Genomic DNA, 57,671 nt, shown 5'->3' on the forward strand with positions numbered 1-57,671 from the left:
GGGCCATATGTTCGACAAAGCCCGCAGCCGAAAAATGGCGTGGTTTGCCAACCAGCGGGAACGGCAGGCGCTGTTTTTTGCCACCACCTTTGAGGTGATGGGCCACTTAACCAAATCAAAAGGACGGGTGACGGAAGCGGATATTCATATCGCCAGTCAGTTGATGGATCGCATGAATTTACACGGCGATTCACGTACTGCCGCGCAGAACGCCTTTCGGGTCGGAAAAGCGGATAATTACCCATTACGTGAAAAGATGCGGCAGTTTCGTAGCGTCTGCTTCGGGCGTTTTGATCTGATCCGGATGTTTCTGGAAATTCAGATCCAGGCGGCGTTTGCCGATGGCTCGCTGCACCCTAATGAGCGGGAAGTGCTGTATGTGATTGCGGAAGAGTTAGGTATTTCCCGCGTACAGTTCGATCAGTTTCTGCGCATGATGCAGGGCGGCGCGCAGTTTGGCGGTGGTTATCATCAACAGTCCGGCGGCGGCTGGCAGCAGGCGCAGCGCGGCCCGACGCTGGAAGATGCCTGTAATGTGCTGGGGGTTAAAACCACCGACGATGCAACCACCATTAAACGCGCTTATCGCAAACTGATGAGCGAGCATCATCCGGACAAACTGGTCGCGAAAGGTTTACCGCCGGAAATGATGGAAATGGCGAAGCAAAAAGCGCAGGAAATTCAGAAAGCGTATGAGCTAATCAAAGAACAGAAAGGCTTCAAGTGATTGAATTGCCGGATGCGGCTAGCGCCTTATCCGGCCTACGTTAATGAATGTAGGCCGGGCAAGCGAAGCGCCCCGGCATAAATTGGCTCAGAATTTAAAAATCTGCCGGGACTTTAAACGTCATGCTGGTGCCGTAAGCGGGATGAGTAATGGTCAGCATTTCGGCGTGTAACTGCAAACGCGGCGCCAGCGACAACGCTTCCGGCGAAGCGTAAAACCGATCGCCTAAAATCGGGTGGCCTAACGCCAGCATATGCACACGAAGCTGATGCGAACGTCCGGTGATCGGTTTGAGAACCACGCGGGCGGTATTATCCGCCGCAAACTCCACCACGTTATATTCCGTTTGCGCCGGTTTGCCGGTTTCATAACACACTTTCTGCTTTGGCCGGTTCGGCCAGTCGCAGATGAGTGGTAAGTCAACCAGTCCTTCCGCCGGGGAGGGATGCCCCCATACGCGCGCCACATACTGCTTTTTCGGCTCACGTTCGCGGAACTGACGTTTTAGCTCCCGTTCCGCGGCTTTGGTCAGCGCCACTACAATTACGCCGCTGGTGGCCATATCCAGACGATGCACCGATTCTGCCTGCGGGTAGTCGCGCTGGATACGCGTCATAATGCTGTCTTTGTGCGCTTCCAGACGCCCCGGCACGGACAACAGGCCGCTGGGCTTATTGACCACCATAATGTGCTCATCCTGATACAGGATAACCAGCCAGGGTTCCTGCGGCGGATTGTAGTTTTCCATCCCCATGTACGGCTCCGTTATTGGTGCGTGACGACGATAAGACGCAGCGCGTCCAGACGCCAGCCTGCCTGATTCAGGCTTTCCAGTACCTGCTGACGGTTACTGTCGATAGCGGCAAGTTCGTCGTCGCGAATGTTCGGGTTGACGGCGCGCAGCGCTTCCAGACGCGACAGTTCCCCGGACAGTTTTTCATCCGCCTCGCGACGCGCGTTATCAATCAGCGCTCTGGCGGACTTTTCAATCTGCGTCTCGCCCAGTTGCAAAATGGCGTGGACGTCCTGTTGCACGGCGTTCACCAGTTTGCTGCCGGTGTGGCGATTCACGGCGCTGAGCTGACGGTTGAAGGTTTCAAACTCGACCTGGGCGGCCAGATTGTTGCCGTTTTTATCTAACAGCATACGTACCGGCGTCGGCGGCAGGAAGCGGTTCAGTTGTAGCTGTTTCGGCGCCTGCGCTTCCACGACGTAAACCAGTTCGACCAGCAGCGTGCCGACGGGCAGCGCTTTATTTTTCAACAGCGAAATGGTGCTGCTGCCGGTGTCGCCGGAGAGGATCAGATCCAGTCCGTTACGGATGAGCGGATGTTCCCAGGTAATAAACTGCGCATCTTCGCGAGACAGGGCTACGTCACGTTCAAACGTGATAGTACAGCCGTCTTCCGGCAGGCCGGGGAAATCCGGCACCAACATGTGGTCGGACGGCGTCAGCACGATCAGGTTGTCGCCGCGATCGTCCTGGTTAATGCCGACGATATCGAACAGGTTCATGGCGAACGCGATCAGGTTGGTGTCGTCGTCCTGTTCTTCAATGCTTTGTGCGAGCTGTTGGGCTTTTTCTCCGCCGTTGGAGTGGATCTCCAGCAGGCGGTCGCGGCCCTGTTCTAACTGGGCTTTTAGCGCTTCATGCTGTTCGCGGCAGGATTTGATCAGATCGTCAAACCCGTCGGTTTCTTCAGGCGCGGCCAGATAGTTAATCAGACTGGCGTAGGCTGAATCATAAATCGCGCGACCGGTCGGGCAGGTGTGCTCAAAGGCGTCCAGCCCTTCGTGATACCAGCGAACCAGCACCGACTGGGCGGTTTTTTCCAGGTACGGGACGTGGATCTGGATATCATGCGCCTGGCCGATACGATCCAGACGACCAATACGCTGTTCCAGCAGATCCGGGTTAAACGGCAAGTCGAACATCACCAGATTGCTGGCAAACTGGAAGTTACGTCCTTCGGAGCCGATTTCAGAACATAACAGCACCTGCGCGCCGGTATCTTCTTCGGCGAACCAGGCGGCGGCGCGGTCGCGTTCGATAATCGACATGCCCTCATGGAACACGGCGGCGCGGATGCCTTCGCGTTCGCGCAGCACCTGCTCCAGCTGTAACGCGGTGGTCGCCTTAGCGCAGATCACCAGCACTTTTTGCGAACGATGGCTGGTCAGATAGCCCATTAGCCACTCAACGCGTGGGTCGAAGTTCCACCAGGTGCCGGTATCGCCTTCGAACTCCTGATAAATTTGTTCCGGATAGAGCATATCGCGGGCGCGATCTTCCGCGCTCTTACGCGCGCCCATAATGCCGGAGACCTTAATGGCGGTCTGATACTGGGTCGGCAGCGGTAGTTTTACCGTATGCAGTTCACGTTTCGGGAACCCCTTGACGCCGTTACGGGTGTTGCGGAACAGAACGCGGCTGGTGCCGTGGCGATCCATCAGCATCGACACCAGCTCATCACGGGCGGCCTGCGCGTCGTCGCGATCGCTATTAGCGGCCTGCAACAGCGGTTCAATATCCTGTTCGCCGATCAGATCGCCCAGCCTGTTCAGTTCGTCGTTGCTGAGTTTATTGCCCGCCAGCAGCATGGCCACCGCATCGGCGACAGGGCGGTAGTTTTTCTGTTCTTCGACAAACTGTTCGAAATCGTGGAAACGGTTCGGATCCAGCAGGCGCAGACGGGCGAAATGGCTTTCCATCCCCAGCTGTTCTGGCGTGGCGGTCAGCAGCAGCACGCCCGGTACGCGTTCAGCTAATTGTTCGATGGCCATATATTCACGGCTCGGCGCATCGGTGCTCCACACCAGATGATGCGCTTCGTCGACCACCAGCAAATCCCACTCGGCGTCGCACAAATGTTCCAGACGCTGCTTATTACGGCGGGCGAAATCCAGCGAGCAGATCACCAGTTGCTCGGTTTCAAACGGGTTATACGCGTCGTGCTGCGCTTCGGTATAGCGTTCGTCATCGAACAGCGCGAAGCGCAGGTTGAAACGGCGCAGCATTTCTACCAGCCACTGGTGTTGCAGGGTTTCCGGAACAATGATCAATACGCGTTCCGCCGCGCCGGATAATAACTGTTGATGCAGAATCATCCCGGCTTCAATGGTTTTACCTAAGCCCACCTCATCCGCCAGCAGTACGCGCGGCGCATGGCGACGCCCCACATCATGAGCGATATTAAGCTGATGCGGGATCAGGTTGGTCCGCTGACCGCGCAGGCCGCTGTATGGCATCCGGTACTGCTCGCTCTGAAATTTACGGGCGCGATAGCGCAGCGCGAACCGATCCATTCGATCGATTTGACCGGCGAACAGACGATCCTGGGGCTTACTGAAAACCAACTTGCTGTCGAGCAGAACTTCGCGCAGCGTCACATTGGTCTCTTCGGTATCCAGGCGGGTGCCGACATAAACAAGCAGGCCATTTTCTTCTTTTACTTCATCGATATGTAGCTGCCAGCCTTCATGGCTTGTAATCGTATCGCCAGGGTTGAACATGACGCGGGTCACGGGAGAATCACTACGCGCATACAGGCGGTTTTCCCCCGTGGACGGGAAAAGTAAGGTGACGGTTCGCGCATCCATCGCAACAACGGTTCCAAGTCCCAGCTCGCTTTCTGTATCGCTGATCCAGCGTTGACCAAGTGTAAAAGGCATATGTGTTCGGCTCTATATCTTTAATTGCAGGCATTACTCGCCATTCCCAGGCGACAGCACTGGATAATTGCGAGTATACGACCCCGCTACCAGGCTAATGTGGTAGTGGCGTTAATTAGGTCCAGGAATGGAAAGGGCGCTATGGTACTGGAAGGCGGCGCTTTCGTCACGCGTCAAAATAGCCCCAGTTGCCCGGTCAGTAGTGTAGCAAAATTATCTTCAACGAAGGGAAGAATTCCTTCCGCCACGGGTTGTAGCTGGCGGGTAAGATAGTGTTCGTAATCCAGCGGCGACTGCTGGTAATCCACGGGCTCGGGGCCGTTAACAGTCCAGACATATTTTATGGCGCCGCGATTCTGATACTGCGCCGGACGACCCCGCTTCAGGTTTTGTTCATCCGCCAACCGGGCGGCGCGAACGTGCGGCGGGATGTTACGTTGGTACTCATGTAAAGGGCGACGCAGACGCTTGCGATAAACCAGCTGCGCGTCCAGTTCGCCCGCCATCAGTTTATCAATAGTCTCGCGCACATAGTCTTGATAAGGTTCATTGCGAAAAACGCGCAGATACAGCTCCTGTTGAAAGCGCTGCGCCAGCGGCGTCCAGTCGGTCCGCACCGTTTCCAGACCTTTAAATACCATGCGCTGACTGTCGCCTTCCTGAATCAGGCCCGCGTAGCGTTTTTTACTGCCAGTATCCGCGCCGCGGATGGTCGGCATCAGAAAACGGCAAAAGTGGGTTTCAAACTCCAGCTCCAGCGCGCTGGTCAAATTTTGCTGTTGTAACGTCTGCGCCCACCATTCGTTCACGTGACGCACCAGCCTGTGCCCGATTTCCGCCGCGTCGGCTTCTGAATGCGCGCGCCGGAGCCAGACGAAAGTGGAATCGGTATCGCCATAAATTACGTTATAACCCTGCGCCTCAATCAGCGCTTTGGTCTGGCGCATAATCGCATGGCCGCGCATGGTGATTGACGACGCCAGACGGGGATCGAAAAAGCGACAGGCCGTGGTGCCGAGTACGCCATAAAAGGCGTTCATAATGATTTTAAGCGCCTGCGAGAGCGGTTTATTACCCTGACGTTTGGCTTCATCGCGCCCGTGCCAGATTTGGCTAACAATTTCCGGCAGGCAGTGCTTTTCTCGTGAAAACCAGGCGTCAAGGAAACCTTCGGTACTGTGTTCCGGATCCGGCTGCGCCATGCCTTCGACCAGCCCGACGGGATCAATCAAAAACGTGCGGATAATCGACGGGTACAGGCTTTTATAATCCAGCACCAGTACTGAATCGTATAATCCGGGTTGTGAATCCATTACGTAGCCGCCGGGACTTGCCAGCGGCGGCACTTCGCCGAGATTGGGCGCGACATAGCCGGCGCGGTGCATTCGCGGAAAGTAAAGATGCCCAAATGCGGCGACCGAACCGCCGTGGCGATCGACCGGCAGGCCGTTGATCGTCGCGCGTTCCAGCAAAAACGGCATGATCTCGGTTTTATGGAAAATGCGCGTGACCAGCTCGCAGTCTTTCAGGTTGTAGGTGGCGAGGGCGGGTTTATCCTGGGCAAAGCGGCGATCGATCTCATCCATACGATCCCAGGGATTATCAATGGATTTTCCTTCGCCGAGCAGTTCCTGCGAGACGGCTTCCAGCGAAAAAGACGAAAAATTCCAGAACGCGGATTTAAGCGCGTCGATACCATCGATAATGACTCGCCCTCTGGCCTGGGCGAAAAAAACGCCGTTTTTGAAGCCATGTTCGCGCCACTCCAGTTCGCTATTGTCTCGCCCCAGCCGTAAAGGGATACGGTAGCGTTCGGCATGTTTTTGCAGCATACGCAGGTCGAACTGCACCACGTTCCAGCCGATGATGACGTCGGGATCATGTTCGGCAAACCAGGCGTTGAGTTTTTCCAGCAGCTGCGGGCGGCTGGCGACATACACAAGCTCGAAGTCCAGTTGGCGGTCATCGCCATTCGCCGGGCCCAGCATATAAACGGTACGCTGGCCGCAGCCTTCCAGACCAATGCAATACAGTTCGCCGTGTCGCGTGGTTTCGATATCCAGCGAGACCCATTTTAGCGGCGGTCGATAGTCGGGGTGGGGTTTAAGACGCGCATTGCGGATAACGCCGTTGCGCATCTCGCCGTCTACCCAAACGGGCGACGTAATAAAACGTTCCATCAGGTAACGTTCCGGCGGGCGTACATCCGCTTCATAAACGGTGACGCCGTTTTCGCGCAGCAGTTTCTCCATCCGCATAAGCTGGCGGTAAGTGCGGCAATATAGACCGGAGACCGGCTGACGATGAAAGTCTCGCAGCTGGAGCGGCGTCAGGCGATAGTCTTTTTCCGCCTGTAGCAGCGAGGCGGCGCGGGAGGTCTGGCTGGTCGGAATAAACGCCACGGACTCCTGCGGCGCCAGCGTCGCCTGCACAGGGCCGTTGTCTGTCGCCAGCCAGAAAGAGACCTCCGTTCCTTGCGGCGTATCCCGCCAGTGCCGGGTTAAAATGAAACCTGCCTGCGCCACGATGATTACCTGTCTAAAAAATTCACGCTAATTATAACCTGTTTTAGGGGGTAATACTGTTATTTTGTACAGGCATATAACGTAAAAGCCGATATCCGCTGTAATAAAAAGTTTCTCGCAGTAAGAAGCGGGTTTGCGCCCACCAGGATTTATAGCGGGTGGATCGCGTGGGTGATGAGCGGCTATCGATACCATTATCCTGAGCGATAGTTTTCAGACGCAGCATATGCAGCGGATCGCTGACCAGTAACGCTGTGCGCCATTGTTGTTGTCGCAGTATCTGTTTTGCGTAACGAATATTTTCGCGCGTCACGGTAGAGCGCTCTTCAATAAAAATCGCCTTAGCCGGAATGCCTTTTTCCAGAACGTATTGACGGGCTATCGCCGCGTCGGAAACCGTTGCGCCAGCGCCGTAGCCGCCGGTTAATACCAACGCGCGGACAATGTGTTGTTGGTAAAGCCAGATGGCATGATCCAGTCTGGCCTGAAAAACGGGAGAAGGCGTTTTTCCGCTAACGCCTGCTCCTGCGACAATCGCGCAGTCAGCTACGCGCGTCTGGTCTTGCTGACTGAACTGATAAATAGCGATAGCGTTATTGATAAACACCGTGGCCATAATGAGAATTATGCCTGCCGCGATTCTGAGGATGTAGCGATATTTCATGAATGAGTTCGTTCCCCGTGACGGGTGTAATGAATATTTTAACGATAAAAGAACTTTTAGCGTCAGATATTTTTGCTGACGTGTATTTATCAATATAATGATGTCGGTGTAGACAGCTGATATAATTATCCTATAACTGCTAATTTTGAATCATGTTTATTTACAATTTTTATCCATAGGTTGGCTGTTTTGTGTCAAGTCTGTTTCCATACATTAAGTATTTTTCAGAATAGTGCTTGCTCGAATTTGTTACTTATTTCTCGGATTAACAAAAAAGCGATATTTTTTGTTTGTTTTAATTAATGAAAAGTGTAAGAATTTCATTTGAAACATCCGCATCGTCAGGTAGAAATATAATATTCCAATTGGCCGCTATGGTTAAATAAAAATGGATTACAGTGCGAATTCGTCGGGAACTCTCTGCATAATTTAATTTTTATTTTAGAATATAATTTTATTTTGACTTTCAGGTGCGGGTGTTTTTATCAAAATGTGTGGTATTCGGGAATTATCTTTTATGAATGTGAATATGCAGGCGTGTCCGGTAGGGAACGAACGTTATCTTTTCGTCAATACTCAACGCGCTAACCCTTCCATAAAAACCGTGAGTCGATTTTTTGAGTATAAAACATGGACAGATCAGATTTGGCGTACCGAAATTATTGAAAACGGCAATGCTTTTTTTCACTGGCAAGGACACGACAGAAAAAACGGGCATCGGGATACCATTATTAATTATCTGTTAAATGGGCAACGCTGGCAGTCAACAATTGAAGATTATATTTTCTTCCATGCGCTGGAAGGAAAAGTGTTGCAGGGACATTATGATAATATTATTGAATATGTGAGTTCTGATAATTACGTCTATCAAAGCGCATTTGCTGAATATATCACCGACCAGATTCATCAACGCGCCCCCAATGGGACGCGTTTTTAGAGGCATTACTGCCCGTAATAGGCTTTTGCGCCGTGTTTGCGTAGATAGTGTTTATCCAGCAGGGATTGCTGCATGTCGGGCAACTGCGGCGCAAGCTGGCGGCAGAAGATCCCCATATAGGCCACTTCTTCCAGCACGATGGCGTTATGCACTGCATCCTCGGCATTTTTACCCCAGGCAAACGGGCCGTGCGAATGGACAAGCACGCCGGGCATTTGAGCGGCGTCAATACCTTGTTTTTCAAAGGTTTCAACAATGACATTGCCCGTTTCCCATTCATACTCGCCATTAATTTCCGCTTCGGTCATTTTGCGAGTGCAGGGAATCGTACCGTAGAAATAGTCGGCATGGGTGGTTCCCGTCGCCGGAATCGGCTGACCCGCCTGCGCCCAGATAGTCGCGTGGCGCGAATGGGTGTGTACGATGCCGCCGATAGTCGGAAATGCCTGATATAACAAACGGTGGGTTGGCGTATCGGACGACGGTTTCTTATGACCTTCAACGACTTCACCGGTCTCCAGACTGACCACCACCATATCGTCAGCGGTCATGACGCTATAATCGACGCCGGACGGCTTAATCACCAGTACGCCGCGTTCGCGATCGACGGCGCTAACGTTACCCCAGGTGAGGGTGACCAGGTTGTGTTTTGGCAGCGCCAGATTGGCTTCCAGTACCTGGCGTTTGAGATCTTCTAACATTGTTTTCTCCCTGCCGGATGGCGCTTCGCTTATCCGGCCTACGAGCGACGGTGTGCCGGATGGCGACACTAATGCCTTATTCGGCCTACAGGACCGTAGGCCCGGTAAATGCAGTGCCGCCGGGCAATCCGTTTCACCAATTAACGTTTGAACCCGTAATACACTTCATTCCAGCGCAGCGCGTCCTTAAAGGCTGGCAGACGGGTATCGTTATCAATTACCGCGATTTCGATATCGTGTATTTCTGCGAACTGGCGCATATCGTTCAGATCCAGCGCGTGGCTGAAGACGGTATGGTGCGCGCCGCCAGCCAGAATCCACGCTTCGGAGGCGGTCGGCAGATCCGGCTGCGCCTTCCACAGCGCGTTAGCCACCGGCAGTTTCGGCAGGGAGTGCGGCGTTTTTACGGTGTCAATGCAGTTGACCAGCAGGCGATAACGATCGCCGAGGTCGATCAGGCTGGCGACGATCGCCGGGCCGGTTTGGGTATTGAAAATCAAACGCGCCGGATCTTCCTTACCGCCAATGCCGAGGTGCTGGACGTCGAGGATCGGTTTCTCTTCCACCGCGATGGACGGACACACCTCCAGCATGTGCGAGCCGAGCACCAGATCGTTGCCTTTCTCGAAGTGGTAGGTGTAATCCTCCATAAATGAGGTGCCGCCCTGCAGACCGGTTGACATCACTTTCATAATGCGAAGCAGAGCGGCGGTTTTCCAGTCGCCTTCGCCCGCAAAGCCGTAGCCCTGTTGCATCAGACGCTGTACGGCCAGACCCGGGAGTTGTTTCAGACCGTGTAAATCTTCAAAGGTAGTAGTGAATGCGTGGAAGCCGCCCTGTTCCAGGAAACGCTTCATACCGAGTTCAATACGCGCCGCTTCCCGCACGTTCTGGCGTTTATCGCCGTGGATCCGGGTGGCGGGCGTCAGGGTATAGCTGCTTTCATACTCGTCAATCAGAGCGTTGATATCGCCGTCGCCGATGGAATTCACCACCTGCACCAGATCGCCGACCGCCCAGGTATTGACCGAAAAGCCAAATTTGATTTGCGCGGCCACTTTATCACCGTCAGTCACTGCGACTTCACGCATATTGTCGCCGAAGCGGCAGACTTTTAGCTGGCGAGTATCCTGTTTAGAGACCGCCTGGCGCATCCAGGCGCCGATACGCGTATGGGCCTCTTTATCCTGCCAGTGGCCAGTGACGACCGCGTGCTGCTGGCGCATCCGCGCACCGATGAAGCCGAACTCGCGGCCGCCGTGCGCAGTCTGGTTCAGGTTCATAAAGTCCATATCGATGCTGTCCCACGGCAGGGCGGCGTTAAATTGGGTATGGAATTGCAGTAGTGGTTTGTTAAGGATACTCAGCCCGTTGATCCACATTTTGGCCGGGGAGAAGGTGTGCAGCCAGACCACCAGCCCCGCGCAGCGATCGTCATAATTGGCGTCACGACAAATGGCGGTAATCTCATCCGGCGAGGTGCCCAGCGGTTTTAATACCAGTTTACATGGCAGTTTGGCTTCGGTATTCAGCGCGTTGACCACATGCTCGGCATGTTGAGTGACCTGACGCAGGGTTTCTGCGCCATACAAATGCTGGCTGCCAATCACAAACCATACTTCATAATTATCAAAAATCGTCATTGTCGTGTCCTTAATGAGTCAGGATTGCCTGATTGGCCGGGGTCGTTGGCGCCGGCGCGGCAGTCGGAAGATAATGTTGTTCTGCACTTAGCGCCCACTGCTGGTAGCGGCGGTAAAGCTGTTCGAAGCGTTGAGCCTGTTCAGGGCGGGGGCGCAGAGTGCGTTCTACCGCGCTCGCCATGCTTTGCTGGGCGGCAGGAATATCGGCATGGACTTTCGCAGCGACGGCGGCAAAGATAGCGGCGCCTAATGCGCAGCACTGGTCGGAAGCGACGATCTGCAACGGACGATTCAGTACGTCGCAGCAGACCTGCATAATGACCTGATTTTTACGGGCGATGCCGCCAAGCGCCATCACGTTATTGACCGCGATACCCTGATCGGTAAAACACTCCTGAATGGCGCGCGCGCCGAAGGCGGTCGAAGCGACCAGACCGCCAAACAGCGCTGGCGCGTCGGTGGCGAGATTGAGATCGGTAATGACGCCTTTCAGACGCTGATTAGCGTTTGGCGTGCGGCGACCGTTAAACCAGTCGAGCACCACCGGCAGGTGATCCAGGGACGGATTTTTCGCCCAGGCGTCGGTGAGCGCTGGCAGTAGCTGCTTCTGGCTGGCGTTAATCTGGGTTTTCAGTTCCGGGTGCTGCGCGGCAAGTTGCTCCAGCGGCCAGCTCAACACGCGGCTAAACCAGGCGTAGATGTCGCCGAAAGCGGACTGACCCGCTTCCAGACCGATAAAGTTCGGCACCACGCTGCCATCAACCTGACCGCAAATGCCTTTCACGGCGCGATCCCCGACGCTCTGTTTATCCGCAATCAGAATGTCGCAGGTAGACGTGCCGATGACTTTTACCAGCGTATTGGGCTGCGCGCCCGCGCCGACCGCGCCCATGTGACAGTCGAACGCGCCGCCGGAAATCACTACGCTTTCCGGCAAGCCGAGGCGCTGCGCCCATTCAGTGCACAGGGTGCCCACGGGCAGATCGGCGGTGAAGGTTTCGCTAAATAACGGGTAGCGCAGATGACGGTTAATGCACGGATCGAGTTCATCAAAGAAGCTCGCGGGCGGCAGACCGCCCCAGCTTTCATGCCACAGTGTTTTGTGCCCGGCGCTGCAGCGGCCACGGCGGATATCCTGCGGGCGAGTGGTGCCGGAAAGCAGCGCCGGCACCCAGTCGCACAGTTCAATCCACGAGACGGCGGCCTGCGCGACGGCGCTATCCTGACGGGTGACGTGCAGAATCTTCGCCCAGAACCATTCGCTGGAGTAAATGCCGCCAATATAGCGGGAGTAGTCGACCTTACCTGGCTTATGGCACAGATGAGTGATTTCGTCGGCCTCTTCCACGGCGGTGTGATCTTTCCACAGTACAAACATCGCATTCGGGTTCTCGGCGAACTCCGGACGCAGCGCCAGGACGTTACCGTCGGCGTCAATCGGCGCTGGCGTAGAACCGGTGCTGTCAACGCCAATGCCAACGACATTTGCGCGTTGCGCGGCGCTTAGTTGTGCCAGAACGGCTTTCAGCGCGGCCTCCATTGACTCCATGTAGTCGCGCGGATGATGACGGAACTGGTTGTTCGGGCCGTCGCAATAACGGCCTTCTTGCCAGCGCGGATACCACTCTACACTGGTGGCGATCTCGTCGCCGGTGGCGCAGTCCACTGCCAGAGCGCGCACTGAATCACTGCCAAAATCGAGGCCAATTGCAATTGCCATCGTCTTACTCCATCCAGAAAAACAGGTATGGAGAAACAGTAGAGAGTCGCGGCAAAAACCGTCAGGCAGGATTCGCTAATCTTATGGACAAAAATGCTAATGCTTTGCAAAGTGTGACACTGTGCAAATATTCAATGTGGACATTCCAGCCATAGTTATAGACACTTCTGTTACTTAATTTTATCGCCTGAACTGTACGCTTTTGTTACAAAGCGCTTTTCACAAGCGGGGTTGATACGTGCTTTCATCAAGCGCAAAGTCTTGCGGAGACGTAAGCACTGTCGTCCTGGTCAATATGGACAATTTGTTTCTTCTCTGAACATCGGGGGGTAGATAAATCATGGCTGAAACGCAAAATGATCCGCTATTGCCGGGATATTCATTTAATGCCCATCTGGTCGCCGGGCTGACGCCGATTGAAGCGAATGGATATCTGGATTTTTTTATCGATCGTCCGTTGGGCATGAAGGGATATATTCTTAACCTGACCATCCGCGGAGAAGGCGTCATTAATAATAATGGCGAGCAGTTTGTCTGTCGGCCTGGCGATATATTATTGTTTCCGCCGGGCGAGATTCATCACTATGGACGGCATCCGGACGCCAGCGAGTGGTATCACCAGTGGGTTTACTTCCGACCCCGCGCCTACTGGCAGGAGTGGCTGACCTGGCCGACAATCTTTGCCCAGACAGGATTTTTCCGCCCGGACGAGGCGCGCCAGCCGCATTTCAGCGAACTGTTCGGGCAGATCATCAGCGCCGGGCAAGGGGAAGGTCGCTATTCTGAGCTACTGGCGATCAATCTGCTGGAGCAGTTGTTGCTCAGACGTATGGCGGTAATTAATGAGTCGTTGCATCCGCCGATGGATAGCCGTGTGCGCGATGCCTGCCAGTATATCAGCGACCATCTGGCGGACAGCCATTTTGATATCGCCAGCGTCGCCCAGCATGTCTGCCTGTCGCCCTCCCGGTTATCGCATCTGTTTCGCCAGCAGTTAGGCATTAGCGTATTGAGTTGGCGCGAAGATCAGCGTATCAGCCAGGCGAAACTCCTGCTTAGCACCACGCGAATGCCGATAGCGACCGTTGGGCGCAATGTTGGATTTGACGATCAGCTCTATTTTTCGCGGGTATTTAAAAAATGCACCGGGGCAAGTCCTAGCGAGTTCAGGGCCGGATGTGAATAAAAAGTGAATGATGTGTCCACAAAGATGTCATAAGCCGTAACTATTCGGATAATTGACGGCTTGACGAAGGGGGGCGGGGTAAGCAGAATCCCTGCTTCATCACGCTGACGGACACACTATGCAAGCACTGCTGGAACACTTTATCACCCAATCCACTCTGTATTCGCTTATCGCCGTGTTGCTGGTCGCCTTCCTGGAATCGCTGGCGCTGGTGGGGTTGATTTTACCCGGTACGGTACTGATGGCGGGGCTGGGCGCGCTTATCGGCAGCGGCGAGCTCAATTTTTGGCATGCCTGGCTGGTGGGTATTATCGGCTGTCTGATGGGCGACTGGATTTCGTTCTGGCTGGGGTGGCGCTTTAAAAAGCCGCTACACCGCTGGTCTTTTATGAAAAAGAACAAGTCGCTGCTGGATAAAACCGAACACGCGCTGCATCAGCACAGTATGTTCACGATCCTGGTCGGACGTTTTGTCGGCCCGACGAGGCCGCTGGTGCCGATGGTGGCAGGGATGCTGGATCTTCCCGTGGCGAAATTTATTGGGCCGAACTTGATTGGCTGTTTGCTGTGGCCGCCGTTTTATTTCCTGCCGGGTATTCTGGCGGGAGCGGCAATCGATATTCCTTCCGATATGCAGAGCGGAGATTTCAAATGGCTGCTGCTGGCGACGGCGTTGCTGCTGTGGGTCGGAGGCTGGCTATGCTGGCGGCTGTGGCGCAGCGGCAAAGCGGCAGTCGATCGTTTAACCGCGTATCTCCCCCGCAGCCGTTTGCTGTATCTGGCGCCGTTGACGCTCGGGATCGGCGTGGTCGCGCTGGTGGTGCTGATTCGCCACCCGCTGATGCCGGTATATATCGATATTCTGCGCAAAGTTGTGGGTTACTAACGATTCCTTTGCCGGATGGCGGCTTCGCCTTATCCGGCCTACAAAATATAGGATTTGATGCCCAATAGCGCTGAGGCGCTGGCTTGACCGCTTAGTAGCTCGTCTGTTTTGCCTTGCCACGCAATGCGTCCGTCGGCCACGACGATTGACCGGGGCGCAATTCGCGCCGCATCTTCCACGCTGTGCGAGACCATCAACAGCGTGAGCTGTCGCTCGCGGCAGATATCGCTGACCAACGTCAGCATCTCCTGACGCAGTGCGGGATCGAGCGCGGAGAACGGTTCATCCAGCAGCAGTACTGGCTGTTCACGTACCAGGCAGCGCGCCAGCGCTACCCGCTGACGCTGGCCGCCGGACAGCTCGCCCGGCAAACGCGCCATCAGACTCTCAATGCCCATCTGACGTGCGATAGCGTCCCGTTTTTCCCGCTGGCTGGCGTTGAGCGTTAACCCGGGGTTTAGCCCCAGACCGATATTTTGCTGTACATTCAGGTGGCTGAATAAATTATTCTCCTGAAACAGCATTGAGACCGGACGGCGTGAGGGCGGCGTAAGCGTATGATCTTCGCCGGCAATCAGTAGCGTACCGCTGGCAGGCGCAAGAAAACCGGCAATTAAATTCAACAACGTGCTTTTCCCCGCGCCGCTGGGGCCAAGAATCGCCACCTGCTCGCCGCGTTCTACCGCCAGCGTAAAACGCATCGGCAAATGATGGTAAAGCCAGGTGATATCAATCAGTTTTAGCATGTCGGCCCGGTAGTTTCTCTATGAGGGTAAATAACGTAAAGCAGAGCAGCAGCAGTATCAGCGCGGTCACCGCGCCGTCCTGGCTGCGGTAGGAGCCGATCTGCTGATACAGATAAAACGGCAGCGTGCGGAAATTGTCATTGCCGAAAAGCGCGACGACGCCAAAATCACCGATAGAAAGTACGCAGGCAAACGCCAGCGCCTGCGCCAGCGGACGTTTCAGCGCCCGCAGTTCCACGACCTTTAACCGCGACCAGCCTTCAATTCCTAATGACTGGCACAGCATTCCATAACGGGCGGTAATATCGCGCATTGGGTTTTCCAGGACTTTTAGCGCGTAGGGGATTGCCATCAGCGCATTGGTGAAAATCACGATGCCGTCGGCGGATTCCGGTAAGCCAACGCTGTTATTGAGCAGCAAAAAGAAGCCTGTCGCCAGCACGATCCCCGGCATCGCGAGGATCAACATCCCGCTGAGTTCCAGCGTTTGTCCGGCGAATAGTTGCTGGCGTTGGCGTAGCTCGCGGCTACTCCACAGCAGCATCATGGTCAGCACCACACACAGAACGCCCGCCGCCAGCGCAATGCGTAGCGATGTCCAGACAGCCTGCCACAGAATGGGTTGCGCCAGCACCTCCGGCAGGCTGCGGTTGACGCCATCGATCACCACGGCGACCAGCGGCGGAAGCAGCAGCAGCAGCGCCAGCACGATTAATAAGGCGTCCGTCAGACGGCTGTGGAGACGATCGTCAGGATCGCGCCAACCCTGCGTCAGCGTCATCCCCGGCGCAATCGCTTTGCTCAGCCGTTGGCTTAGCAGTACCAGCGCCAGGCAGCAGACCATCTGGATTAATGCCAGCATCGCCGCGCGGGCGGGATCGTAGTCATAACTAAGCGCCTGAAAGATAGCCAGTTCGATAGTGGTGGCCTGCGGACCGCCGCCGAGCGACAGAACCGTTGCGAAACTGGCGAAGCAGAGCATAAAAATCAGCGCCGCGACGGGCGGAATTTGGCGGCGCAGCCACGGCCATTCGACAAAACGGAAAAAATGCCAGCCGCGCATACCGAGCTGGGCGGCGAGCTGGCGCTGCTCGCCGGGAATGCTTTCCAACGATTGCAGCAACAAACGGCTCGCCATTGGCAGGTTAAAAAAGACGTGCGCCAGTAAAATACCCTGCAAGCCGTAGGGGGAGAATGTCCACTGAAGCCCCAGCATTTGCCACAGCGAGGCCAGCCAGCCCTGACGGCCATACACGCTAAGAATGCCGAACACGGCAACCAGTACCGGCAGAATCAGCGTCATGGCGCACAGACGCAGCAGCGCCAGACGCCCAGGAAAACGGCGTCGATAAAGCGCGCGGGCGAGAAAAACCGCCGGGACCACAGACAGCACTGCGGACAGAAACGCCTGCCAGAATGAGAAGCGCACCACATGCCACAGGTAGCTATCCCGCCAGATTGTCGACCACGCGCCCGCCGGCGCGTTCAGCCAAAGCGCCAGAAAGGCCGCCAGCGCGACGGTTATCATCAGCGCGGCGGCGCACAGCCCCGGAATCAGCCAGCCGGGAATTAACGGCTGACGGCGCGTTGCCATTCGCTAATCCATGCCTGGCGTTGTGCTGCCACTTGTTGCGGCGTGAATTCCAGCGTTGTGGCGGGTTTTGCCAATGATTCAAACCCTGCGGGTAAGGCGACGTCCGCTACCGGGTACATCCAGTTGCCGGTGGGTATGGCGTTCTGAAACGCCGGAGAAACCATAAATTTGAGGAATTTCTCCGCCAGTTCCGGCTGCTTACTGGCGACGGTACGCGCCGCGACTTCTACCTGTAAGTAATGGCCTTCGCTGAAGTTCGCGGCGGCGTAATTGTCCTTCTTCTCTTCAATAATGTGATACGCCGGAGAGGTGGTGTAACTGAGCACCAAATCGCTTTCACCTTTCAGAAATAAACCGTAGGCCTCGCTCCAGCCTTTCGTCACCGTCACCGTTTTGGCCGTCAGTTTTTGCCAGGCCTGCGGCGCGTTATCGCCATAGACTTTGCGCATCCACAGTAACAGCCCCAGCCCTGGCGTACTGGTACGCGGGTCCTGATAAATCACCCGCCATTTTTGATCGCTCTCGACCAGTTCTTTCAGGCTTTTCGGCGGATTTTTCAGTTTGCTTTTATCGTAGACAAAGGCGAAATAGCCGTAATCGAACGGCACAAATGTGTCGTTTTTCCAGCCGCCGGGCACCTTGACCGCCTCATTCGCCACGCCGCTTTTGGCAAAGAGCTTAGTTTGCGTGGCCGCTTCCAGCAGATTGTTGTCCAGCCCCAACACCACATCGGCTTTGCTGTTCTTCCCCTCCATCCGCAGGCGGTTGAGCAGCGAAACGCCATCCTCCAGCGCCACCAGTTTCAGCTCGCAGTTGCAATCGGCTTCAAACGCTTTTTTCACCGCCGGGCCTGGCCCCCAGTCGGCGGCGAACGAGTCGTAGGTATAGACGGTGAGAACGGGTTTGGCGAAAGCAGGCGCCGCGCACAGGAGTAAAAGCGGAAGATATTTTTTTAACACTTTGCACCTCAGTTAAAGAGTGGCAAAGGACTTGAGAGGTAGCCTCAAATCCCTTCGCCGGCATTATCCGGATCAGGTTCGACGGGTATTTTCTCAGCGCGCGCATGAGCGCGGCACCCCGTTGAGTTCGGCGTTAGTGTAGTGATTTTGTTGCCGGGCAGCAATTAAGAGCTGGCTTTTAAGGGTCCGGCGGCGCAAACCACGCCGATTTAAAATCAAACCAGCCGAGGGTATTCATGCGCAGCCCGCGCATACTGCGCTGTCCCTGGATAATCAGCCAGTGGTGGATCAGCGGCACAATCGCTTTGTTGGCCAGCAGTTGCTGGCACCAGTTCGCCAGGTTCATCTTGCCAGCGCGCCACTGCGCGGCGTCGTCCTGCCAGTCGCGCGGAATGCAGTTCTGCAAGAGCGGTACTTCGCACAGGTGCGCGAACAGCGAGAAATCCAGCGGCAGCGTAAAGTTAGCGCTATTGAGCCAGATATCGCTTTCGATCTCGCCGGCGTGCCATTGATCGTAGTCGATCTCCTGAATATGCAAATGCACCTGATGTTCAGCCAGAAGCGCGCTCATGATACGGGCGATAACCCGGTGCTCAATGTGTTCGCGATAGAAGGTCAGCGTGAGGGTTTCCAGACCGGCGGGTTTTTCGCCCGGGCCTGGACGGGCGTGATGCCAGCGCGGTAAAAGCCCATAGGCCGGGAACCAGAGCTGCTGTAGCGGTTCATCGGCATGATAGAGTAAATTGGTGGGGGAGAGGACGTGGCTTACCCATTCTCTGACCTGCGGATGCGCGCCGCGCGGCGTTCTGGCGTCGAATAGCAGGTAATAGCACCCCTCTTCCAGTCGGCTTTCTATCGCTTTTTCACCGCCTTGTATCGGCCCTTCCAGCATCAATCCGCAGGCCGGTTCTTCACTGATATCCGGCAGTACCCAGACGTTCACTTCGTCTATCAACGCCCGATAGCCGAAGTAGTCATCAAAGGCGAGTATCTTGAGCTGGTTCGGCGTATTACGCCGCACGGCATAAGGCCCGGTGCCGATTGGGTGGCTGGCGAAATTAGCCAGCGTTTCCCACTCCCGCGGCAAAATCATCGCCGGGACCTGGCCCAGCAGCCACGGCAACCAGCGATCCGGCTGGGAAAGATGAATATCCAGCGTCCACGCGGTAGGGGAATCTATTTTTGTGATGTGCGAGTAAAGCGGAAGCGTATTGATACGCGTCAGCGAGGCGATGACATCTTCCATCTCCAGCTCGCGGCCATGATGAAAATGAATGCCGGGGCGCAGGTAGAAGCGCCACAGTAAAGGGGAAATTTGCTGCCAGTGGTGCGCAATGTCCGCTTCCAGTTCCCCGTTTTCCTCATTTACCCGCGTGAGCGAACTGAAAATTTGCCGGGCAATATGAGTTTCCGAGCGACGTAATGCGGTTCCCGGCAGGAGATTGTGCATCGGACGATAGTAAAGAACCCGCAGAATATGCCGCCCCTGGCGGAAGCTGCGTCCCAGATGGGAAATCAGCATTTGCCTGACAGCGCTTTTATCGCCGACCAGTTGTACCAGTTGATCGATTCGATCTTGTTCCAGCAGGTCTTCCGCCCGCTGCTGTTGCAGCGCCAGTCCGGTATACAGGAACGTCAGACGCGAACGCTTTCCGCGTCCAACTTCGGCTTCCCATGTTAGCCAACCGCGCGCCTGCATCGTATTTAGCAGCGTACGCATATGGCGACGCGAACAGTTCAGCAGATCCGCCAGCTCATTAAGCGTGGTGTCTTGCGTTTTACCGTCACAACATTGCCAGAGACGGATAAATTGTTGTTGCAGGCGACCTGAGGGCATAAAAGGGGAACTCCGATGAAAAACTCAGCAATTTTATTATCCCTATATTAGGCCAATAATATCTTTCGATGAAGCAAGAGGAAGAGGTCACTATGCACCAGTTCTGGTTGAGATATTTTGCCGCGACGGAAAAAACGTCCTGGCTGGCTTGCCTGAGCGCGCCGCAGCGCTTAAAAATGCTCGCGGAACTGATGCAGTGGGAGGCGACCGATTGAAGCCAATTGCAGACATCATGTGTGACTGAGTATTGGTGTAGGCGATAGCCTAAAATCACCCGCCAGCAGATAATACCTGCTGGCTTTTTTTATTTCGGCTGTTTCTGTGGTCACGCAGGTGGTGACCGGGCGAGTAAAAATCGTATAAAAAATGCCGGAATATCCCCGGCATGAGCGACTGATGAGTAACCCGGAGCTTGATGGCGCTACGCTTATCAGGCCTACAGAATATAATGGCAACCGGGTGATATTGCATAACCTGTAGGCCCGGTAAGGCGTGAAGGGTTACCGCATAAATGCCGGTTGTTTATTTTCGTAGGCGGCAATCGCGTCTTCGTGCTGTAGCGTCAGCCCAATGCTGTCCAGACCGTTCAACATGCAGTGGCGGCGGAAGTCGTCGATTTTAAAGCTGTAGGTCTTATCGCCTGCTTTCACCACCTGTGCTTCCAGATCCACTTCAAATTTAATGCCCGGATTGGCTTTCACCAGGGCAAACAGCTCATCGACCTGTGCGTCGCTCAGGGTTACCGGCAGCAGTTGATTATTGAAACTGTTGCCGTAGAAGATGTCGGCGAAGCTTGGCGCGATCACCACTTTAAAGCCGTAATCGGTCAACGCCCACGGCGCGTGCTCGCGTGACGAGCCGCAGCCAAAGTTTTCCCGCGCCAGCAGTATCGACGCGCCTTGATATTCCGGAAAGTTCAACACGAATTCCGGATTTGGCTGTTGGCCCTTTTCGTCCAGGAAACGCCAGTCGTTAAACAGATGGGCGCCAAAACCGGTGCGCGTAACCTTTTGCAAAAACTGTTTAGGGATAATTGCATCGGTATCGACGTTGGCGGCATCCAGTGGGACAACCAGGCCGGTATGCTGGGTAAATTTCTCTGCCATGGTAGTTTCCTTATTTGATGCTGCGAATGTCGGCGAAGTGGCCGGTAACGGCGGCAGCGGCGGCCATCGCCGGGCTGACTAAATGCGTGCGACCCCCGCGGCCCTGACGGCCTTCAAAGTTACGGTTGCTGGTGGATGCGCAGCGCTCGCCCGGGTTCAGGCGGTCATTATTCATGGCCAGGCACATGGAACAGCCCGGTAAGCGCCATTCAAATCCTGCTTCGATAAAGATCTTGTCCAGACCTTCCGCTTCCGCCTGCGCTTTCACCGGACCTGAACCCGGCACCACCAGCGCCTGCACGCCAGGCGCGACTTTGCGCCCTTTGGCGACTTCCGCCGCCGCGCGCAAATCTTCAATACGCGAATTGGTACAAGAGCCGATAAAGACTTTATCAATAGCAACGTCCGTTAACGGTACGCCCGGCTGTAAGCCCATATAAGCCAGCGCTTTTTCGGCGCTGGCGCGCTCAACCGGATCGCTAAAAGAGGCGGGATCGGGGATGATGTCGGTGACGGAAATCACCTGGCCCGGATTCGTGCCCCAGGTCACCTGCGGCGCGATCTCTTCTGCTCGCAGGGTGACGACAGTATCAAAGGTCGCGCCGTCATCGGTTTTCAGCGTTTTCCAGTACTCGACGGCTTCGTCAAAATCGCGGCCCTTCGGCGCGTGCAAACGCCCTTTTACGTAGTTAAAAGTGGTTTCATCCGGGGCGACCAGACCGGCTTTGGCGCCCATCTCAATCGCCATATTGCACAGCGTCATGCGGCCTTCCATACTCAGCGCGCGGATAGCGTCGCCGCAAAATTCAACCACGTGCCCGGTGCCGCCGGCGCTGCCGGTTTTACCGATGATCGCCAGCACGATGTCTTTGGCGGTAATGCCCGGTGCGGCGTTGCCCGTGACTTCAATCTTCATGGTTTTAGCGCGCCCCTGTTTCAGAGTTTGCGTCGCCAGTACATGTTCTACCTCAGAAGTGCCGATGCCGAAGGCCAGCGCGCCAAACGCGCCGTGGGTGGCGGTGTGGGAGTCGCCGCAGACGATGGTCATGCCCGGCAGGGTGACGCCCTGTTCCGGCCCCATCACATGGACGATGCCCTGATATGGGTGATTCAGGTCATACAGCTCGACGCCGAACTCGTTACAGTTCTTAATCAGCTCCTGCATCTGGATACGCGCCATTTCACCGGAGGCATTAATGTCTTTAGTCTGCGTCGAGACGTTGTGATCCATCGTGGCGAAGGTTTTCCCTGGCTGACGTACCGGACGATGGTGCGCGCGCAGACCGTCAAACGCCTGCGGAGAGGTGACTTCATGCACCAGGTGGCGGTCGATGTACAGCAGCGGCGTTTCGTTTGGCGCCTCAAAGACCACGTGGGCATCAAATAATTTTTCGTATAACGTTTTGGCCATGATTACACCCCTTCTGCGACATAGCGGGCGATAATATCGCCCATCTCATCGGTACTGACTGCGGCAGCGCCCCTGGCTAAATCGCCGGTGCGAACGCCCTCTTCTAATGCGCGATTGATCGCCTGTTCAATGGCCGTTGCCGCATCGTTGGCATCCAGGCTGTAGCGCAGCAGCAGCGCCAGCGACAGGATCTGCGCAATTGGATTGGCGATATTTTTCCCGGCGATATCCGGCGCGGAGCCGCCAGCCGGTTCATACAGGCCAAACCCTTGCTCGTTCAGGCTGGCGGAGGGCAACATCCCCATTGAGCCGGTGATCATGGCGCATTCGTCGGACAGAATGTCGCCGAACAGGTTAGAGCACAGCAGTACGTCAAACTGCGACGGGTCTTTAATCAACTGCATGGTGGCGTTATCGATATACATGTGCGCGAGTTCCACATCGGGATACGTTTTCGCGACATCATTGACGATCTCACGCCACAGGATAGAGCTTTGCAGTACGTTGGCTTTATCAATAGAGGTGACTTTACGGCGGCGTTTACGCGCCGATTCAAAGGCGATACGGGCAATGCGCTCGATCTCAAAGCGGTGATAAACTTCGGTATCAAAGGCTTTTTCGTACTGACCGCTGCCTTCACGGCCTTTTGGCTGTCCGAAATAGATCCCGCCGGTCAGCTCGCGCACGCACAGGATATCGAAACCGTTAGCGGCGATATCGGCGCGCAACGGGCAAAATGCTTCCAGTCCCTGATACAGTTTCGCCGGACGCAGATTACTGAATAATTTGAAATGTTTGCGCAGCGGCAGCAGGGCGCCGCGCTCCGGCTGGCTTTCCGGGGGCAAATTTTCCCATTTCGGGCCGCCGACGGAGCCAAACAGAATGGCATCCGCCTGCTCGCACCCTTCAACGGTGGCTTTCGGCAGTGGATGACCATGATTGTCGATAGCAATACCGCCGACGTCATAGTGGCTGGTGGTGATACGCATATCAAAACGGCTGCGTACCGCATCCATAACTTTCAGGGCTTGCGCCATGACTTCCGGGCCGATACCGTCGCCCGGCAGTACGGCAATATGATAGTTCTTCGACATTACACGGTTTCCTTGTTGTTCTCTTTATTTTGAGCTTTGCGTTGCAATTCTTTTTCAACTTCGGCTGCGCGCCAGATATTGTTCAGTACGTGCACCATCGCTTTGGCGGAGGATTCGACGATATCCGTCGCCAGCCCGACGCCGTGGAAGCGGCGACCATGATGGTTCACGACGATATCGACCTGACCCAGCGCGTCTTTGCCCTGGCCTTTGGCGTTCAGGTCGTATTTAACCAACTCAACGTCGTAGCCAGTGATGCGGTTAATCGCCTGATAGATGGCGTCGACCGGGCCGTTGCCGTTCGCCGCCTCGGCCTTGATCTCTTCACCACAGGCCAGCTTCACGGAAGCAGTGGCGATATCGCTGGAGCCGGACTGCACGCTGAAGTAATCCAGACGGAAATGCTCTGGTTCTTCTTGCTGTTTATTAATAAACGCCAGCGCTTCCAGGTCATAGTCGAACACCTGGCCTTTTTTGTCCGCCAGCTTCAGGAACGCGTCGTACAGGTGGTCCATGTTGTAGTCTGTGTCCTTGTAACCCATCTCTTCCATGCGATGTTTCACGGCGGCACGGCCAGAGCGGGAGGTCAGGTTCAGCTGTATCTGGTTCAGACCGATGGACTCTGGCGTCATGATTTCATAGTTTTCGCGGTTCTTGAGGACGCCATCCTGGTGGATGCCGGAAGAGTGGGCGAAAGCGCCGCTGCCGACAATCGCTTTGTTGGCCGGGATCGGCATGTTACAGATCTGGCTGACGGTCTGGCTGGTGCGCCAGATTTCGTGGTGATTGATATTGGTGTGTACGTTCATGATGTCTTTGCGCACTTTAATCGCCATGATCACTTCTTCCAGTGCGCAGTTACCGGCACGTTCTCCGATACCGTTCATCGCGCCTTCAACCTGACGCGCGCCCGCATGTACTGCCGCCAGCGAGTTGCCTACTGCTATCCCTAAATCGTCGTGGGTATGAACGGAGATGATAGCTTTGTCGATATTGGGGACACGTTCATACAGGCCGGAAATGATTCCCGCGAACTCAAACGGCATGGTATAGCCCACGGTATCGGGAATATTAATGGTTCTCGCGCCGGCGTTTATAGCGGCTTCCACCACGCGCGCCAGATCGTCAACAGGCGTCCGGCCAGCATCTTCGCAGGAGAACTCCACGTCATCAGTGTAATTACGCGCCCGCTTAACCATGTATACCGCGCGTTCGATGACCTCATCCAGCGTGCTGCGCAGCTTGGTGGCGATGTGCATTGGCGAGGTGGCGATAAAAGTATGGATGCGAAACGCGTCGGCGACCTTCAGCGCCTGTGCCGCGACGTCGATGTCTTTTTCTACACAACGCGCCAGGGCGCAAACGCGGCTGTTTTTAATGGTGCGGGCGATGGTTTGGACAGATTCAAAATCACCCGGAGAAGAGACCGGGAAGCCTACTTCCATGACATCAACGCCCATGCGCTCAAGGGCCAGGGCAATCTGCAGCTTCTCTTTCGCGCTCAGGCTGGCCTGTAACGCTTGTTCGCCGTCGCGTAAGGTCGTATCAAAAATAATGACTTGCTGGCTCATGATGTGGTCCTTGTCTCCAGGGGCGCCTTGCGTCAGGCATAAAAAAACCCGCGCAACGGCGCGGGTTTTGTTTGACTTCGAGCTGACTTAATGTTGAATGCCGCCCACCGGTCTACCGCGCACAATAAATGCGTTGAGTAGTAGTAGCCCAGTGAAACGAACGATATGTGACATTAATTCAGCTCCAGCGAATGCGATATGCTTTTAGTGGTACTGGATATGCCGTTTAATGTCAACTCTGATTTCTGTCGCCATTGCATTTTGTTGACCATATCCGGATACGTACTTTAGCTAATTGTGCTGGGCTGCGCGTCCAATAAAGGATAAAAGAACGAGTGGACATTCATACTTTTCATTGTTTGAAATATTTAGGCATTTTTGTTTGCAAATTGGTTAGGGGAATGGCCTGTTAAAGGTATGCTAAAGGTTTGGTTTATCTTTTTGATTTATTTTATATTTTAACAAATAACCTTGTTTACTTAATGGATAAGGATAAAGTTATTGATAAATTAATGTTAACTTTTTAGCTATTAATAATATAAACATTTAATTGAAACTTAAATGATCATTCACTTGGTGTATGATTGTGTATTCGCCATAGTTATGGTTATATTGCTTGCGTAATTTAAACATTATGAATCGCAATGGTGTGACTCAGGACACATTACGCTTGCGCTGGCATTCTATTTGTCTCTGTCAGCGTCTTTATGTTTTCCGAATTTTAACGCTTTCCCTTTTTCTTATTTTATATGCATGGTAAATCATATTTTCAGGAATTATTTCTGCCTTCAGCCAGAAAAAGGGAGTTAAGCGTGACAGTGGAGTTAAATATGCCAGAGGTCAAAACCGAAAAGCCGCATCTTTTAGATATGGGCAAACCACAGCTTCGCATGGTTGATTTGAACCTATTGACCGTGTTCGATGCGGTAATGCAAGAGCAGAATATTACGCGCGCCGCCCACACGCTGGGAATGTCGCAGCCTGCGGTTAGTAACGCCGTAGCGCGTCTGAAGGTTATGTTTAATGACGAACTTTTTGTTCGATATGGACGAGGAATTCAGCCGACTGCCCGTGCATTTCAGTTATTTGGTTCAGTCCGTCAGGCATTGCAATTGGTGCAAAATGAATTGCCGGGATCGGGGTTTGAGCCGACCAGCAGCGAACGTGTATTCAATCTTTGCGTGTGCAGTCCGCTGGATAATATCCTGACGTCACAGATTTATAATCGTGTAGAAAAAATTGCGCCAAATATTCATGTCGTTTTTAAAGCGTCGTTGAATCAGAATACTGAGCATCAGTTACGCTATCAGGAAACCGAGTTCGTTATTAGTTATGAAGAATTCCGTCGCCCTGAGTTTACCAGCGTACCGCTATTTAAAGATGAAATGGTTTTAGTCGCCAGCCGTAAACACCCGCGTATTAGCGGCCCGCTACTGGAAGGCGATGTTTATAATGAACAACATGCGGTTGTTTCTCTCGATCGTTATGCGTCATTTAGTCAGCCGTGGTATGACACGCCGGATAAACAGTCGAGCGTGGCTTATCAGGGCATGGCGCTTATCAGCGTTCTGAACGTGGTTTCGCAGACGCATTTGGTCGCTATTGCCCCGCGCTGGCTGGCGGAAGAGTTTGCGGAGTCGCTGGAGCTGCAAATATTGCCGTTACCTTTAAAACTGAATAGCCGGACATGCTACCTTTCCTGGCATGAAGCGGCTGGGCGTGATAAAGGGCACCAATGGATGGAAGATTTATTAGTTTCTGTTTGTAAGCGATAAAACCGGGCAGAATAAATCAGAAACAAATTCTGGTTTATTCTGCTTTTTATCGTATATCAAAAATTTTATGCTGAATTAACGGTGAGCGATTCTTTTCGTCGCTGTGAAAAATAGATGAATTGCTGTAAGTCTGCATTTATAAGCGATTATTTATTACCTGGTGTGATTCAGACGGAGTATTTCTCCATTTCTTCTCTTCTTGCCTCCTGATTATTCTAACCTTCCCCATCTTTACGTCATTCCACCCAATTGCCAGGCGTGATAGCGAGCGGTTAAGGTGTCCGTCAAACCGTGATGACAGGTATAAAGTGGAGGCAAGCCGTGGAGATGTTGTCTGGAGCCGAGATGGTCGTCCGATCGCTTATCGATCAAGGCGTAAAGCAGGTGTTCGGCTATCCTGGAGGCGCAGTGCTTGATATTTATGATGCGCTACATACCGTTGGAGGGATCGATCATGTGCTGGTGCGTCATGAGCAGGCCGCGGTGCATATGGCGGATGGCCTGGCGCGAGCCACTGGCGACGTTGGCGTGGTGCTGGTGACTTCCGGACCGGGAGCGACCAATGCGATTACCGGGATTGCTACGGCCTATATGGATTCCATTCCGCTGGTGATTCTTTCCGGCCAGGTCGCCACCTCATTGATTGGCTATGATGCCTTTCAGGAGTGCGACATGGTGGGGATTTCCCGACCGGTGGTCAAACATAGCTTCCTGGTCAAACAGACGGAAGATATTCCCCAGGTGCTTAAAAAGGCCTTCTGGCTGGCGGCAAGCGGACGTCCTGGGCCGGTGGTCGTGGATTTACCGAAAGATATTTTGAATCCGGCGAAAAAAATGCCGTATGTCTGGCCGGAAACGGTCAGTATGCGCTCTTACAATCCCACAACATCAGGACATAAAGGACAAATTAAGCGTGCCTTGCAAACGCTGGCGTCGGCAAAAAAACCGGTGGTCTACGTTGGGGGAGGGGCGATAAGCGCGGCCTGCTATGCGCCGCTGCGCCACATCATTGAAACCTTTAACCTGCCGGTGGTCTCTTCATTAATGGGACTGGGCGCGTTTCCTGCTACTCATCGCCAGTCGTTAGGAATGCTGGGAATGCATGGCACTTATGAAGCCAATATGACCATGCATAACGCCGACGTGATTTTCGCTGTTGGCGTACGATTTGACGACCGCACGACGAATAATCTCGCTAAATATTGTCCGAACGCGACGGTGTTACACATCGACATTGACCCGACGTCCATATCCAAAACGGTTAACGCTGATATCCCGGTGGTGGGCGATGCCCGCCTGGTACTGGAACAAATGCTGGAGCTACTGGCGCAGGATGCGCCGTCTCAGCCGCAGGATGATATTCGCGACTGGTGGCAGCAGATAGAGAGCTGGCGCGCCCGTCAGTGCCTGAAATATGACGCGGAAAGCGAAAGCATTAAACCCCAGGCGGTGATTGAAACCCTCTGGCGTCTGACGAAGGGCGACGCTTACGTGACGTCCGATGTAGGACAACATCAGATGTTTGCCGCTCTCTATTACCCGTTCGATAAACCACGTCGCTGGATTAATTCCGGCGGGCTCGGCACGATGGGTTTTGGCCTACCGGCTGCGCTGGGCGTTAAAATGGCCCTGCCGAAAGAAATGGTGGTCTGCGTGACCGGCGATGGCAGTATACAGATGAACATTCAGGAGCTGTCGACAGCCTTACAGTATGAACTGCCGGTACTGGTTCTGAACCTGAACAACCGTTATCTGGGGATGGTGAAACAGTGGCAGGATATGATCTATTCTGGTCGCCATTCTCAGTCTTATATGCAGTCGTTACCGGATTTTGTGCGCCTGGCGGAAGCATATGGCCATGTCGGGCTGCAGATTAACCGTCCGGATGAGCTGGAAAGTAAACTCAGCGAAGCCCTTGAGCATGTGCGTAATAACCGACTGGTGTTCGTCGATGTCACCGTTGATGGCAGCGAGCATGTCTATCCAATGCAGATTCGCGGGGGCGGGATGGACGAAATGTGGTTAAGCAAAACGGAGAGGACCTGATGATGCGCCGGATTTTATCGGTATTACTGGAAAACGAATCTGGGGCGTTATCGCGGGTTATCGGCCTCTTTTCGCAACGCGGATATAATATTGAAAGCCTGACCGTTGCGCCGACAGACGATCCGACGTTGTCGCGCATGACTATCCAGACGGTAGGCGATGAAAAAGTGCTTGAGCAAATTGAAAAGCAACTGCACAAGCTGGTTGATGTGCTGCGCGTCAGCGAGCTGGGACAAGGAGCGCACGTTGAGCGGGAAATCATGCTGGTGAAAATCCAGGCCAGCGGCTACGGACGGGAAGAGGTGAAGCGTAATACGGAAATTTTCCGTGGTCAGATTATTGACGTTACGCCAACGCTGTATACCGTTCAACTGGCGGGTACCAGCGATAAACTGGATGCTTTTCTGGCCTCGCTGCGCGACGTGGCGAAAATTGTTGAAGTGGCGCGTTCAGGCGTCGTCGGGCTTTCGCGCGGCGATAAGATTATGCGCTGAGCAGATTTGCCGGATGACGACGCGCGTGCGTTTTATCCGGTCTACAGGCTGATATCTGGCCCAGGTCCGATAAGCGTAGCGCCATCAGGCAGGTTTGCCGGATATCAGCCAACAGGAATTATCGCCCAACCCAATATCATCGGTTGGGCTTTTTTTTGCGAAATCCGTGGTAACCCGGAATAAAAGCGGTTGCCGGAGTGATCAAACTGCGCTTAGATGTTAACGATTTTAACCCATGCCGACATAAAGGTTATGGTTTGTACAATTTACACAAGGGGCAATTGTGAAACTGGATGAAATCGCTCGGCTGGCCGGTGTCTCGCGCACAACTGCAAGCTACGTTATAAACGGTAAAGCAAAGCAATACCGCGTGAGCGACAAAACCGTAGAAAAAGTCATGGCGGTAGTGCGTGAGCACAATTACCATCCTAACGCTGTGGCTGCCGGGCTGCGTGCTGGACGCACACGTTCCATTGGTCTGGTGATCCCGGACCTTGAAAACACGAGCTACACCCGTATCGCAAACTATCTTGAGCGCCAGGCACGCCAGCGTGGCTACCAACTGCTGATCGCCTGTTCTGAAGATCAGCCGGATAACGAAATGCGCTGCATTGAGCACCTTTTGCAACGCCAGGTGGATGCAATCATTGTTTCAACTTCGTTACCGCCGGAACATCCCTTCTATCAGCGCTGGGCCAACGATCCGTTCCCCATCGTCGCGCTCGACCGCGCGCTGGATCGCGAACATTTCACCAGCGTGGTCGGCGCCGATCAGGATGATGCCGAGATGCTGGCGGAAGAGCTGCGTAAATTCCCGGCGGAAACGGTGCTTTATTTGGGCGCGCTGCCGGAGTTGTCCGTCAGTTTCCTGCGCGAGCAGGGGTTCCGCACCGCATGGAAAGACGATCCGCGGGAGGTGAGTTTCTTATATGCCAACAGCTATGAGCGCGAAGCCGCCGCGCAGTTGTTTGAGAAATGGCTAGAAACGCATCCTATGCCGCAGGCGCTCTTTACGACATCGTTCGCGCTATTACAGGGCGTGATGGACGTTACGCTGCGGCGCGATGGAAAACTGCCCTCGGATTTAGCGATTGCGACCTTCGGCGATCATGAGCTGCTGGATTTTCTGCAATGCCCGGTACTGGCGGTGGCGCAGCGTCATCGTGATGTCGCGGAACGCGTGCTGGAGATTGTGCTGGCAAGTCTTGATGAACCGCGTAAACCGAAACCCGGCTTAACGCGTATTCGGCGAAACCTGTATCGTCGCGGCATTCTGAGCCGTAGCTAAAGGACCGGCGGTAAAAGACTCTCTCTTCTGCCGCCGTCAAACAAATGCGTATCAGTAAAAATATCCCTCAAATAATTAAGATTATTCCTTAAAATTATCCGAAAATTCTTTTTTATTACCTTTCTTTTGTCCGAAATCGTCCATATTCCACTAATTAAGACGTAACGAGTCTTTTCCTTTGTCTTGTTTTGTTACAAGCAGGCAAGAAATTGTCGAATTAACAGCCACTTTTTGTCTTTGGCGCGACAGTCGCTCGTAGGCGCTGGTATAGCAGGCGCTGCACACGTTAAACAGGCACTGTTAACACGGTGCAATATGTCCTAAAATGCCGCTCGCGTCGCAAACTGACACTTTATATTTTTCTCGGATTATATTGAGTCCGTTTTAAACGGCGGTGGGTCTTTGGTTTTTTTCTTACAAATATTCATAACGTTAATTTGGCTTGCGCGCTGGGTGGAAATTAATCAACGCAGATATTCGCCGTAAACATTGGCTTTTTTACTTCGGTAAGCGTTGTGACTTGCTTGACAAGCTTTTCCTCCGCTCCGTAAACTCCTTCGAGTGGGAATTTGTGGGATAAAGTGGTAAGAAGGGGTGAGACTGGCATGTTCCGGGGGGCAACGTTAGTCAATCTCGACAGTAAAGGGCGCCTGACCGTGCCGACCCGTTATCGGGAGCAACTGATCGAGAGCGCTACCGGTCAAATGGTATGTACCATTGACATCCATCACCCATGCCTGCTGCTTTACCCCCTGCCTGAATGGGAAATTATTGAGCAAAAGTTATCTCGTCTGTCGAGCATGAACCCGGTAGAACGTCGCGTACAGCGTTTACTGTTGGGCCATGCCAGCGAATGTCAGATGGATGGTGCAGGTCGATTACTGATCGCGCCAGTTCTGCGGCAACATGCCGGACTGACGAAAGAAGTGATGCTGGTTGGACAGTTCAACAAATTTGAGCTGTGGGATGAAACGACCTGGTATCAACAGGTCAAGGAAGATATCGACGCTGAACAGTCAGCTACCGAAACGTTATCGGAGCGGCTGCAGGACTTGTCTCTATAAGATGATGGAAAATTTTAAACACACTACGGTACTGTTGGATGAAGCCGTTAATGGGCTGAATATTCGTCCGGATGGTATCTATATTGATGGCACATTTGGTCGCGGCGGCCACTCGCGCCTGATCCTCTCGCAACTGGGCGAAGAGGGGCGCTTGCTGGCGATCGATCGCGATCCGCAGGCGATCGCCGTTGCGCAGGCCATCAATGATCCTCGCTTCTCCATCATTCATGGACCTTTTTCCGCGCTGGCTGATTATGTAGCCGAGCGCGAGCTTACCGGCAAGATTGACGGGATCCTTCTCGATCTTGGCGTCTCTTCTCCGCAGCTTGACGATGCGGAGCGCGGTTTTTCATTTATGCGCGACGGTCCGCTGGATATGCGAATGGACCCGACGCGCGGCCAGTCTGCCGCCGAGTGGTTACAAACGGCGGAGGAGGCGGATATCGCCTGGGTGCTGAAAACATTCGGCGAGGAGCGTTTTGCCAAACGTATTGCTCGCGCCATTGTTGAGCGCAATCGCGAACAGCCGATGACCCGCACCAAAGAGCTGGCGGAAGTGGTTGCGGCGGCGACCCCGGTAAAAGACAAATTCAAACATCCCGCGACCCGTACCTTCCAGGCGGTGCGCATCTGGGTAAACAGTGAACTGGAGGAGATAGAGCAGGCGCTAAAAAGCTCGCTCAGCGTACTGGCCCCAGGCGGGCGGCTTTCAATCATCAGTTTCCACTCGCTGGAAGACCGTATTGTGAAACGCTTTATGCGTGAGCAAAGCCGCGGTCCGCAGGTGCCGGCTGGATTACCGATGACGGAAGCGCAGCTCAAAAAACTGGGCGGTCGTGAGTTACGAGCGTTAGGCAAGTTGATGCCGGGTGAAAAAGAGGTAGCTGAAAATCCTCGGGCCCGTAGTTCAGTTCTGCGTATCGCAGAGAGGACGAACGCATGATCAGCAGAGTGACAGAAGCCCTAAGCAAAGTGAAGGGATCGATAGGAAGCAACGAACGCCATGCCTTGCCCGGCGTGATCGGTGACGATCTTTTGCGGTTCGGGAAGCTGCCACTCTGCTTGTTCATTTGCATCATTTTAACGGCGGTGACGGTGGTCACGACGGCGCACCATACTCGTTTACTCACCGCGCAGCGTGAACAACTGGTTCTGGAGCGCGATGCATTGGACATTGAATGGCGCAACCTGATCCTTGAAGAAAATGCGCTCGGCGATCACAGCCGGGTGGAGCGGATCGCAACGGAAAAGCTGCAAATGCAGCATGTTGATCCGTCCCAAGAAAATATCGTAGTGCAAAAATAAGGATAAACGCGACGCATGAAAGCAGCGGCAAAAACGCAAAAATCGAAGCGCCAGGAAGAACAGACCAACTTCATCAGTTGGCGTTTTGCGTTGCTGTGCGGCTGTATTTTACTGGCGCTGGTTTTTTTACTTGGACGCGCGGCGTGGCTACAGATTATCGCCCCGGATATGCTGGTGCGTCAGGGCGATATGCGTTCGCTGCGTGTTCAGGAAGTCTCCACCTCACGCGGTATGATTACCGACCGTTCCGGGCGTCCACTGGCGGTCAGCGTACCGGTTAAGGCGATCTGGGCCGACCCGAAAGAAGTTCATGACGCCGGCGGCATCAGCGTTGGCGATCGCTGGAAAGCGCTTTCTACTGCGCTCAATATTCCGCTCGATCAGCTCTCCGCCCGTATCAACGCCAACCCGAAAGGGCGTTTTATTTATCTGGCGCGCCAGGTAAATCCTGACATGGCGGACTACATCAAAAAACTCAAACTGCCGGGCATTCATTTGCGTGAAGAGTCCCGCCGCTACTACCCGTCAGGAGAAGTAACCGCTCACCTCATCGGTTTTACCAACGTCGACAGTCAGGGGATTGAAGGCGTTGAAAAGAGCTTTGATAAGTGGCTTACCGGTCAGCCTGGCGAGCGAATCGTGCGTAAAGACCGCTATGGTCGCGTGATTGAGGATATCTCCTCCACTGACAGTCAGGCAGCGCACAACCTGGCGTTAAGCATTGATGAACGCTTACAGGCGCTGGTTTACCGCGAACTGAACAACGCGGTGGCGTTTAACAAGGCGGAATCCGGTAGCGCGGTGCTGGTCGATGTCAATACCGGTGAAGTACTGGCGATGGCGAATAGCCCTTCCTATAACCCCAACAACCTTGCCGGTACGCCGAAAGACGCGATGCGTAACCGTACCATCACCGACGTGTTTGAACCGGGTTCTACGGTTAAGCCGATGGTGGTGATGACTGCGCTTCAGCGCGGTATCGTCAACGAAAATACGGTGTTGAATACCGTTCCATACCGAATTAACGGCCACGAAATTAAAGACGTGGCGCGCTACAGCGAATTAACCCTGACCGGGGTTCTGCAGAAGTCGAGTAACGTCGGTGTATCCAAACTGGCGTTAGCGATGCCGTCCTCAGCGTTAGTAGATACTTACTCACGTTTTGGGCTAGGAAAGGCGACCAATTTGGGGTTGGTCGGAGAACGCAGTGGCTTATATCCTCAAAAACAACGGTGGTCCGACATAGAGAGGGCCACCTTCTCTTTCGGCTACGGGCTAATGGTAACGCCGTTACAGTTAGCGCGAGTCTATGCAACGATCGGCAGCTATGGCATTTATCGCCCGCTGTCGATTACCAAAGTTGATCCGCCTGTACCCGGCGAACGCATCTTCCCTGAATCCACCGTACGCACCGTGGTGCATATGATGGAAAGCGTGGCGCTGCCGGGCGGCGGCGGCGTGAAGGCGGCAATTAAAGGCTACCGTATCGCGATTAAAACCGGTACGGCGAAAAAAGTGGGGCCGGACGGTCGCTACATCAACAAATACATTGCTTACACAGCAGGCGTCGCGCCTGCGAGTCAGCCGCGCTTCGCGCTGGTGGTTGTCATCAACGATCCGCAGGCGGGTAAATACTACGGCGGTGCCGTTTCCGCGCCGGTATTTGGTGCCATCATGGGCGGCGTTCTGCGCACCATGAACATCGAACCGGACGCGCTGACAACGGGCGAAAAAAATGAATTCGTAATTAATCAAGGCGAGGGAACAGGTGGCAGATCGTAATTTGCGCGACCTTCTTGCTCCGTGGGTGGCTGGACTACCCGCGCGAGAACTGCGAGAGATGACGCTCGACAGCCGTGTGGCTGCGGCGGGCGATCTCTTTGTGGCAGTGGTGGGTCATCAGGCGGACGGGCGTCGATATATCCCGCAGGCGATAGCGCAAGGCGTAGCTGCCATTATTGCAGAGGCGAAAGACGAGGCGAGCGACGGTGAGATTCGCGAAATGCACGGCGTACCGGTCGTCTATCTCAGCCAGCTCAATGAGCGTTTATCTGCGCTGGCGGGCCGCTTTTACCATGAGCCATCTGAAAACATGCGTCTGGTGGCGGTGACCGGGACCAATGGCAAGACCACCACCACCCAACTACTGGCGCAGTGGAGCCAGTTGCTCGGCGAAACCAGCGCAGTGATGGGGACGGTAGGTAACGGACTGTTGGGTAAAGTGATCCCGACGGAGAACACAACCGGTTCCGCTGTGGATGTTCAGCATGTGCTGGCCAGCCTGGTTGCGCAGGGCGCGACCTTCGGCGCGATGGAAGTTTCTTCTCACGGCCTGGTGCAGCATCGCGTGGCGGCGCTGAAATTTGCCGCCTCCGTGTTTACTAATTTGAGCCGCGACCATCTCGACTATCATGGCGATATGGCGCATTACGAGGCGGCAAAATGGATGCTTTATTCCACCCACCATCACGGTCAGGCAATCGTCAACGCCGATGATGAAGTTGGACGCCGCTGGCTGGCGTCGCTACCCGATGCGGTCGCGGTATCAATGGAAGGGCATATCAACCCTAACTGTCACGGTCGTTGGCTGAAAGCGGAGGCGGTGGAGTACCACGACCGCGGAGCGACGATTCGTTTTGCTTCAAGCTGGGGTGAAGGCGAAATCGAAAGCCGCCTGATGGGCGCGTTTAACGTCAGCAACTTACTGCTGGCATTGGCGACGCTACTGGCGCTGGGCTATCCGTTAACGGATTTGCTGAAAACCGCCGCGCGTTTGCAGCCGGTTTGCGGGCGGATGGAAGTGTTCACTGCGCCAGGCAAACCGACGGTGGTGGTGGATTACGCGCACACGCCGGATGCGCTGGAAAAAGCGTTGCAGGCGGCGCGCCTGCACTGCGCCGGAAAATTGTGGTGCGTCTTTGGCTGTGGCGGGGATCGTGACAAAGGTAAGCGCCCACTCATGGGGGCCATTGCCGAAGAATTCGCGGATATCGTCGTGGTGACTGACGATAACCCGCGTACCGAGGAGCCGCGCGCCATTATCAACGATATTCTGGCCGGAATGCTGGACGCCGGGCAGGTCAGGGTAATGGAAGGCCGCGCTGAGGCGGTAACCAATGCCATTATGCAGGCAAAAGACAATGACGTTGTGCTGATTGCAGGTAAAGGGCACGAGGATTACCAGATTGTCGGCACGCAGCGTCTTGATTATTCAGACCGCGTGACCGCAGCGCGTTTGCTGGGGGTGATCGCATGATTAGCGTAACGCTCAGCAAAATTGCCGATGTCCTTGGCGCCGAACACCGCGGGGCGGATCTCACGCTCGATACGGTCATTACCGACACACGGAAAGTGACGCCGGGATGCCTGTTCGTGGCGCTGAAAGGGGAACGCTTTGATGCGCATGATTTTGCTGATAAAGCAAAAGCGAACGGCGCTGGCGCCCTGCTGGTCAGTCGTCCTCTGGATATCGATCTTCCGCAGGTGATTGTAAAAGACACGCGTCAGGCATTTGGCCAACTGGCCGCCTGGGTACGTATGCAGGTACCGGCGCGGGTGGTGGCGTTAACCGGTTCGTCCGGCAAAACCTCGGTCAAAGAGATGACCGCCGCGATTCTTAGCCAGTGCGGAAACACTCTGTATACCGCAGGCAATTTTAACAACGACATCGGCGTTCCGATAACGCTGCTGCGCTTAAACCATGATTATGACTATGCGGTAATCGAGTTAGGCGCTAACCACCAGGGAGAAATCGCCTGGACCGTTAGCCTGACGCGCCCGGAAGCGGCGCTGGTCAATAACCTGGCGGCGGCGCATCTGGAAGGTTTCGGCTCGTTGGCCGGCGTGGCGAAAGCGAAAGGCGAAATCTATACCGGTTTGCCTGAGAACGGTATCGCGATTATGAATGCCGATAATAATGACTGGCTGAACTGGCAAAGCATTATTGGCGATCGTCAGGTGTGGCGCTTTTCGCCGAATGCGGCAAACAGCGACTTTACCGCTGCGAATATCCACGTGACGTCACACGGTACCGAATTTACCCTGCAAACGCCGATGGGCAGCATTGATGTGCTGCTGCCGTTGCCGGGGCGGCACAATATTGCCAACGCGCTGGCGGCCGCTGCTTTATCAATGGCGGTGGGGGCGACGCTGACGGCGGTTAAAGCAGGGCTGGCGGCGTTAAAAGCTGTACCCGGGCGTCTGTTCCCGATTCAGCTAAGTGAAAACCAACTGGTACTGGATGACGCTTATAACGCCAACGTCGGTTCGATGACCGCCGCAGTGCAGGTCCTTTCTGAAATGCCCGGCTACCGCGTGCTGGTGGTAGGCGATATGGCCGAGCTGGGCGCAGAAAGCGAAGCGTGCCACATCCAGGTTGGCGAGGCCGCAAAAGCGGCGGGTATTGATCGCGTGTTAAGCACCGGAAAACTCAGTCAGGCTATCAGCCACGCCAGCGGCGTCGGCGAACATTTTGCCGATAAAGCCGCGCTCATTGCGCGTTTACACGCTCTGCTTCAGGAGCAACCAATGATGACTATTTTAGTGAAAGGATCACGCAGCGCCGCGATGGAAGATGTGGTTCATGCGTTACAGGAGAAAGGTTCATGTTAGTTTGGCTGGCCGAGCATTTGGTCAAATATTATTCCGGCTTTAACGTCTTTTCTTATCTGACGTTTCGCGCCATCGTCAGCCTGTTGACCGCGCTGTTCATCTCTTTATGGATGGGCCCGCGTATGATCGCTCGTCTGCAAAAACTCTCTTTTGGCCAGGTGGTACGTAACGATGGCCCGGAATCGCACTTCAGTAAACGCGGTACGCCGACGATGGGCGGCATCATGATCCTGACGGCGATTGTGATTTCCGTTCTGTTATGGGCTTACCCGTCTAACCCGTACGTCTGGTGCGTGCTGGTGGTATTGATCGGCTACGGCATTATCGGTTTTGTCGATGACTATCGCAAAGTGGTGCGGAAAGATACCAAAGGGCTGATTGCGCGCTGGAAATATTTCTGGATGTCGGTTATCGCGCTCGGCGTGGCCTTTGCGCTTTATCTCGTCGGGAAAGACACGCCCGCGACCCAACTGGTGGTGCCGTTCTTTAAAGATGTTATGCCGCAATTGGGGCTGTTTTACATTTTGCTGTCCTACTTTGTCATCGTCGGTACGGGTAACGCCGTAAACCTGACCGACGGGCTTGATGGTCTGGCGATTATGCCGACTGTTTTCGTTGCCGCCGGCTTTGCGCTGGTGGCCTGGGCTACCGGGAACATGAACTTCGCCAATTACCTGCATATTCCGTATTTACGCCATGCGGGCGAGCTGGTGATTGTCTGTACGGCGATTGTCGGCGCGGGATTAGGATTCTTGTGGTTTAACACCTATCCGGCGCAGGTTTTTATGGGCGATGTCGGATCGCTGGCGTTGGGCGGCGCGTTGGGCATTATCGCCGTGCTGCTGCGTCAGGAGTTCCTGCTGGTGATTATGGGCGGCGTCTTTGTGGTGGAAACTCTGTCGGTCATTCTGCAGGTGGGTTCCTTTAAACTACGCGGACAGCGTATTTTCCGTATGGCGCCTATCCATCACCACTATGAACTGAAAGGCTGGCCGGAACCGCGCGTGATTGTGCGCTTCTGGATTATTTCGCTGATGCTGGTGCTGATTGGCCTGGCAACGCTGAAGGTACGTTAATCATGGCTGATTACCAGGACAAAAACGTCGTCATTATCGGTCTGGGCTTAACCGGACTCTCTTGCGTGGACTTTTTTCTCGCCCGCGGCGTGACGCCGCGGGTGATGGATACTCGCGTGACGCCGCCGGGTCTGGATAAGCTGCCGCAAGAGGTTGAGCGTCACGTTGGCGGCCTGAACGACGAGTGGCTCTTAGCGGCGGATTTAATCGTCGCCAGCCCTGGCATCGCCCTGGCGCATCCCTCTCTTAGCGCTGCCGCCAGCGCTGGAGTGGAAATTGTCGGCGATATCGAACTGTTTTGCCGCGAAGCGCAAGCGCCGATTGTGGCCATCACCGGCTCGAACGGCAAAAGCACCGTGACCACCTTAGTGGGCGAGATGGCGAAAGCGGCGGGCGTCAATGTCGGCGTTGGCGGCAATATCGGTCTTCCGGCGCTGATGCTGCTGGATGCCGATCGCGAATTGTACGTGCTGGAATTATCCAGTTTCCAACTGGAAACCACCTCAAGTTTGCAAGCGGCGGCGGCAACGGTGCTCAACGTCACTGAAGATCATATGGACCGGTATCCGTTTGGTTTGCAACAGTACCGGGCGGCGAAACTGCGCGTCTACGAGAAGGCGAAAGTGTGCGTAGTGAATGCCGATGACGCGTTGACGATGCCGGTTCGCGGGGCCGATGAGCGCTGCGTCAGCTTTGGCGTCAATATGGGTGATTATCACCTTAATCGTCAGCAGGGCGAAACCTGGCTACGAGTCAAAGGCGAGAAGGTGCTGAACGTGAAAGAGATGAAGCTTTCCGGTCAGCATAACTATACCAATGCGTTAGCGGCGCTGGCGCTGGCGGATGCCGTAGGTCTGCCGCGCGCCAGCAGTTTGAAGGCGTTGACGACATTTACCGGTCTGGCGCATCGCTTCCAGCTGGCGTTGGAGCATAACGGCGTACGTTGGATCAATGACTCGAAAGCGACCAACGTCGGCAGTACCGAAGCGGCGCTAAACGGTTTGCATGTGGACGGTACGCTACATCTGCTGCTGGGCGGCGACGGTAAGTCGGCAGACTTTTCTCCGCTGGCGCGCTATCTGACCGGCGATCGTATCCGCCTGTATTGCTTTGGGCGCGATGGCGCGCAGCTTGCCGCACTGCGTCCGGAAATCGCCCAACAGACTGAGACGATGGAAGAGGCGATGCGTTTGCTGGCGCCGCGCGTTCAGCCGGGTGATATGGTGCTGTTGTCGCCCGCCTGCGCCAGCCTCGATCAGTTTAAAAATTTTGAGCAACGGGGCGATGTCTTTACCCGTCTGGCGAAGGAGTTAGGTTGATGCGTTTATCTCTCCCCCGTCTGAGAATGCCGCGCGTACCAGGCTTTGGCCTCCTGGCCTGGCTGTTTGCGGCGCTTAAAGGCTGGGTGATGGCTTCGCGCGATAAAGACGCCGACAGTCTGATCATGTATGACCGCACGCTGCTATGGCTGACCTTCGGGCTGGCGGCGATTGGTTTTGTCATGGTGACGTCGGCCTCCATGCCAGTCGGGCAGCGCCTGGCGAACGATCCGTTTTTGTTTGCCAAACGTGATGCGCTCTATATCTTCCTGGCATTTTGTCTGGCGATGGTCACGCTACGTTTGCCCATGACCTTCTGGCAAAAATACAGCACGACGATGCTGATAGCGTCGATCATTATGCTGCTTATCGTGCTGGTCGTCGGGAGCTCGGTCAACGGGGCGTCGCGCTGGATTGCGCTGGGGCCGCTGCGTATTCAGCCTGCGGAGTTTACCAAGCTGTCGCTGTTCTGCTACCTCGCGAACTATCTGGTGCGTAAGGTTGATGAGGTGCGAAATAACCTGCGCGGCTTTTTAAAACCAATGGGCGTGATTCTGGTGCTGGCGGTGTTACTGCTGGCGCAACCTGACCTCGGGACGGTGGTCGTACTGTTTGTCACCACGCTGGCGATGCTGTTTCTCGCCGGGGCGAAATTATGGCAGTTCATCGCCATTATCGGGATGGGCATCTCGGCGGTGATTCTGTTAATCCTCGCCGAACCGTATCGTATTCGCCGCGTTACCTCGTTCTGGAATCCCTGGGAAGATCCGTTCGGCAGCGGTTATCAGCTGACGCAGTCGCTGATGGCTTTTGGTCGCGGTGAGATATGGGGGCAAGGGCTGGGGAATTCGGTGCAGAAACTGGAGTATTTGCCGGAGGCGCACACCGATTTCATCTTCGCCATTATTGGGGAAGAACTGGGTTATATCGGTGTGGTATTGGCGCTTTTAATGGTATTCTTCGTCGCTTTTCGCGCGATGTCGATTGGCCGTAAGGCATTGGAGATTGACCACCGTTTTTCCGGATTTTTAGCGTGTTCTATCGGTATTTGGTTTAGTTTCCAGGCGCTGGTAAACGTTGGCGCGGCCGCGGGGATGCTGCCGACCAAAGGTCTTACGCTGCCGCTGATCAGTTATGGCGGGTCGAGTCTGTTGATTATGTCGACGGCCATTATGTTTTTATTACGTATTGATTATGAAACGCGTCTGGAAAAAGCGCAGGCGTTTACACGAGGTTCTCGATGAGTGGTCAACCGAAGCGGTTAATGGTGATGGCGGGCGGTACCGGCGGGCACGTGTTCCCGGGACTGGCCGTTGCGCATCATTTAATGGCCCAGGGCTGGCAGGTTCGCTGGCTGGGTACCGCCGATCGTATGGAAGCGGATTTAGTGCCGAAGCATGGCATCGACATTGACTTTATTCGGATCTCCGGTCTGCGCGGTAAAGGCGTAAAAGCGCTTCTGGCGGCGCCGCTGCGGATTTTTAACGCCTGGCGGCAGGCGAGGGCGATCATGAAGCGGTTTAAGCCGGATGTCGTACTGGGAATGGGCGGTTATGTTTCCGGCCCCGGCGGTCTTGCTGCTTGGTCATTGGGTATTCCGGTCGTTTTGCATGAGCAAAACGGTATCGCCGGACTAACCAATCAGTGGCTGGCCAAAATCGCGACCACGGTGATGCAGGCGTTTCCCGGTGCGTTCCCGAACGCGGAAGTGGTGGGTAACCCGGTGCGTACCGACGTACTGGCGTTGCCGTTGCCGCAGGTGCGTCTGGCCGGTCGTGACGGCCCGATTCGCGTGTTGGTGGTCGGCGGTTCTCAGGGGGCGCGAGTCCTGAACCAGACGATGCCGCAGGTTGCCGCCAGACTGGGCGATACGGTTACAATCTGGCATCAAAGCGGAAAAGGCGCGCAGCTCACGGTAGAGCAGGCATATGCCGGGGCGGGACAACCGCAGCATAAGGTAACGGAATTTATCGATGACATGGCCGCCGCCTATGCGTGGGCGGATGTGGTGGTATGTCGTTCCGGCGCTTTAACGGTGAGCGAGATCGCCGCCGCCGGATTACCGGCGATATTTGTGCCGTTTCAGCATAAAGACAGGCAGCAGTACTGGAATGCGCTGCCGTTAGAAAACGCCGGCGCAGCTAAGATTTTTGAGCAGCCGCAGTTTACTGTAGAGGCTGTCGCCGACACCCTGGCGGGGTGGTCGCGCGAGGCGTTGTTAACCATGGCGGAGCGTGCCCGCGCGGTATCCATTCCGGATGCTACCGAACGCGTCGCCAGTGAAGTCAGCCGGGTTGCCCGGACATAATTTGTGGCGGTGCCTTTTGCATCGCAGGGTTTTTCTACCCTCAATAATTTGGGTTGCAGGCAAGCCAACGCATCTGCAATTTGAAGTATGGCGGGTATTGGAGTTAATGGCGTAAAGAATGAATACACAACAACTGGCAAAACTGCGTTCCATCGTGCCCGAAATGCGTCGCGTTCGGCACATTCACTTTGTCGGCATCGGTGGTGCTGGTATGGGCGGTATTGCCGAAGTTCTGGCCAATGAAGGGTATCAGATCAGTGGTTCCGATTTAGCGCCGAATCCGGTGACCCAGCAGTTGACGAGCCTGGGGGCGACGATTTTCTTTAATCATCGTCCGGAAAATGTGCGTGATGCCAGCGTGGTCGTCGTTTCCAGCGCAATTTCCGCGGATAACCCGGAAATTGTCGCGGCGCATGAAGCGCGTATTCCGGTTATTCGCCGTGCGGAAATGCTGGCGGAACTGATGCGTTTTCGCCACGGCATCGCCATTGCCGGGACGCACGGAAAAACCACAACGACCGCGATGGTGTCCAGTATTTATGCCGAAGCGGGGCTGGACCCGACTTTCGTGAATGGCGGACTGGTGAAAGCCGCAGGCGTTCATGCGCGTCTGGGCCATAGTCGTTACCTGATTGCCGAGGCAGATGAGAGCGACGCATCCTTCCTGCATTTGCAGCCGATGGTCGCGATCGTCACCAACATCGAAGCCGACCATATGGATACCTATCATGGCGACTTTGAAAATTTAAAGCAGACGTTTATTAACTTCCTGCATAACCTGCCGTTCTACGGTCGCGCGGTAATGTGCGTCGACGATCCGGTCATCCGCGAGTTGCTGCCGCGGGTGGGGCGTCAGACCACGACGTATGGCTTTAGCGAGGATGCTGACGTCCGCGTAGAAGATTATCAGCAGATAGGGCCGCAGGGGCACTTTACGCTGTTGCGCCAGGGAATGCCGGATCTGCATGTCACGTTGAATGCGCCGGGTCGCCACAATGCCCTGAATGCCGCTGCGGCAGTGGCGGTAGCGACCGAAGAAGGCATCGCCGATGACGCTATCCTGCGCGCGCTGGAAAGCTTCCAGGGGACCGGGCGTCGTTTTGACTTCCTCGGCGAGTTCCCGCTTGAGCCGGTGAATGGTAAAGCCGGGACGGCGATGCTGGTGGATGACTATGGCCATCATCCGACTGAAGTAGACGCCACCATTAAAGCTGCGCGAGCAGGGTGGCCGGATAAAAACCTGGTGATGCTGTTTCAGCCGCACCGTTACACGCGCACGCGCGATCTGTATGACGATTTCGCCAATGTGCTGACCCAGGTTGATGCGCTGCTGATGCTGGACGTTTACCCGGCGGGCGAAGCGCCGATTCCGGGCGCGGATAGCCGCTCTTTATGTCGCACGATTCGTAATCGGGGAAAAATTGACCCAATTCTGGTTTCCGATCCGGCTCAGGTTGCGACAATGTTAGCGCCGGTGCTGACGGGTAACGACTTGATATTAGTGCAAGGCGCAGGAAATGTTGGCAAAATTGCGCGTTACTTATCTGAAATCAAGCTGAAGCCGCAAATCCAGGAGGAAGAGCAACATGGCTGATAAAATCGCGGTCCTGTTGGGCGGAACCTCTGCGGAGCGGGACGTTTCGTTAAATTCCGGCGCGGCAGTGTTGGCCGGGTTACGTGAAGGCGGCATTGATGCGCATCCCGTCGATCCGCAAGAGGTCGATGTCGCGCAGCTTAAAGCAATGGGCTTTCAGAAGGCCTTTATTGCGTTGCATGGCCGCGGCGGTGAAGATGGCACCTTACAGGGAATGCTTGAACTGCTCGGCCTGCCTTATACCGGCAGCGGTGTGATGGCCTCGGCGCTTTCCATGGATAAACTGCGCAGTAAATTGCTGTGGCAGGGCGCAGGCTTACCGGTTGCGCCGTGGGTCGCGCTGACGCGCGCTGAGTTTGAAAAAGGCCTTAGCGAAGAACAAAAAGCGCGAATTTCGGCGCTGGGTTTACCGCTAATTGTCAAACCCAGCCGTGAAGGCTCCAGCGTCGGTATGACGAAAGTAGTAGAAGAAAATGCTTTACAGGGTGCGTTATCATTGGCTTTTCAGCATGATGACGAAATACTGATTGAGAAATGGCTGTGCGGTCCGGAATTTACGGTGGCGATAGTTGGCGAAGAAATTTTACCGTCAATTCGTATCCAACCGGCAGGAACCTTCTATGATTATGAGGCGAAGTATCTCTCTGATGAGACTCAGTATTTCTGCCCTGCTGGTTTAGAAGCGTCCCAGGAAGCCGCGCTACAGTCTCTCGTCCTGCAGGCATGGAAAGCTTTAGGCTGCACGGGATGGGGGCGTATTGACGTCATGCTGGACAGCGATGGTCAGTTTTATCTGCTGGAAGCCAATACATCTCCGGGGATGACCAGCCATAGTCTGGTGCCGATGGCGGCGCGTCAGGCGGGAATGAGCTTCTCGCAGTTAGTGGTACGAATTCTGGAGTTGGCGGACTGATATGTCGCAGGCTGCGCTGAACACGCGAAACAGTGATGAAGAGACGCCTTCTTCACGCCGCAATAATGGAACGCGTCTTGCAGGAATTTTATTCCTGCTGACGGTACTGTGCACCGTGTTTGTTAGCGGGTGGGTCGTGTTAGGGTGGATGGAAGATGCGCAGCGTTTACCGTTATCAAAGCTGGTATTAACCGGCGAGCGTCACTACACGCGTAACGATGATATCCGTCAGGCGATACTGGCTCTGGGCGCGCCGGGAACCTTCATGACGCAGGATGTGAACATTATCCAGAGCCAGATTGAGCGTTTGCCGTGGATTAAACAGGCCAGCGTCAGAAAACAGTGGCCTGATGAATTGAAGATTCATCTGGTTGAATATGTGCCGATTGCGCGTTGGAATGATCAACATATGGTCGATGCTGAAGGGAACACCTTCAGCGTGCCGTCAGACCGCATCGGCAAACAGGTTTTACCCATGTTGTATGGCCCGGAAGGCAGCGCGAGTGAAGTGTTGCAGGGATACCGCGAGATGGGGCAGGTGCTGGCTAAGGATAAATTCACTCTAAAGGAAGCGGCGATGACCGCACGTCGCTCCTGGCAATTGACGCTTAATAACGGCATTAAGCTCAATCTCGGCAGGGGCGATACGATGAAAAGGTTGGCTCGCTTTGTAGAACTCTATCCGGTTTTACAGCAGCAGGCGCAAACCGATGGCAAACGGATTAGCTACGTTGATTTGCGTTATGACTCAGGTGCGGCAGTTGGCTGGGCGCCGCTCCCCCCTGAGGAATCTAATCAGCAACAGAATCAGGCACAGGCAGAACAACAATGATCAAGGCGACGGACAGAAAACTGGTAGTAGGACTGGAGATTGGCACCGCGAAGGTTGCCGCTTTAGTAGGGGAAGTTCTGCCCGACGGTATGGTCAATATCATTGGCGTGGGCAGTTGCCCATCGCGGGGTATGGATAAAGGCGGGGTGAATGACCTTGAGTCAGTGGTGAAATGCGTTCAGCGCGCCATTGACCAGGCGGAATTGATGGCTGATTGCCAGATCTCCTCGGTATATCTGGCGCTTTCCGGCAAACATATTAGCTGTCAGAATGAAATTGGTATGGTGCCCATTTCCGAAGAGGAAGTGACGCAGGAAGATGTGGAAAACGTCGTGCATACTGCGAAGTCAGTGCGCGTGCGCGATGAACATCGCGTGCTGCATGTGATTCCTCAGGAGTACGCCATTGACTACCAGGAAGGCATTAAAAATCCGGTCGGTCTTTCCGGCGTGCGTATGCAGGCGAAAGTACATTTGATTACCTGCCACAACGATATGGCAAAAAACATTGTCAAAGCTGTTGAACGTTGTGGTCTGAAAGTTGACCAACTGATATTTGCCGGACTGGCGGCCAGTTATTCCGTGTTAACGGAAGATGAACGTGAACTGGGCGTCTGTGTCGTGGATATCGGCGGTGGTACAATGGATATCGCCGTTTATACTGGCGGCGCGCTGCGTCATACCAAAGTGATCCCTTACGCGGGGAACGTGGTGACCAGCGATATCGCTTATGCCTTTGGTACGCCGCCGAGCGATGCTGAAGCCATTAAAGTCCGCCACGGTTGCGCGTTGGGTTCCATCGTCGGTAAAGACGAGAGCGTTGAAGTACCGAGCGTAGGCGGGCGTCCGCCGCGCAGCCTGCAACGTCAGACGCTGGCGGAAGTGATTGAGCCGCGTTACACCGAGCTGCTCAATCTGGTCAACGAAGAGATATTGCAATTACAGGAACAGCTTCGCCAACAAGGGGTAAAACATCACCTGGCGGCGGGGATTGTGTTAACCGGCGGCGCGGCGCAAATCGAAGGGCTTGCTGCTTGCGCTCAGCGCGTGTTTCATACGCAGGTGCGTATCGGCGCGCCGCTGAATATCACCGGTCTGACGGATTATGCCCAGGAGCCGTATTACTCAACGGCGGTGGGCTTGCTTCACTACGGGAAAGAGTCCCACTTAAACGGTGAAGCAGAAGTGGAAAAACGTGTTACGGCATCAGTTGGCTCGTGGATCAAGCGACTTAATAGCTGGCTGCGAAAAGAGTTTTAATTTTTATGAGGCCGCCAGATATTACGGCCTCAGGCGACAGGCACATGACGGAGAGAGATTATGTTTGAACCTATGGAACTAACCAACGACGCGGTGATTAAAGTCATCGGCGTCGGTGGTGGCGGCGGTAACGCTGTTGAACACATGGTGCGCGAGCGCATCGAAGGTGTTGAATTCTTCGCGGTGAATACCGACGCTCAGGCGTTGCGTAAAACGGCGGTTGGCCAGACCATTCAAATTGGTAGCGGCATTACCAAAGGTCTGGGCGCCGGCGCTAACCCGGAAGTCGGTCGTAACGCGGCGGACGAAGACCGTGAAGCGCTGCGTGCGGCGCTTGAAGGCGCAGACATGGTATTTATCGCGGCAGGCATGGGCGGCGGTACCGGAACCGGCGCGGCGCCAGTGGTTGCTGAAGTGGCAAAAGATTTAGGTATTCTGACCGTTGCCGTGGTGACTAAGCCTTTCAATTTTGAAGGCAAAAAGCGCATGGCATTTGCGGAGCAGGGTATCACCGAGCTGTCCAAGCATGTGGACTCGTTGATCACCATCCCGAACGACAAGCTGCTGAAAGTGCTGGGCCGTGGTATCTCCCTGCTCGACGCGTTCGGCGCGGCTAACGACGTGCTGAAAGGCGCGGTTCAGGGTATCGCAGAGCTGATCACCCGCCCAGGCCTGATGAACGTCGACTTTGCTGACGTGCGTACTGTGATGTCTGAAATGGGCTACGCAATGATGGGCTCCGGCGTGGCGAGCGGTGAAGACCGTGCGGAAGAAGCGGCTGAAATGGCTATTTCCTCTCCGCTGCTGGAAGATATCGACCTGTCCGGCGCGCGCGGCGTGTTGGTCAACATTACGGCGGGCTTCGACCTGCGTCTGGACGAGTTTGAAACCGTCGGCAACACCATTCGCGCGTTTGCGTCGGATAACGCCACCGTGGTTATCGGTACCTCTCTGGACCCGGATATGAACGACGAACTGCGCGTGACCGTTGTTGCCACTGGAATTGGTATGGACAAACGTCCGGAAATCACCCTGGTCACCAATAAACAGGTGCAGCAGCCGGTGTTGGATCGTTATCAGCAGCACGGTATGGCGCCGCTGACGCAGGAGCAAAAAACGGTCGCGAAAGTGGTTAACGACAATACACCACAGGCGGCGAAAGAGCCGGATTATCTGGATATCCCCGCATTCCTGCGTAAGCAAGCTGATTAAGAATTAGCTGGAATTTGGGATTCTGGGCTCTTTGTGCTAAACTGGCCCGCCGAATGTATAGTACACTTCGGTTGGATAGATAATTTGGCGAGATTATACGATGATCAAACAAAGGACACTTAAACGTATCGTTCAGGCGACTGGCGTCGGTTTACACACCGGCAAAAAAGTCACCCTGACATTACGCCCTGCGCCGGCCAATACCGGGGTCATCTATCGTCGCACCGACTTGAATCCACCGGTAGATTTCCCGGCCGATGCCAAATCTGTGCGTGATACCATGCTCTGTACGTGTCTGGTGAATGAGCATGATGTACGGATTTCAACCGTTGAGCACCTGAACGCTGCTCTGGCGGGCTTAGGTATCGATAACATCGTTATTGAGGTTAATGCCCCGGAAATCCCGATCATGGATGGCAGTGCCGCTCCGTTTGTCTACCTGCTGCTTGATGCCGGTATTGATGAACTGAACTGCGCCAAAAAATTCGTACGCATCAAAGAGACTGTTCGGGTTGAAGATGGCGATAAATGGGCTGAATTCAGACCGTACAATGGTTTTACGTTGGATTTCACCATCGACTTTAACCATCCGGCGATCGATTCCAGCAGCCAGCGCTACGCGATGAACTTCTCTGCGGATGCGTTCATGCGCCAGATCAGCCGTGCGCGTACCTTCGGTTTTATGCGCGATATCGAATATCTGCAGTCCCGCGGCCTGTGCCTGGGCGGCAGCTTCGATTGTGCCATCGTTGTTGACGATTATCGCGTATTGAACGAAGACGGCCTGCGTTTTGAAGATGAATTCGTTCGTCACAAAATGCTTGACGCGATCGGTGACTTGTTCATGTGTGGTCACAATATTATTGGTGCGTTTACCGCGTATAAATCCGGTCACGCATTGAATAACAAATTGTTACAGGCAGTCCTGGCAAAACAGGAAGCCTGGGAATTTGTGACCTTCCAGGACGACGCAGAACTGCCGTTGGCTTTCAAAGCGCCTTCGACGGTACTGGCATAACGACATACGCTGTCGTATAAAATTCGACTGGTTAACCTGGCACTCTCTCCGGCCAGGCGAGCCAGTCGTTTTTTTTACTATTCTTTATCTGCGCTTTCCTTAATACAGCCATTTTGACAGGGTTAAATGGAAACACGGCGCGTTCGCTGTTTTCTTAGCCGATTTTCACCTTAGCTTCTCGTCATTACTGCTGTAGCGCGTACGCTTTAATGATAAGATTTGTGCGCAAATTGTTTTGATTCCGTAAGCCCATGAGGGGCATATCAGGTGGCAATGACGTGAGTGGAATACTGACGCGCTGGCGACAGTTAGGCAGACGATACTTCTGGCCGCATCTCTTATTAGGGATGGTCGCGGCGAGTTTTGGTTTGCCCGCGCTCAGTAACGCCGCCGAAACCAATACGCCTGCAAGGACGACCGCCAGCACCGCGTCTAAAGTTAACTTTAGCCATCTTGCGCTGTTAGAAGCCTCTAACCGTCGTCCCAATTTCACCGTAGATTACTGGCATCAGCACGCTATTCGCACGGTGATTCGCCACCTTTCTTTTGCAATGGCGCCGCAAACGCTGCCCGTTGCCGATGCGCCTTCGCCATTACAGGCGCATCATATCGCCTTACTGAATACGCTCAGCGCGATGCTCACGCAGGAGGGCACGCCGCCGGCGATTGTTCGCCGCCTCTCCCTGGCGTATTTTGCGCCACAAACCGCATTTAGCATCCCGGCCTGGATAAGTCAGGCGCAGGGTATCCGCGCCGGTCCGCAACGTCTCAGCTAACGAAAAAAGACCCTTTTACTTTATTTGTAGCTCCGCGGCGCGGGGCATTTGAGACTTTATTATGCTAATCAAATTATTAACCAAAGTATTCGGTAGCCGTAACGATCGTACGCTGCGTCGTATGCGTAAGGCCGTCAGCCTTATTAATGCGATGGAACCGGAGATGGAAAAACTCTCCGATGACGAACTGAAAGCGAAAACCAACGAATTTCGCGCCCGTATTGAAAAAGGCGAAAGCGTAGAGAGCCTGATTCCGGAAGCGTTCGCGGTGGTGCGTGAAGCCAGTAAACGCGTCTTTGGGATGCGTCACTTCGACGTTCAGCTATTGGGTGGTATGGTGCTCAACGATCGCTGTATCGCCGAAATGCGTACTGGTGAAGGTAAAACGCTGACCGCAACGCTGCCAGCCTACCTGAACGCGCTGTCCGGCAAAGGCGTTCATGTGGTAACCGTGAACGACTATCTGGCGCAGCGTGACGCCGAAAACAACCGTCCGCTATTCGAATTCCTCGGCATGTCCGTTGGTATCAACCTGCCAGGTATGCCTGCGCCAGCCAAACGTGAAGCTTACGCTGCCGACATCACTTACGGCACTAACAACGAATACGGTTTTGACTACCTGCGCGACAACATGGCGTTCAGCCCGGAAGAGCGCGTGCAGCGTAAACTGCATTATGCGCTGGTGGATGAGGTCGACTCCATCCTGATCGATGAAGCGCGTACGCCGCTGATTATTTCCGGCCCGGCGGAAGATAGCTCGGAAATGTACAAAAAAGTGAACAAAATCATTCCGCACCTGATTCGTCAGGAGAAAGAAGATTCTGACACTTTCCAGGGCGAAGGCCACTTCTCCGTTGATGAGAAAGCGCGCCAGGTTAACCTGACCGAACGCGGTCTGGTGCTGATCGAAGAGCTACTGGTGCAAGAAGGCATTATGGATGAAGGCGAGTCGCTCTACTCGCCTGGCAATATTATGCTGATGCATCACGTCACCGCCGCGCTGCGCGCGCACGCGCTGTTTACCCGTGACGTGGATTACATTGTGAAAGACGGCGAAGTCATCATTGTTGATGAACATACCGGTCGTACCATGCAGGGGCGTCGCTGGTCTGACGGTCTGCACCAGGCGGTAGAAGCGAAAGAAGGCGTTGAAATTCAGAATGAAAACCAGACGCTGGCGTCTATTACCTTCCAGAACTACTTCCGTCTGTATGAAAAGCTGGCCGGTATGACCGGTACGGCGGATACTGAAGCCTTCGAATTTAGCTCTATCTATAAGCTGGACACCGTCGTTGTTCCGACCAACCGTCCGATGATCCGTAAAGATTTGCCGGATCTGGTCTACATGACCGAAGCGGAAAAAATCCAGGCCATTATCGAAGATATTAAAGAGCGTACCGCGAACGGTCAGCCAGTGCTGGTCGGGACGATTTCTATCGAGAAATCTGAAGTGGTCTCCAGAGAGCTGACCAAAGCGGGCATCAAACATAACGTCCTGAACGCAAAATTCCACGCCAACGAAGCAGGCATCGTTGCGCAGGCTGGTTATCCAGCGGCGGTCACTATCGCTACCAACATGGCGGGTCGTGGTACCGATATTATGCTGGGCGGTAGCTGGCAGGCGGAAGTCGCCGCGCTGGAAGCGCCGACGGAAGAACAGATTGCGCAGATTAAAGCGGACTGGCAGGTACGCCATGACGCGGTTCTGGCTGCCGGCGGTCTGCATATCATTGGCACCGAGCGCCATGAATCCCGCCGTATCGACAACCAGCTGCGAGGCCGTTCCGGTCGCCAGGGCGATCCGGGTTCTTCCCGTTTCTACCTGTCGATGGAAGATGCGCTGATGCGTATTTTCGCCTCCGATCGTGTCTCCGGTATGATGCGTAAACTGGGGATGAAGCCGGGCGAAGCGATTGAGCACCCGTGGGTGACGAAAGCTATCGCTAACGCGCAGCGTAAAGTAGAAAGCCGTAACTTCGATATTCGTAAGCAACTGCTGGAATATGATGATGTGGCGAACGATCAGCGCCGTGCAATTTATACCCAGCGTAACGAACTGCTGGATGTGTCTGACGTGAGCGACACCATTAACAGCATTCGCGAAGATGTCTTTAAGGCGACTATCGACGCCTACATTCCGCCGCAGTCGCTGGAAGAGATGTGGGACATCCCGGGTTTGCAGGAACGCCTGAAAAACGACTTCGACCTGGAGCTGCCGATTGCCGAATGGCTGGATAAAGAGCCGGAGCTGCATGAGGAGACGCTGCGTGAGCGTATCCTGGCGCAGTCTATCGAAGTGTATCAGCGTAAAGAAGAGGTGGTTGGCGCTGAAATGATGCGTCATTTCGAAAAAGGCGTGATGCTGCAAACGCTCGATTCCCTGTGGAAAGAGCACCTGGCGGCGATGGATTACCTGCGTCAGGGTATTCATCTGCGCGGCTATGCGCAAAAAGATCCGAAGCAGGAATACAAGCGCGAATCCTTCGCTATGTTCGCCGCGATGCTGGAATCGCTGAAATATGAAGTGATCAGCACCCTGAGCAAAGTCCAGGTACGTATGCCGGAAGAGGTCGAAGCGATGGAAATGCAGCGTCGCGAAGAGGCGGAGCGCCTGGCGCAGATGCAGCAGCTAAGCCATCAGGATGACGATACCGCCGTGGCTGCCGATCTGGCCGCCCAAACAGGCGAACGTAAGATTGGACGTAACGATCCTTGCCCTTGCGGTTCCGGTAAGAAATACAAACAGTGTCACGGTCGCCTGAGCTAATGCGATAAACTTACCGGCCTGATAAGACATAATGTGTTGCCATCAGGTCGGTGCTGGCATTATTGCCGAAGGGCGCTACGCTTATTCGGCCTGGCATTGAACACAGATAAAAAGGCGCAGGTGACTGCGCCTTTTTTATGGATGCAACAAGATGAAAAGACTGCAAATCGCGGTTGGGATTATCCGCAACCCGAACGATGAAATTTTTATTACCCGACGCGCCGCTGATGCGCATATGGCGAACAAGCTGGAATTTCCCGGCGGAAAAATTGAAGCCGACGAAACACCAGAGCAGGCGTTGATCCGGGAGCTACAGGAAGAGGTGGGGATTACGCCAACACAGGTGACATTATTCGACACTCTGGAATATCAATTCCCGGACCGACACATTACGCTGTGGTTTTGGCTGGTTGAACGCTGGGAGGGCGAACCGTGGGGGAAAGAAGGACAGCCGGGACGGTGGATCGCGCAAAACGCGTTGAATACGGACGATTTTCCACCGGCCAATGAACCGATTATTCGTAAATTACGCCAATTTGCGCCTTAGTGGGGGATCGCAACACGATCCCCATCGATCTTATTAGCGATTTAATGTCGACATAATTTCCGGCCAGTAGCGGGGGCCGGCCGCGGCGTCGTGAGGAAAAACCGCCTCAATTGCCGTCAGCTCCTGCGGGCTTAGGGTCAGTGATAACGCGCCAGGGTTTTCTGGCGCAGTGGCGGCTACGTTTCTGTTATAGCCTAATCTCGCCGATTTTATTTGTATTATCCCGGCCGCGCGCATATGGCGCCAAAACTACGCGTATTTATTGATTATTTTTGTCATAAGGCGATATTGCCGTCTCAACAGAGCCCTCTCCGTTAGCGCTCTTCGCTCCAGTCGTCGCTATCAGACTGGTCGCCGCTGCTGGCGATTCGTTTCTCTTCGGCGGCCCATTCGCCCAAATCAATTAACTGACAGCGTTTAGAACAAAATGGGCGGAAGGGGCTAATTTCTCCCCAGACGACCGGTTTACCGCAGGTCGGACAGTTTACGACGGTCACGTCAGACATTTTTACTCCTTAGCAACAGGCCAGTTCAAAATCAAGACGCTCCGGCACCAGACCATTTTCACTATCCAGCGGCATAAAGCGAATGGCAAAACGGCTCTTATGGCCGGAAATTTGCGGATAAAGTTGTGAATCGAGCGTCAGCATAAGACGCAGCAAATCGGCGTCGTCCCCGTTATCCTGATAAAAACCGTTCAGGCTGGTTTGCTTACGGAAAGGTGCTGAATTACGGATCAGATCAAGCACCAGCGTCAGCGCCTGGGTGAGGGGATTCAGGCTGGCAAGCCAGCTTTCAATCTGGGCGTCGCGCTGCGCCTGTTGTAGGTGCAACCAGATATGCAGAGTGGGTAAATCGAAACTGCAACAGCCGCCAGGAATACTTAGGCGTTGACGCACAAGGGCAATCAAGCGATCTTCGCGTAGCTGCTGGCCAATCCTCGGGGCGGAGATCAGCACGCTGCCCGCGGATTTTAACTGCTGGCGCAGGGCTTCAATACGGTCTTGATCGACGCCGGGAACCTCAACCCAGGCCTGTAATTTACGCTGCTGGCGCTCCAGTTCTTTCAGCAGTTCGGTACGGACTTCGCCCCGTTCGAACACATCCAGTAGATCGCTGATGTTACGGAAAAAATGCAGTGCGCCAGCGTGGTCTGCAATTGGCAGGTTGATGGAGAGCTGTTGGATCAAAAACTCTATGCGCAGCCACGTACGCATCTTCTCATTGAGAGGGTGTTCAAATAGGACATGGGTGTGCATTACGGTTTTTCCTGTGAGACAAACTGCGACGCGAGCTGAAGATAACTGGCGTGCAGGCGGGCCACATCTGATGCGATAGCATCCGGTGCGCCGTTATTATCAATAACATCGTCCGCCACGGCAAGGCGCGCTTCACGCGTCGCCTGCGCAGCGAGAATGTGTTCAACATGCTCGCGCGTAACATCATCACGCTGCATTGTGCGCATAAGCTGCGTTTCGGGCGTAACGTCAACCACCAGTACGCGGTTGGCTTTTTGATACAGCCTGTTTTCAACCAGCAGAGGCACAACCCATAACACATAGGGCGACGTAGCCTGTTGAAACTGTCGTTGGGTTTCCTGCTGAATTAAGGGATGAAGCAGAGCGTTAAGCCAGGCTTTTTCTTCCGGATGCGAAAAAATACGCTCACGCAGCGCCCGGCGACGTAACGTGCCGTCGGCGGCGATAAGTTCAGAACCAAAATGTTCCGCTATTGCGTTCAGGGCGGGCTGCCCTGGCTCAACCATCTGGCGCGCGATAATATCCGCGTCGATGACGGTTATTCCGAGGTCAGTGAAGGCATCAGCGACGGTACTTTTACCGCTGCCAATACCGCCGGTTAAGGCTACGGTATACCTCATATCTCCAGCTTCCGGAATTTTAGTTTGATAATCAAAAGGTTAAATTTTAAACATACAAAGACGATGCGCTCTGAGCATTAACCTACTATTCGCCAGGTAAATTTATGGGATTGTAACGTAAAAAAAGAGAATTTCGCAGTCTTGTACGGCCATGATTAGTGCGTATGATAGCGTCACTGGAGTTGTGAGTTTCGATTTTTCGCCATTAACCCCAGGAATCCGCACATGCGTATTGAAGAAGATCTGAAGTTAGGTTTCAAAGACGTTCTTATCCGTCCTAAGCGTTCTACCCTCAAAAGCCGTTCCGATGTCGAACTGGAACGTCAATTCACCTTTAAACACTCAGGTCAGACCTGGTCTGGCGTACCGATTATCGCGGCCAATATGGATACCGTCGGGACGTTTGAAATGGCGCAAGCATTGGCCGGGTTTGATATTCTGACTGCTGTACATAAACATTATACCGTTGAAGAATGGGCAGCTTTTATCAACACGGCTTCGGCTGATGTTCTGAAGCATGTGATGGTTTCCACCGGGACCTCTGATGCTGATTTCGAAAAGACCGTGCAGATTCTGGCGCTGGATCCTGCGCTGAACTTTGTCTGTATTGATGTGGCCAATGGCTATTCAGAACATTTTGTGCAGTTCGTCGCGAAAGCACGTGAAGCATGGCCGACAAAAACAATCTGCGCAGGCAATGTGGTAACGGGCGAGATGTGCGAAGAGCTTATCCTCTCCGGCGCCGATATCGTGAAAGTGGGAATTGGTCCCGGCTCCGTATGCACGACGCGTGTAAAAACTGGCGTTGGTTATCCGCAACTGTCGGCGGTTATCGAATGTGCTGACGCGGCGCATGGCCTGGGCGGCATGATCGTCAGCGATGGCGGCTGCACCATGCCAGGCGACGTAGCAAAAGCCTTCGGCGGCGGCGCGGATTTCGTTATGTTGGGCGGTATGCTGGCGGGTCACGAAGAGAGCGGCGGCAGCGTGGTAGAAGAGAACGGCGAGAAATTTATGCTGTTCTACGGCATGAGTTCGGAATCTGCGATGAACCGTCATGTCGGCGGCGTCGCGAAATACCGCGCGGCAGAAGGTAAAACGGTTAAATTGCCGCTGCGTGGGCCGGTGGGCAATACTGCCCGCGATATCCTGGGCGGTTTGCGCTCAGCCTGCACTTATGTCGGCGCGTCTCGCCTGAAAGAGTTGACCAAACGCACCACCTTTATTCGGGTGCAGGAACAAGAAAACCGCATTTTCAATAGCCTCTAATATTCTGGCTGGCGTAAATGTGCGCCAGCCTTATCCCATCCCGCTCATCGCGTCTCCCAGATGAAAAATCGGCAAATACATCGCCACCACCAGCGTACCGATAATTAAGCCGGTGATGATCAATAACGCCGGTTCCAACAGCGACGCCAGATTATCGGCCAGCGCCAGCGTAGTTTCACTGTGGTGACGGGCAAGGTTATGCAGCATGATATCGAGTGAACCGGACGCTTCGCCCGTTCTGACCAGTTGCAGGCATAGCGGACTAAATTCCTGGGTATTTTTTAGCGCCAACCAGACCGGATTGCCCGCGGCGATCTCCTGATGTACCTGCGTTAAACGCTGTGACCAGTAAGGGCAGCCGAGACTCTCGATAGCGCTTTCCAGTCCCTGAAGAAAAGGAATGCCTGCGCTTTGGGTCAATGCCAGTACGGTGAATATTTGCGCTAGTTTCTGGCCTCTTATCAGGCGACCCATAACGGGGAGCCGTAGCAGAAGACGCTGCCGCTGCGCTTGCCAGGACGGCTTTTGTTTTACCCTGCGGTGAGCGATAGCAACGAGCATCGTCAGGAACAAGATGAGCCAACCCCATGCCGACCCCCATTGCGCTATCGCGATAATACCGCGCGTCAGAAGAGGGAGCGGGGTATTGAAGCTACGGTAAATGGCGGCAAATTCCGGCAGAACAAAGTGCAGCATGGCGAAAACGACCAGAGCGGCCATTGTCAGAATAATGGCGGGATAGCGCAGCGCCTTTTTCACGCTAACCGTAATCTGCCGCTGCGCTTTTTGCTGACGGGCCAGTTCAAAGCAGCAGTCGGCCAGTTTGCCGGTCAGTTCTCCGGTGCGGATCATCGTCTGGTAGAGCGGCGGAAATACCTGCGGCCAGGAGACTAATGCGCTGGAAAAAGGGACGCCCTGTTCAAGCTCGTGAGCCAGCGTGCGCAACAGCGCTTGCCATTGTCGGTGGGGATGCTGTTGCGCAAGGAGTTCCAGCCCTTCAGAAAGCGTCAGTCCGGCATGAATGAGCGTGGCCAACTGATGAATAATTTCAGCGCTTTGCTCTTCTTTCCACAGTGCGGCGTTAACGCCCATGCGCTTGATGCGAAGCGGCATAATGCGCTGATGTTGCAGGGTGATGATCAGCGCCAGACGATTGTCCACCCATACAACGTCTTGTTCCAGTTGACCTTTATCGTTAACGCCTTGCCAGCGCCAGAGCTGTTTAACGCTCATGGGGCATTCCCAGAACGCGCAGTATCTCTTCAAAGGACGTCATGCCTTGCTCAACGGCGCGACAGCCATTTTCAAAAAGCGTCCCTGTACCGGTCTGTTGGAGGTGG

50 protein-coding genes, 2 pseudogenes and 1 riboswitch (2 of these 53 running past the window's edge) are annotated in these 57,671 nt (G+C 54.5%); of the genes and pseudogenes, 30 read left to right on the forward strand and 22 right to left on the reverse strand.

What is annotated here, in order from left to right; translation table 11 throughout:
- Nucleotides 1–727, forward strand: the 3' portion of a protein-coding gene (gene djlA, locus NA624_RS05455; protein WP_001200595.1) for a co-chaperone DjlA. It extends 86 nt beyond the left edge of the window; the window shows 727 of its 813 coding nt (coding positions 87–813); its start codon lies beyond the left edge, outside the window; the stop codon is at nucleotides 725–727.
- A gap of 94 nt (nucleotides 728–821) precedes the next feature.
- Here the strand turns inward: djlA and rluA are convergent, their stop codons facing one another.
- The 4 genes from rluA to NA624_RS05475 form a co-directional block, all read right to left on the reverse strand.
- Nucleotides 822–1,481 carry a bifunctional tRNA pseudouridine(32) synthase/23S rRNA pseudouridine(746) synthase RluA gene (gene rluA, locus NA624_RS05460; protein WP_000525198.1) on the reverse strand — a complete coding sequence of 220 codons (660 nt, stop codon included), beginning with the start codon at nucleotides 1,479–1,481 and terminating at the stop codon, nucleotides 822–824.
- An 11-nt stretch (nucleotides 1,482–1,492) separates the two neighbouring features.
- Nucleotides 1,493–4,399 carry an RNA polymerase-associated protein RapA gene (gene rapA, locus NA624_RS05465; RefSeq protein ID WP_001116966.1) on the reverse strand — a complete coding sequence of 969 codons (2,907 nt, stop codon included), beginning with the start codon at nucleotides 4,397–4,399 and terminating at the stop codon, nucleotides 1,493–1,495.
- A gap of 173 nt (nucleotides 4,400–4,572) precedes the next feature.
- Nucleotides 4,573–6,924, reverse strand: coding sequence for a DNA polymerase II (gene polB / locus NA624_RS05470; RefSeq protein WP_000035729.1), 2,352 nt, complete (start codon nucleotides 6,922–6,924; stop codon nucleotides 4,573–4,575).
- 43 nt (nucleotides 6,925–6,967) lie between these two features.
- Nucleotides 6,968–7,588 (reverse strand): YdcF family protein, encoded by a 621-nt coding sequence (locus NA624_RS05475; RefSeq protein WP_000877516.1) that lies wholly within the window; start codon nucleotides 7,586–7,588, stop codon nucleotides 6,968–6,970.
- A 517-nt stretch (nucleotides 7,589–8,105) separates the two neighbouring features.
- Between NA624_RS05475 and NA624_RS05480 the strand changes: the two genes are divergently transcribed.
- Nucleotides 8,106–8,525, forward strand: a complete 420-nt coding sequence (locus NA624_RS05480; protein WP_001102194.1) for a DUF4751 family protein — start codon at nucleotides 8,106–8,108, stop codon at nucleotides 8,523–8,525.
- Between the two features lie 5 nt (nucleotides 8,526–8,530).
- Here the strand turns inward: NA624_RS05480 and araD are convergent, their stop codons facing one another.
- The 3 genes from araD to araB all read right to left on the reverse strand — a co-directional run bounded on the left by araD (nucleotide 8,531) and on the right by araB (nucleotide 12,589).
- On the reverse strand, nucleotides 8,531–9,226 hold the full coding sequence (gene araD / locus NA624_RS05485; protein ID WP_000888685.1) for an L-ribulose-5-phosphate 4-epimerase: 696 nt from the start codon (nucleotides 9,224–9,226) through the stop codon (nucleotides 8,531–8,533).
- 140 nt (nucleotides 9,227–9,366) lie between these two features.
- Entirely contained in the window at nucleotides 9,367–10,869 is a 1,503-nt protein-coding gene (gene araA, locus NA624_RS05490; protein ID WP_000151696.1) for an L-arabinose isomerase, read from the reverse strand.
- A 10-nt stretch (nucleotides 10,870–10,879) separates the two neighbouring features.
- Entirely contained in the window at nucleotides 10,880–12,589 is a 1,710-nt protein-coding gene (gene araB / locus NA624_RS05495; protein WP_000951809.1) for a ribulokinase, read from the reverse strand.
- 340 nt (nucleotides 12,590–12,929) lie between these two features.
- On the opposite strand from araB, the gene araC reads away from it, so the two are divergent.
- Both araC and NA624_RS05505 read left to right on the forward strand, forming a co-directional pair.
- Entirely contained in the window at nucleotides 12,930–13,775 is an 846-nt protein-coding gene (gene araC / locus NA624_RS05500; protein ID WP_000852387.1) for an arabinose operon transcriptional regulator AraC, read from the forward strand.
- Nucleotides 13,776–13,893: 118 nt separating this feature from the next.
- Nucleotides 13,894–14,661, forward strand: coding sequence for a DedA family protein (locus NA624_RS05505; RefSeq protein ID WP_001148370.1), 768 nt, complete (start codon nucleotides 13,894–13,896; stop codon nucleotides 14,659–14,661).
- A gap of 38 nt (nucleotides 14,662–14,699) precedes the next feature.
- Here the strand turns inward: NA624_RS05505 and thiQ are convergent, their stop codons facing one another.
- The 4 genes from thiQ to sgrR form a co-directional block, all read right to left on the reverse strand.
- Nucleotides 14,700–15,407: a thiamine ABC transporter ATP-binding protein ThiQ gene (thiQ, locus tag NA624_RS05510; protein ID WP_000915974.1), complete on the reverse strand. Its 708-nt coding sequence runs from the start codon at nucleotides 15,405–15,407 to the stop codon at nucleotides 14,700–14,702.
- On the reverse strand, nucleotides 15,391–17,001 hold the full coding sequence (thiP, locus tag NA624_RS05515) for a thiamine/thiamine pyrophosphate ABC transporter permease ThiP (protein ID WP_000235626.1): 1,611 nt from the start codon (nucleotides 16,999–17,001) through the stop codon (nucleotides 15,391–15,393). The genes thiQ and thiP overlap by 17 nt, the downstream gene beginning before the upstream one ends.
- Nucleotides 16,977–17,960 carry a thiamine ABC transporter substrate binding subunit gene (gene thiB / locus NA624_RS05520; protein ID WP_000915330.1) on the reverse strand — a complete coding sequence of 328 codons (984 nt, stop codon included), beginning with the start codon at nucleotides 17,958–17,960 and terminating at the stop codon, nucleotides 16,977–16,979. Before thiB ends, thiP begins: the two co-directional genes overlap by 25 nt.
- 31 nt (nucleotides 17,961–17,991) lie before the next feature.
- A riboswitch (TPP riboswitch) is annotated at nucleotides 17,992–18,091 on the reverse strand.
- A gap of 47 nt (nucleotides 18,092–18,138) precedes the next feature.
- On the reverse strand, nucleotides 18,139–19,797 hold the full coding sequence (sgrR, locus tag NA624_RS05525) for an HTH-type transcriptional regulator SgrR (RefSeq protein WP_001139030.1): 1,659 nt from the start codon (nucleotides 19,795–19,797) through the stop codon (nucleotides 18,139–18,141).
- Between the two features lie 92 nt (nucleotides 19,798–19,889).
- Here sgrR and sgrT point away from each other — a divergent pair, with 92 nt between their 5' ends.
- Entirely contained in the window at nucleotides 19,890–20,012 is a 123-nt protein-coding gene (gene sgrT / locus NA624_RS05530) for a glucose uptake inhibitor SgrT (RefSeq protein WP_000553886.1), read from the forward strand.
- 285 nt (nucleotides 20,013–20,297) lie between these two features.
- Here the strand turns inward: sgrT and leuD are convergent, their stop codons facing one another.
- The 5 genes from leuD to leuL all read right to left on the reverse strand — a co-directional run bounded on the left by leuD (nucleotide 20,298) and on the right by leuL (nucleotide 25,153).
- Nucleotides 20,298–20,903: a 3-isopropylmalate dehydratase small subunit gene (gene leuD, locus NA624_RS05535; RefSeq protein ID WP_000818267.1), complete on the reverse strand. Its 606-nt coding sequence runs from the start codon at nucleotides 20,901–20,903 to the stop codon at nucleotides 20,298–20,300.
- A 10-nt stretch (nucleotides 20,904–20,913) separates the two neighbouring features.
- Nucleotides 20,914–22,314 (reverse strand): 3-isopropylmalate dehydratase large subunit, encoded by a 1,401-nt coding sequence (gene leuC / locus NA624_RS05540; protein WP_001140632.1) that lies wholly within the window; start codon nucleotides 22,312–22,314, stop codon nucleotides 20,914–20,916.
- A gap of 2 nt (nucleotides 22,315–22,316) precedes the next feature.
- Nucleotides 22,317–23,408: a 3-isopropylmalate dehydrogenase gene (leuB, locus tag NA624_RS05545; RefSeq protein ID WP_000042325.1), complete on the reverse strand. Its 1,092-nt coding sequence runs from the start codon at nucleotides 23,406–23,408 to the stop codon at nucleotides 22,317–22,319.
- The gene (leuA, locus tag NA624_RS05550; protein ID WP_000082819.1) at nucleotides 23,408–24,979 is read right to left on the reverse strand and encodes a 2-isopropylmalate synthase; all 1,572 of its coding nucleotides are present in this window, start codon (nucleotides 24,977–24,979) and stop codon (nucleotides 23,408–23,410) included. The genes leuB and leuA overlap by 1 nt, the downstream gene beginning before the upstream one ends.
- Nucleotides 24,980–25,066: 87 nt before the next feature.
- Nucleotides 25,067–25,153 carry a leu operon leader peptide gene (gene leuL, locus NA624_RS05555; protein ID WP_001575587.1) on the reverse strand — a complete coding sequence of 29 codons (87 nt, stop codon included), beginning with the start codon at nucleotides 25,151–25,153 and terminating at the stop codon, nucleotides 25,067–25,069.
- A 656-nt stretch (nucleotides 25,154–25,809) separates the two neighbouring features.
- Between leuL and leuO the strand changes: the two genes are divergently transcribed.
- From leuO to mutT, 23 genes are all read left to right on the forward strand, one after another.
- Nucleotides 25,810–26,754: a transcriptional regulator LeuO gene (gene leuO / locus NA624_RS05560; protein WP_001115421.1), complete on the forward strand. Its 945-nt coding sequence runs from the start codon at nucleotides 25,810–25,812 to the stop codon at nucleotides 26,752–26,754.
- A gap of 321 nt (nucleotides 26,755–27,075) precedes the next feature.
- Complete coding sequence (gene ilvI, locus NA624_RS05565; RefSeq protein ID WP_000425619.1) at nucleotides 27,076–28,800, forward strand: acetolactate synthase 3 large subunit; 1,725 nt, start codon at nucleotides 27,076–27,078, stop codon at nucleotides 28,798–28,800.
- 2 nt (nucleotides 28,801–28,802) lie between these two features.
- A complete protein-coding gene (ilvN, locus tag NA624_RS05570; protein WP_001563086.1) occupies nucleotides 28,803–29,294 on the forward strand; it encodes an acetolactate synthase small subunit in 492 nt (163 codons plus the stop codon).
- Between the two features lie 283 nt (nucleotides 29,295–29,577).
- A complete protein-coding gene (cra, locus tag NA624_RS05575; protein WP_000762407.1) occupies nucleotides 29,578–30,582 on the forward strand; it encodes a catabolite repressor/activator in 1,005 nt (334 codons plus the stop codon).
- Between the two features lie 605 nt (nucleotides 30,583–31,187).
- Nucleotides 31,188–31,646: a division/cell wall cluster transcriptional repressor MraZ gene (mraZ, locus tag NA624_RS05580; protein ID WP_000488294.1), complete on the forward strand. Its 459-nt coding sequence runs from the start codon at nucleotides 31,188–31,190 to the stop codon at nucleotides 31,644–31,646.
- Between the two features lies 1 nt (nucleotide 31,647).
- Nucleotides 31,648–32,589 carry a 16S rRNA (cytosine(1402)-N(4))-methyltransferase RsmH gene (gene rsmH, locus NA624_RS05585; protein ID WP_000970433.1) on the forward strand — a complete coding sequence of 314 codons (942 nt, stop codon included), beginning with the start codon at nucleotides 31,648–31,650 and terminating at the stop codon, nucleotides 32,587–32,589.
- The gene (gene ftsL, locus NA624_RS05590) at nucleotides 32,586–32,951 is read left to right on the forward strand and encodes a cell division protein FtsL (RefSeq protein ID WP_000625651.1); all 366 of its coding nucleotides are present in this window, start codon (nucleotides 32,586–32,588) and stop codon (nucleotides 32,949–32,951) included. The genes rsmH and ftsL overlap by 4 nt, the downstream gene beginning before the upstream one ends.
- Nucleotides 32,952–32,966: 15 nt before the next feature.
- Nucleotides 32,967–34,733, forward strand: coding sequence for a peptidoglycan glycosyltransferase FtsI (gene ftsI / locus NA624_RS05595; RefSeq protein WP_000642236.1), 1,767 nt, complete (start codon nucleotides 32,967–32,969; stop codon nucleotides 34,731–34,733).
- A complete protein-coding gene (gene murE / locus NA624_RS05600) occupies nucleotides 34,720–36,207 on the forward strand; it encodes a UDP-N-acetylmuramoyl-L-alanyl-D-glutamate--2,6-diaminopimelate ligase (RefSeq protein ID WP_000775073.1) in 1,488 nt (495 codons plus the stop codon). Before ftsI ends, murE begins: the two co-directional genes overlap by 14 nt.
- Nucleotides 36,204–37,562: a UDP-N-acetylmuramoyl-tripeptide--D-alanyl-D-alanine ligase gene (gene murF / locus NA624_RS05605; RefSeq protein ID WP_000626639.1), complete on the forward strand. Its 1,359-nt coding sequence runs from the start codon at nucleotides 36,204–36,206 to the stop codon at nucleotides 37,560–37,562. Before murE ends, murF begins: the two co-directional genes overlap by 4 nt.
- Nucleotides 37,556–38,638 carry a phospho-N-acetylmuramoyl-pentapeptide-transferase gene (mraY, locus tag NA624_RS05610; RefSeq protein ID WP_000964138.1) on the forward strand — a complete coding sequence of 361 codons (1,083 nt, stop codon included), beginning with the start codon at nucleotides 37,556–37,558 and terminating at the stop codon, nucleotides 38,636–38,638. Before murF ends, mraY begins: the two co-directional genes overlap by 7 nt.
- 2 nt (nucleotides 38,639–38,640) lie before the next feature.
- Nucleotides 38,641–39,957: a UDP-N-acetylmuramoyl-L-alanine--D-glutamate ligase gene (gene murD, locus NA624_RS05615; protein ID WP_000796443.1), complete on the forward strand. Its 1,317-nt coding sequence runs from the start codon at nucleotides 38,641–38,643 to the stop codon at nucleotides 39,955–39,957.
- Nucleotides 39,957–41,201: a cell division protein FtsW gene (gene ftsW / locus NA624_RS05620; protein ID WP_001239803.1), complete on the forward strand. Its 1,245-nt coding sequence runs from the start codon at nucleotides 39,957–39,959 to the stop codon at nucleotides 41,199–41,201. The genes murD and ftsW overlap by 1 nt, the downstream gene beginning before the upstream one ends.
- Nucleotides 41,198–42,265, forward strand: a complete 1,068-nt coding sequence (murG, locus tag NA624_RS05625; RefSeq protein ID WP_000016613.1) for an undecaprenyldiphospho-muramoylpentapeptide beta-N-acetylglucosaminyltransferase — start codon at nucleotides 41,198–41,200, stop codon at nucleotides 42,263–42,265. Before ftsW ends, murG begins: the two co-directional genes overlap by 4 nt.
- Nucleotides 42,266–42,383: 118 nt before the next feature.
- Nucleotides 42,384–43,859, forward strand: a complete 1,476-nt coding sequence (gene murC, locus NA624_RS05630) for a UDP-N-acetylmuramate--L-alanine ligase (protein ID WP_001096070.1) — start codon at nucleotides 42,384–42,386, stop codon at nucleotides 43,857–43,859.
- Nucleotides 43,852–44,772, forward strand: coding sequence for a D-alanine--D-alanine ligase (locus NA624_RS05635; RefSeq protein WP_000763892.1), 921 nt, complete (start codon nucleotides 43,852–43,854; stop codon nucleotides 44,770–44,772). Before murC ends, NA624_RS05635 begins: the two co-directional genes overlap by 8 nt.
- Nucleotide 44,773: 1 nt before the next feature.
- A complete protein-coding gene (ftsQ, locus tag NA624_RS05640) occupies nucleotides 44,774–45,604 on the forward strand; it encodes a cell division protein FtsQ (RefSeq protein WP_000075728.1) in 831 nt (276 codons plus the stop codon).
- Complete coding sequence (ftsA, locus tag NA624_RS05645) at nucleotides 45,601–46,863, forward strand: cell division protein FtsA (protein ID WP_000588463.1); 1,263 nt, start codon at nucleotides 45,601–45,603, stop codon at nucleotides 46,861–46,863. Before ftsQ ends, ftsA begins: the two co-directional genes overlap by 4 nt.
- 60 nt (nucleotides 46,864–46,923) lie before the next feature.
- Nucleotides 46,924–48,075 (forward strand): cell division protein FtsZ, encoded by a 1,152-nt coding sequence (gene ftsZ, locus NA624_RS05650; protein WP_000462785.1) that lies wholly within the window; start codon nucleotides 46,924–46,926, stop codon nucleotides 48,073–48,075.
- A gap of 100 nt (nucleotides 48,076–48,175) precedes the next feature.
- On the forward strand, nucleotides 48,176–49,093 hold the full coding sequence (gene lpxC, locus NA624_RS05655; RefSeq protein ID WP_000595487.1) for a UDP-3-O-acyl-N-acetylglucosamine deacetylase: 918 nt from the start codon (nucleotides 48,176–48,178) through the stop codon (nucleotides 49,091–49,093).
- Nucleotides 49,094–49,371: 278 nt separating this feature from the next.
- Nucleotides 49,372–49,869 carry a secA translation cis-regulator SecM gene (gene secM, locus NA624_RS05660; protein ID WP_000014336.1) on the forward strand — a complete coding sequence of 166 codons (498 nt, stop codon included), beginning with the start codon at nucleotides 49,372–49,374 and terminating at the stop codon, nucleotides 49,867–49,869.
- Nucleotides 49,870–49,930: 61 nt separating this feature from the next.
- Nucleotides 49,931–52,636: a preprotein translocase subunit SecA gene (gene secA / locus NA624_RS05665; protein ID WP_000905755.1), complete on the forward strand. Its 2,706-nt coding sequence runs from the start codon at nucleotides 49,931–49,933 to the stop codon at nucleotides 52,634–52,636.
- A gap of 151 nt (nucleotides 52,637–52,787) precedes the next feature.
- Entirely contained in the window at nucleotides 52,788–53,183 is a 396-nt protein-coding gene (gene mutT / locus NA624_RS05670; RefSeq protein WP_000826474.1) for an 8-oxo-dGTP diphosphatase MutT, read from the forward strand.
- 33 nt (nucleotides 53,184–53,216) lie between these two features.
- On the opposite strand, the pseudogene NA624_RS05675 reads toward mutT, so the two are convergent.
- Nucleotides 53,217–53,357 (reverse strand): annotated as a pseudogene (locus NA624_RS05675) (aldo/keto reductase); the annotation flags it as partial.
- Nucleotides 53,358–53,387: 30 nt separating this feature from the next.
- On the opposite strand from NA624_RS05675, the pseudogene NA624_RS05680 reads away from it, so the two are divergent.
- A pseudogene (locus NA624_RS05680) lies at nucleotides 53,388–53,501 on the forward strand (LysR family transcriptional regulator); the annotation flags it as partial.
- On the opposite strand, the gene yacG reads toward NA624_RS05680, so the two are convergent.
- The 3 genes from yacG to coaE are packed head-to-tail and all read right to left on the reverse strand — an operon-like array spanning nucleotide 53,498 to nucleotide 55,062.
- Nucleotides 53,498–53,689 carry a DNA gyrase inhibitor YacG gene (gene yacG / locus NA624_RS05685; protein ID WP_001286419.1) on the reverse strand — a complete coding sequence of 64 codons (192 nt, stop codon included), beginning with the start codon at nucleotides 53,687–53,689 and terminating at the stop codon, nucleotides 53,498–53,500. The pseudogene NA624_RS05680 and the gene yacG sit on opposite strands and share 4 nt — an antisense overlap.
- A gap of 9 nt (nucleotides 53,690–53,698) precedes the next feature.
- Nucleotides 53,699–54,442 (reverse strand): cell division protein ZapD, encoded by a 744-nt coding sequence (zapD, locus tag NA624_RS05690; protein ID WP_000556893.1) that lies wholly within the window; start codon nucleotides 54,440–54,442, stop codon nucleotides 53,699–53,701.
- Nucleotides 54,442–55,062 carry a dephospho-CoA kinase gene (gene coaE, locus NA624_RS05695; protein ID WP_001270919.1) on the reverse strand — a complete coding sequence of 207 codons (621 nt, stop codon included), beginning with the start codon at nucleotides 55,060–55,062 and terminating at the stop codon, nucleotides 54,442–54,444. Before coaE ends, zapD begins: the two co-directional genes overlap by 1 nt.
- A gap of 225 nt (nucleotides 55,063–55,287) precedes the next feature.
- On the opposite strand from coaE, the gene NA624_RS05700 reads away from it, so the two are divergent.
- Nucleotides 55,288–56,331 carry a GMP reductase gene (locus NA624_RS05700; protein WP_001217363.1) on the forward strand — a complete coding sequence of 348 codons (1,044 nt, stop codon included), beginning with the start codon at nucleotides 55,288–55,290 and terminating at the stop codon, nucleotides 56,329–56,331.
- A 30-nt stretch (nucleotides 56,332–56,361) separates the two neighbouring features.
- Here NA624_RS05700 and hofC read toward each other — a convergent pair whose 3' ends face one another.
- Entirely contained in the window at nucleotides 56,362–57,564 is a 1,203-nt protein-coding gene (hofC, locus tag NA624_RS05705) for a protein transport protein HofC (RefSeq protein WP_000114109.1), read from the reverse strand.
- On the reverse strand, nucleotides 57,554–57,671 hold the 3' portion of the coding sequence (gspE, locus tag NA624_RS05710; RefSeq protein ID WP_000650598.1) for a type II secretion system protein GspE. The gene runs 1,268 nt beyond the window's last position; 118 of the gene's 1,386 nt are visible here — the last part of the coding sequence; the start codon falls outside the window, past its right edge — the gene reads right to left on this strand; the stop codon is at nucleotides 57,554–57,556. The genes hofC and gspE overlap by 11 nt, the downstream gene beginning before the upstream one ends.

This window comes from Salmonella sp. NW38, assembly GCF_051807745.1.
GTDB classification, from domain to species: Bacteria; Pseudomonadota; Gammaproteobacteria; order Enterobacterales; family Enterobacteriaceae; genus Salmonella; species Salmonella enterica.

Excerpts from the sequence above, each read along its gene's own strand:
- mraY (WP_000964138.1), top strand. The coding sequence starts at position 37,556 with ATGTTAGTTTGGCTGGCCGAGCATTTGGTCAAATATTATTCCGGCTTT.
- yacG (WP_001286419.1), bottom strand. The coding sequence starts at position 53,689 with ATGTCTGACGTGACCGTCGTAAACTGTCCGACCTGCGGTAAACCGGTC.
- ftsL (WP_000625651.1), top strand. The coding sequence starts at position 32,586 with ATGATCAGCAGAGTGACAGAAGCCCTAAGCAAAGTGAAGGGATCGATA.
- leuB (WP_000042325.1), bottom strand. The coding sequence starts at position 23,408 with ATGTCGAAGAACTATCATATTGCCGTACTGCCGGGCGACGGTATCGGC.
- sgrR (WP_001139030.1), bottom strand. The coding sequence starts at position 19,797 with ATGCCCTCAGGTCGCCTGCAACAACAATTTATCCGTCTCTGGCAATGT.
- ilvN (WP_001563086.1), top strand. The coding sequence starts at position 28,803 with ATGCGCCGGATTTTATCGGTATTACTGGAAAACGAATCTGGGGCGTTA.
- thiQ (WP_000915974.1), bottom strand. The coding sequence starts at position 15,407 with ATGCTAAAACTGATTGATATCACCTGGCTTTACCATCATTTGCCGATG.
- mraZ (WP_000488294.1), top strand. The coding sequence starts at position 31,188 with ATGTTCCGGGGGGCAACGTTAGTCAATCTCGACAGTAAAGGGCGCCTG.
- ftsZ (WP_000462785.1), top strand. The coding sequence starts at position 46,924 with ATGTTTGAACCTATGGAACTAACCAACGACGCGGTGATTAAAGTCATC.
- murC (WP_001096070.1), top strand. The coding sequence starts at position 42,384 with ATGAATACACAACAACTGGCAAAACTGCGTTCCATCGTGCCCGAAATG.
- secA (WP_000905755.1), top strand. The coding sequence starts at position 49,931 with ATGCTAATCAAATTATTAACCAAAGTATTCGGTAGCCGTAACGATCGT.
- zapD (WP_000556893.1), bottom strand. The coding sequence starts at position 54,442 with ATGCACACCCATGTCCTATTTGAACACCCTCTCAATGAGAAGATGCGT.
- coaE (WP_001270919.1), bottom strand. The coding sequence starts at position 55,062 with ATGAGGTATACCGTAGCCTTAACCGGCGGTATTGGCAGCGGTAAAAGT.
- araD (WP_000888685.1), bottom strand. The coding sequence starts at position 9,226 with ATGTTAGAAGATCTCAAACGCCAGGTACTGGAAGCCAATCTGGCGCTG.
- ftsQ (WP_000075728.1), top strand. The coding sequence starts at position 44,774 with ATGTCGCAGGCTGCGCTGAACACGCGAAACAGTGATGAAGAGACGCCT.
- leuA (WP_000082819.1), bottom strand. The coding sequence starts at position 24,979 with ATGAGCCAGCAAGTCATTATTTTTGATACGACCTTACGCGACGGCGAA.
- hofC (WP_000114109.1), bottom strand. The coding sequence starts at position 57,564 with ATGAGCGTTAAACAGCTCTGGCGCTGGCAAGGCGTTAACGATAAAGGT.
- NA624_RS05635 (WP_000763892.1), top strand. The coding sequence starts at position 43,852 with ATGGCTGATAAAATCGCGGTCCTGTTGGGCGGAACCTCTGCGGAGCGG.
- ftsW (WP_001239803.1), top strand. The coding sequence starts at position 39,957 with ATGCGTTTATCTCTCCCCCGTCTGAGAATGCCGCGCGTACCAGGCTTT.
- lpxC (WP_000595487.1), top strand. The coding sequence starts at position 48,176 with ATGATCAAACAAAGGACACTTAAACGTATCGTTCAGGCGACTGGCGTC.
- ftsI (WP_000642236.1), top strand. The coding sequence starts at position 32,967 with ATGAAAGCAGCGGCAAAAACGCAAAAATCGAAGCGCCAGGAAGAACAG.
- leuO (WP_001115421.1), top strand. The coding sequence starts at position 25,810 with ATGCCAGAGGTCAAAACCGAAAAGCCGCATCTTTTAGATATGGGCAAA.
- ftsA (WP_000588463.1), top strand. The coding sequence starts at position 45,601 with ATGATCAAGGCGACGGACAGAAAACTGGTAGTAGGACTGGAGATTGGC.
- leuD (WP_000818267.1), bottom strand. The coding sequence starts at position 20,903 with ATGGCAGAGAAATTTACCCAGCATACCGGCCTGGTTGTCCCACTGGAT.
- rluA (WP_000525198.1), bottom strand. The coding sequence starts at position 1,481 with ATGGGGATGGAAAACTACAATCCGCCGCAGGAACCCTGGCTGGTTATC.
- araC (WP_000852387.1), top strand. The coding sequence starts at position 12,930 with ATGGCTGAAACGCAAAATGATCCGCTATTGCCGGGATATTCATTTAAT.
- NA624_RS05475 (WP_000877516.1), bottom strand. The coding sequence starts at position 7,588 with ATGAAATATCGCTACATCCTCAGAATCGCGGCAGGCATAATTCTCATT.
- murG (WP_000016613.1), top strand. The coding sequence starts at position 41,198 with ATGAGTGGTCAACCGAAGCGGTTAATGGTGATGGCGGGCGGTACCGGC.
- sgrT (WP_000553886.1), top strand. The coding sequence starts at position 19,890 with ATGCACCAGTTCTGGTTGAGATATTTTGCCGCGACGGAAAAAACGTCC.
- leuC (WP_001140632.1), bottom strand. The coding sequence starts at position 22,314 with ATGGCCAAAACGTTATACGAAAAATTATTTGATGCCCACGTGGTCTTT.
- rsmH (WP_000970433.1), top strand. The coding sequence starts at position 31,648 with ATGATGGAAAATTTTAAACACACTACGGTACTGTTGGATGAAGCCGTT.
- araA (WP_000151696.1), bottom strand. The coding sequence starts at position 10,869 with ATGACGATTTTTGATAATTATGAAGTATGGTTTGTGATTGGCAGCCAG.
- murF (WP_000626639.1), top strand. The coding sequence starts at position 36,204 with ATGATTAGCGTAACGCTCAGCAAAATTGCCGATGTCCTTGGCGCCGAA.
- NA624_RS05505 (WP_001148370.1), top strand. The coding sequence starts at position 13,894 with ATGCAAGCACTGCTGGAACACTTTATCACCCAATCCACTCTGTATTCG.
- leuL (WP_001575587.1), bottom strand. The coding sequence starts at position 25,153 with ATGTCACATATCGTTCGTTTCACTGGGCTACTACTACTCAACGCATTT.
- mutT (WP_000826474.1), top strand. The coding sequence starts at position 52,788 with ATGAAAAGACTGCAAATCGCGGTTGGGATTATCCGCAACCCGAACGAT.
- NA624_RS05480 (WP_001102194.1), top strand. The coding sequence starts at position 8,106 with ATGAATGTGAATATGCAGGCGTGTCCGGTAGGGAACGAACGTTATCTT.
- araB (WP_000951809.1), bottom strand. The coding sequence starts at position 12,589 with ATGGCAATTGCAATTGGCCTCGATTTTGGCAGTGATTCAGTGCGCGCT.
- rapA (WP_001116966.1), bottom strand. The coding sequence starts at position 4,399 with ATGCCTTTTACACTTGGTCAACGCTGGATCAGCGATACAGAAAGCGAG.
- NA624_RS05700 (WP_001217363.1), top strand. The coding sequence starts at position 55,288 with ATGCGTATTGAAGAAGATCTGAAGTTAGGTTTCAAAGACGTTCTTATC.
- thiP (WP_000235626.1), bottom strand. The coding sequence starts at position 17,001 with ATGGCAACGCGCCGTCAGCCGTTAATTCCCGGCTGGCTGATTCCGGGG.
- murD (WP_000796443.1), top strand. The coding sequence starts at position 38,641 with ATGGCTGATTACCAGGACAAAAACGTCGTCATTATCGGTCTGGGCTTA.